Genomic DNA, 57,076 nt, shown 5'->3' with positions numbered 1-57,076 from the left:
TCACCTGCTTCGTGACGTTGAAGAGGCTCGTCAGGTTCGTGTCGATCACGGCCGTCCAGTCTTCGCGCGTCATCTTGCGGAACACGACGTCGCGCGTGATGCCCGCGTTGTTGACGAGCACGTCGACCTCGCCGATCTCGGCCTTCACCTTGTCGAACGCCAGCTTCGTCGAATCCCAGTCGCCGACGTTGCCTTCGGACGCATAGAAATCGAAGCCGAGCGCCTTCTGGTCCTCGAGCCACTTCACGCGGCGCGGCGAATTCGGGCCGCAGCCCGCGGCCACCTTGAAGCCGTCCTTGTGCAGACGCTGGCAGATGCTCGTGCCGATGCCGCCCATTCCGCCCGTTACGTAAGCAATTCGCTGAGACATAACCTTTACTCCATTATCGTTTTGAGAAGCGCCGAGCGGCAACTTCTCCGTCGCCCGCCTGCCGATCCGCCTGTTCTCCGAGCCGCACCTGTCGGCGCGGCCCGGCCGATTGCCTCTGATTCGCGTTACGGACGCTCGAGCGCGAGCGCGACGCCCATCCCGCCGCCGATGCAAAGCGACGCGAGGCCGCGTTTCGCATCGCGCTTTTGCATTTCGTGCAGCAACGTGACGAGAATCCGGCAGCCCGACGCGCCGATCGGATGGCCGATCGCGATCGCGCCGCCGTTCACGTTGACCTTCGACGTGTCCCAGCCCATCTGCTTATGGACCGCGAGCGCCTGCGCGGCGAACGCCTCGTTGATCTCCAGCAGATCGAGGTCGCCGACCGACCAGCCCGCGCGCTCGAGACAGCGGCGCGACGCCGGCACGGGGCCCATGCCCATCACGCTCGGATCGACGCCCGCGTTTGCGTACGCCTTGATCCGCGCGAGCGGCGCAAGGCCCAGCGACTCCGCCTTCTTCGCCGACATCACGAGCACCGCGGCCGCGCCGTCGTTGATGCCGGACGCGTTCGCGGCCGTCACCGTGCCGTCCTTCGTGAACGCGGGCTTGAGCGTCGCGAGCGACTCGGCCGTCACGCCGTGGCGCACGAATTCGTCGGTCGCGAAGCGAAGCGGCTCGCCCTTTCTCTGCGGAATCTCGATCGGCACGATCTCGTCGTCGAAACGGCCCGCCTTCTGCGCGGCTTCCGCCTTGTTCTGCGACAGCGCGGCGAACTGGTCCTGCTGCTCGCGCGTGATGCCGTGCTCCTTCGCGACGTTCTCCGCCGTGACGCCCATGTGGTACTTGTTGTAGACGTCCCACAGGCCATCGACGATCATGCTGTCGACGAGCTTCGCGTCGCCCATCCGGAAGCCGTCGCGCGAGCCCGGCAGCACGTGCGGCGCGGCGCTCATGTTCTCCTGGCCGCCCGCGACGACGATCTCCGCGTCGCCCGCGACGATCGCGTTCGCGGCAAGCATCACGGCCTTCAGGCCCGAGCCGCACACCTTGTTGATCGTCATGCCGGGCACCGCGGTCGGCAGGCCCGCCGCGATCAGCGCCTGGCGCGCCGGATTCTGGCCCGAGCCCGCCGTCAGCACCTGGCCCAGGATCACTTCGCCGACCTGCTCGGGCTTCACGCCCGCGCGCTCGAGCACCGCGCGGATCACGGTCGCGCCGAGCTCCGGCGCGGCGATCTTCGCGAGCGAGCCGCCGAACTTGCCGACCGCGGTGCGCGCGGCCGATACGATCACTACGTCAGTCATTTCACTATCCTCCGAGCGAACGCGGCACGGCGCGCCGCGTGTCGCCCTGTTAAAAGTCGGTAGCGACGGAAAGCGTGCTCCGCCTTCCGCCGTTCGTCAATCGCGTTGCATCACATAGCGGCCGGGCGCGGGCTCGATCACAGGGAAGTGCGCGGAGCCGAGCTGCGCGCGCGGCTTCACCTTGCGGCCGCCGTACTGATCGAGCCACTCGATCCACACGGGCCACCAACTGCCCGGATGTTCGGTCGCCGCGTCGAGCCAGTCGTTCGCCGATTCCGGCAGCGCCTTCGCGCTTGCGTCGTAGCTCCAGTAGCTGCGCTTCTTTTTCGCGGGCGGGTTGATCACGCCCGCGATGTGGCCCGACGCGCCGAGCACGAACTTGAGCGGGCCCGCGAGCAGCGACGTCGATTCGTACGCGGTCTGCCACGGCACGATGTGATCCTCGCGCGAGCCGTAGATGAACGTCGGCACGTCGATCCTCGACAGATCGACGGGCTCGCCGCACACGACGAGCGCGTCCGGCTCGCGCAGCTTGTTCTCGAGATAGGTGTTTCGCAGGTACCACGCGTACATCGGGCCCGGCAGGCTCGTCGAATCGCTGTTCCAGTAGAGCAGATCGAACGGCGCCGGCGTGCGTCCCTTCAGGTAGTTGTCGACGACGTAGTTCCAGACGAGATCGTTCGGCCGCAGGAATGAGAACGTGTTCGCGAACTCGACGCCGCGCATGAGCCCCGGCGGCGTGCCGTTCTTGCCGCCGATCGTTTGCTCGCGCATTTGCACGTGCGCTTCGTCGACGAACACGTCGAGGATGCCCGTGTCGGAGAAGTCGAGCATCGCGGTGAGGAGCGTCATCGACGCGGCCGGATGCTCGCCGCGCGAGGCGAGCACCGCGAGCGCCGTCGCCAGCATCGTGCCGCCGACGCAGAAGCCGAGCGTGTTGATCTGCTCGCGCCCGCTCACCTGCTGGACGGCGTCGATCGCGGCGAGGAGCCCCTCGTCCATGTAGTCGTCCCAGTTCTTGCGCGCGACCGATGCGTCCGCGTTGCGCCACGACACCAGGAAAACCTGATGGCCGCACGACAGCGCATGCGCGACGAGCGAATTCTCAGGCTGCAGATCGAGGATGTAGAACTTGTTGATGCAAGGCGGCACGATGAGAAGCGGCCGCTCGAAGACGGTCGCCGTCGTCGGCTTGTACTGGATCAGCTGGATCAGATCGTTCTCGTAGACGACCGCGCCTTCCGTCACCGCGAGATTCTTGCCGACGACGAACTGAGTTTCGTCCGTCTGCGAGATCTTGCCTCGCTGCATGTCGGCGAGCAGGTTCTTCATCCCGAGCCGCAGGCTCTCGCCTTGCGTCTCGACGAGATTCTTCTGCGCTTCAGGATTGAGCGCGAGGAAGTTGCTCGGCGCCGCGGCGGCCGTCCATTGCTGGACCGCGAAGCGGATTCGCTCGCGCGTCTTCGGATCGGTCTCGAGCGCGTCGGCGAGCTCTTGCAGATAGCGCGCGTTCAGCAGATACCATGCGGCTGCGAACGCATGCGCGGGCGACGCCTTCCACGCGTCCGAGCTGAAACGCCGGTCCTTGAGATCGGGAACGGTCGGCGTCGCGGCCGTCGCCTGCTGGATCAGCGCGAGACTATCGCGCGAATAGTCGGCCTGAAGCGTCTGCAGCCGCGCGGGCGGCACCGACGCGACGGGCGCGAGCCCCGCGAAGGATGCGGACGCGCCCGACCAGTCCGGCATCGGCGGCATCTGCGGCATGGCCGGCATCGCGAACGGGAACGGCTGAGACGGCTGGAACGCCGCGAACGGCGGCTGTGCGGGCGCGCCGCCGGCGGCCGCGCGGGCCGGGTCCGCGAAGCTGCGCCACGCGCCGATCCAGGACTCGAACATCTGTTGCATGGGCTGGGTCGCCGATCCGGCTGTCTCGCGACCCTGGGAAGTATCCGTATGAGAGGACGTCGACGATTTTTTCGATGCTGTCATACCTGCCTTAACGGTGGTTCCTCGGTGGTTCCTCGGTGGTTCCTCGGTGTTTCCTCGGTATTGCCTGCGGGGACCCTGGAAATCCTGCTCGAGCCGCATGAAGTCGACCACCCACTGCGCCCCGTCCGGCCGGGCGTCGCGTTCCGGAGCGTTCCTCCAGATTCTGCCGCAGTGCAGTAGTTTTATCATTATCGTTTTCCCCATGTGATCCGTCACCTCCGACAACACATGCTTCACCGACCGGAATAATTGTTGCGAAACGCGCGATGCGATGCGCGGCGCGGCGCGGATGCCAGGCCGAATCGGCCGGCGAGAGTCTAAGCGATTTCGATGACAGCAATCGCACGAAGCAGCGCAGCAATCGGCGCCCGGCGGCACGGCGAAAATATCGCTCCCGCTCGTTCCCGATCGTCAACAAAGGGCCGCGCGCAACCGGCGGCCGTCAATCGGCGAGCCAGATCATCGCGGCCATTCGTCCCGTCACGCGATCGCGTCGATACGAATAGAAGCGCTCACGCTCGGTCGCCGTGCACGCGGTGCCGCCGCTCACGCGCGTGACGCCCGCGCGCGCGAGGCGCAGACGCGCGAGCGCGTAGAGATCCGCCAGATATTTGCCGGGCGCGTCCGCGCGCGGCGCGAATGCGCGCTCGGTCGCCGCGTAATCGGCGAGCGGCGCCGCGTCGAGAAAGGCCGAGCGCACGTCGGCGCCGACTTCGAAAGCGCTCGGGCCGATCGCCGGGCCGAGATACGCGTGCAGGCCGTCGAGGCCGCCGCCCGCCAGTGCCGCAACGCGCTCGGCCGTCTTCTCGACGATCCCCCCGACGAGTCCGCGCCAGCCCGCATGCGCGGCGCCGACCGCCCGGCCCGCGTCGTCGCACAGCAGCACCGGCAAGCAATCGGCGACCATCACGACGCAAACGGCGCCCGGCGCCGTCGCAACGCTCGCGTCCGCGCGCACGACGCGCTCGGCTTCGCCCTCGCCCGCGCCGCCCGCGCTCGCGGCGAGCACGTCCTCGGCGCGCACGACGTCCGTGCCGTGGACCTGCTCGAGCCACGCGGCGCGCGACCGGCCGGTCAGCGCGAGCAGCCGCGCGCGGTTCATCTCGACATGCGCGGGATCGTCGCCCGTGTGCCGGCCGAGATTCATCCCGCCCGCGACCTCGCCGCCGCCGCCCCAACCACCATAAGGCGGCTCGCTCACGCCCCCGTTGCGCGTCGAGACGAGCGCTCGCACGCGCGGGGGCGCGTGCCAGTCGGGTTGCACGCAATCGGCGAGCGTCAGGGGTCGCAACATCGTCATCGGGAATCAATCCTCATCGTCGCCGGCATGCGGGATGCCGTCATCGTAACCTTCGTCATAGACCGCGTCGTCGTCGCCGAATTCCGCGTCGTCCGCACCGAAGCCGAGCGCGTCGACGAGCGCCGCGAGATCGGCCGGCAGCGGCGCGCGCCATTGCATCGTCCGGCCGCTCGCGGGATGCACGAGGCCGAGCCGCCAAGCGTGCAGCGCCTGCCGCGCGAAGCCGCCCGGCAGCGGCGCGACCGAGCGCTTGCCGCGCGCGCGGCCGTACACGGGATCGCCGAGGAGCGGATGCCCGACGTGCGCGCAATGCACGCGAATCTGGTGCGTGCGCCCGGTCTCGAGATCGCAATGGATCGCCGACACCGGCTGGCGCTCCCACATCGTCGTGTCGACCGTACGGAAATGCGTGCGCGCCGGCTTGCCCGCCGCCCCCGTGACGACCGCCATCCGCGTGCGTTCGCGCGGGTCGCGGCCGATCGGCGCGTCGATCGTGCCCTCATCGGGCATCTGCCCCCACGCGAGCGCGAAATAGCGGCGCTTCACCGTGCGCGCCTGCAATTGGCGGATCAGGTCGGTCTGCGCGGCGAGCGTGCGCGCGACGACCATCAGGCCCGACGTTTCCTTGTCGAGCCGGTGCACGATGCCCGCGCGCGGCAGGCCCGCCGCATCGGCATAGCGGTGCAGCAGGCCGTTGAGCAGCGTGCCGCTCCAGTTGCCGGCGGCCGGATGCACGACGAGGCCGGCCGGCTTGTCTACGACGACGAGCGTGTCGTCCTCGTAGACGATCGAAAGCGGCACCGGCTCCGGCGCGAACGCGAGTTGCTCGGGCAGCAGGTCGGGCAAGAGCTCGATCGTCGCGCCGAGCGGCACGGGCTGCCGGATCTTCGCGTGCGCGCCGTCGACGCGCACGCGCTCCGATTCGATCCACTGCTGCAGGCGGCTGCGCGAAAACTCGGGGAAGAGCTGCGCGAGCGCCTTGTCGAGGCGCTCGCCCGCGAGCGCGGGCGGCACCTCGATCACGCGCGGCGCATCGGCGCCGGAATCGGCGCTCGCGGGCGCGACGAGCGCGTCGCTCGTCAGATCATCGTCGAGCGAATCGCCGGCAGAAGCATCGGCGGGGCTGACGCTTGGGCTATAATCGTCGCGGTTTGACTTGCCCGCACGGGCATTCAACGAACTTGAACGGGTCATTTAGACTGGGTCACTTGAGACTTGAAGCTAGGACAATGCGAGCCCTATTCACCATGATGCATTCGACCAAACGCGTCGCGAAACCTGCGGCCGCCTGGGCCGCGCTGGCCGCTGCGGCGGCGCTCGTCGCGGGCTGCCACGGCTTGCCGCAGAAGACCGACGAGACGGCGACCTGGTCGAACAACAAATTATACTCAGAGGCTCAGGATGCATTGACGGGCGGCGACTGGGGCAAGTGCGCGAAATACTTCGAAGCGCTGCAGGGCCGCGATCCGTTCGGCCATTTCGCGCAGCAGGCGCAGATCAACGTCGCGTACTGCAACTGGAAGGACAACGAAGCAGCCGCGGCCGACCAGGCAATCGACCGCTTCATCCAGCTGCACCCGGATCACCCGGATATCGCGTACGCGTACTATCTGAAGGGGATGATCCACTTCAACGACGACCTCGGTCTCTTCGGCCGCTTCTCCGGCCAGGACATGAGCGAGCGCGATCCGCAGGCGCTGCGCGAATCGTATGACGCATTCAAGCTCGTCGTCGACCGCTATCCGAAGAGCAAGTATGCGCCGGACGCGGCCGCGCGGATGCGCTACATCGTCAACGCGCTCGCATCGCACGAAGTGCACGCGGCCGATTACTACTACCGGCGCGGCGCTTACGTCGCGGCGATCAACCGCGCGCAACTCGCGATCAGGGAATACAAGAACGCGCCCGCGATCGAGGATGCGCTGCACATCATGATGCTGTCGTACGCGAAGCTGAACCAGACGCAGCTCGCCGACGACACGAAGCGCGTGCTCGCGTCGACGTTCCCGGACAGCCCGTACGTGACCGGTCATGCTCGGCCGGGCGCGAAGAAATCGTGGTGGCAGTTCTGAGCTGAGCGTCGCGCATTACGCAGTTGACCGCAGTTGACGGACGCTGCCAAAAGAAAACCCGGCCTGTCGAGCCGGGTTTTCTTTTTTTGAGGCGTTCTCGCGCGTTTAGCACACGCCGCGAGCAGCGCGGCGCGGCCGCACTGCTCGCCGATCGCCCCGCACATCCCGTGCCGCCGCCGCAAACGGCGCGCGTGCGGCGCGCTCAAGCCTGCTCGGGCTCGCGCCGCTCGGCGAAGAACTCGCGGACGACGTCGATCTCGCGCGTGCGCTTGAAGGGCGGCAGGCTCTGCCAGATGCGCCGGCCGTACGGCTTGTCGACGAGGCGCGTGTCGCAGATCATCAGCACGCCGCGATCCGTCTCCGCACGAATCAAGCGGCCCGCGCCCTGCTTCAGCGTGATGACGGCCTGCGGCAGTTGGTGGGCGGCGAACGGGCTCAATCCCTTTTTCGTCAGCGCGTCGAGCCGCGCGGCGAGCACCGGATCGTCGGGCGGCGCGAACGGCAGCTTGTCGATCACGACGAGCGACAGCGCGTCGCCGCGCACGTCGACGCCTTCCCAGAAGCTCTGGCTGCCGACGAGAATCGCATTGCCGTACGCGCGGAACCGGTCGAGCAGCTCGGTGCGGCTTGCGTCGCCCTGCACGAGGAGCGGCGTGCCCCAGCCGCGCGCGTCGATCGTATCGCGCAGCTTCGTCGCGATCCGGTCGACCGCGCGCAGCGTCGTGCACAGCACGAACACACCGCCGCCCGACGCCTCGATCGCCGGCAGCGCGGCGTCGAACACCGCGTCGGTGAACGCGGGCGACGACGGCTGCGGCAAGTTCCGCGGCACGTACAGGAGCCCTTGCGTTTGATAGTCGAACGGGCTCGGCAGCGTCATCGAGCGGCGCGCGTTGAGGCCCATCTGCGCCGCGTAATGCGTGAAATCGCCACGCACCGACAGCGTCGCCGACGTGAAGATCCACGCGCGCGGCACGCCCGCGCGCTGTTTCGCGAAGATCGGCGCGACGGACAGCGGCGTTTCGTGCAACTGGACCGTGTGCGCGAATACCTCGACCCAGCGCACCTTCTCGTTCGGATCGCCGTGCTCGCCCGCCTGAGCTCCGGCTTGCGCATCGGCTGCGTCCTCCTTCGCGCCGGGCGCGACCCAGCCCGCGAGCAGATCCTGCAGCTCGCGCGCGCGGCGCTCGCATGCGGCGATCGACTCGGCGCGCTCCGCTTGTCCCGCAAGCGCGGTCGACAGCGCGCCGAGCGCCGCGTCGAGCGCGTCGAGCGCGCCAAAGAGCGGATGGCCGTCACCCAGCTGCGCGAGCGACATCCGCACGATGCCGTCGTCGGCGAACACAAGCCGCAAGTCGCGCGCCGCACGCTCGAGCGCGCCGCCGAGCTTCACCCATTCCACCGCGTCACGCGCATGCGCAAGACCTTCGACCACCGAGTCGCGCGCGAGCTCGAGCAGCTGCGTCGTCGACAGCGTCTCGCCGAAAAAGAGCGTCGCGGTCTCGGGCAGTTGATGCGCCTCGTCGAAGATGATCGTGTTCGCGCTCGGCAGCAACTCGGCCATCCCGGTGTCGCGCAGCATGATGTCCGCGAAGAACAGGTGGTGATTGACGACGACGACGTCCGCCTGCTGCGCCTCGCGGCGCGCCTGCATCACGAAGCAATCCTTGTAATGCGGGCATTCCTGGCCGAGGCAGTTGTCGCGCGTCGACGTGACCATCGACCACACGGACGACGTCTCCGGCACGCTCGCGAGCTCGGCCTTGTCGCCGCTCTTCGTGATCTTCGCGAAGCGGATGATGTCCTGCAGGTAAGCGGTGTCCTGCCGCGACGGCAGGCGGCCGTTGTCGGCCGTGCGCTGCAGGTAGTAATGGCACAGATAGTTTGCGCGCCCCTTGAGCATCGCGACCGTCACGGGCACCGCGAGCGCATCGCGCACCGTCGGGATGTCGCGCAGGAACAGCTGATCCTGCAAGTGCTTCGTGCCCGTCGACACGATGACCTTGCCGCCCCAGAGCATCGCCGGGACGAGGTATGCATAGGTCTTGCCGGTGCCCGTGCCCGCCTCGACGATCAGCGTGTTGTCGCCGTTGTCGGCACCTTCGCCGTCGGGCAATGCGGCGGGCGCGTCGTCGCGGCCGGCGGAAGCGCCCTCCTGCAGGCGTCGCGCGGGACGCTTGCGCGTCTCGAAGATCTCGGGCTCCGGCATCAGCTTACCCGACGCCTCCATCGCGGCCGCGACGGCGCGCGCCATGTCGATCTGCGACGCGCGCGGACGATAGCTGTCGAGCGCGCGCGCGAAGAGGCCGCCGTCGCCGAAGATCGCGTCGAGCTCGTCGATACGCTTCACGCTCGGCGTATACGCGCCCGTCGCCGCCACGGCGCCGGACGTGCGGGCGCGCGCGGCGGACGAATCGTCGCGCCGCGCGTCGGGATTGACATCAAGCGGTGAATTCAAGGCAAGCGGTTCCTAGTATCCGGCGCTTGCCGCGGCGCCGGCGCTTGCCAGGCCGCGCGTCAAGCGCGCTTATCCGGTTCGAGCTGCGACTGCAGCATGATGATCTTGTCTTTGGCGAGCAGCTTTTCCTTCTTCAGCCGGTGCAGCGCCAGGTCGTCGATGTCGGACCGGCCCTCCTTCTGCTCGATCTCGCGGGCAAGCTGCCTGTGCAGCTCCTGCAACGACGTCAGTCGGTTGTACAGTTCCTGTTGAGTTTCCGCCGAACGGGTTTGCATACTCGCCTCCTCACTGAATCGGCATGCCGGCCGAGCCGCCCGCATGCCCGAGATTGCCTTGCGAAACCACCACCCAACGCTACCGCGTCACTACCCCTGCTGCTAACCGTTACTGCTGCTGTTGTTGCTTCTGCTTCGCCTTCTCGGCGGCCTGTCGCTGGCGCTCCTCGACGTCCGCCTTGTGCTGCGCCGCGTCACGCTGCTTCTGTTCGTAGCGCTCGGCGTTCCCCGCACGCTGCTGCGCATCCTTCGCCGCCTGCGCGTGCGCCGCGTCGAGCTTGCGCTGAAACTCGGCCTGCTTCGCATCGTAGGCCTTCTGGTTCGCCGCGCGCTGCGGCGCCTGCGCGTCGCGCTCCGCGCGCTTCAGCGCGTTTTGCTGCTGCTTGCCTTCATAAGCCGCCGCATTCGCCGCTTCGTCGGCCGCGCGCTGCGGCGCTTGCGCCTGCCGCTGCGCATCCTTGAGCGCCAGTTGCCGGTCGCGCTCCTGCGCGCGCACCGCACGCTGTTCGTCGTCGAGCGCGAGCTGCTCCTGGCTGATGCTCGCGCGCTCCGCGCGCACCGTCTCGCGCGCCTTGTTCAAGCAGCGATTGACGAAAAACGCGCTGTAGCAATCGTGCTGGGCCACCGCATAACGATAATCGTTTTCCGTCGTGCGTTGATTGAGCACTTTTTGACGCGCGTCGAAATTCGCTTGCGCGGCGAACGTATCCGCATCGGACGCAGCGGCGGCCGGCGCCGCTGCGGACGTCTGCGCGACGCCGGCGACGGGCGCGCAGGACAGCGTCGCCGCAAGCGCCACGGCGAACGCGACAATGGAAAATCGGGAAGTAGGCAACGTCGTAGGAAAGCTGCGGATCATGGGCCAAATTCTAACACCCGCGGCTAGACCCTTTCGCATTTATGGCAAAATGCCCCGCTCCATTCACCCGCCAGGGCCGGCCCGAGGGCGCAGTCGGCCGGACCGGGCGATTTCAGCAGGCAGTAGACGCACATCACGACATGACGGAAACCGTAGCACTCAAGATCGTACAGCGCATCGCCGACGAACTGGCGGTTCAGCCCAGGCAGGTCGCAGCAGCGGTGCAACTCCTCGACGAAGGCTCCACCGTTCCGTTCATCGCCCGCTACCGGAAGGAGGTCACGGGCAACCTGGACGACACGCAACTGCGCCAGCTCGAAGAGCGCCTCCTGTATCTGCGCGAGCTCGAAGAGCGGCGCGCGACGATCGTCGCGAGCATCGACGAGCAAGGCAAGCTGACCGACGAGCTGCGCGCGGCGATCGAGGCGGCCGACAGCAAGCAAACGCTCGAGGATCTGTACCTGCCGTACAAGCCGAAGCGCCGCACGCGCGCGCAGATCGCCCGCGAAGCCGGGCTCGAGCCGCTCGCGCAGGCGCTCCTCGCGAATCCTCTGCTCGATCCGCAAACGGAAGCCGCCGCGTACGTGAACGCGGACAACGGCGTCGCCGACGTGAAGGCGGCGCTCGACGGCGCGCGCGACATCCTGTCCGAGCAATTCGGCGAGACGGCGGAACTGCTCGGCAAGCTGCGCGACTACCTGTTCGAGCGCGGCGTCGTGTCGTCGGCCGTCGTCGACGGCAAGGAAGGCGAGGAAGGCGAGAAATTCCGCGACTACTACGACTACTCGGAAACCATCAAGACCGTGCCGTCGCACCGTGCGCTCGCGCTGTTCCGCGGCCGCAACGCCGGCGTGCTGACCGTCAAGCTCGGCCTCGGCGACGAGCTCGACGCGCAGGTGCCGCACCCCGGCGAGGCGATGATCGCGCGCCATTTCGGCATCGCGAACCAGAACCGGCCGGCCGACAAGTGGCTGTCCGACGTGTGCCGCTGGTGCTGGCGCGTGAAGGTGCAGCCGCACATCGAGACCGAGCTGCTCACGCAACTGCGCGAGAACGCCGAGCATGAAGCGATCCGCGTGTTTGCACGCAACCTGAAGGATCTGCTGCTCGCCGCGCCCGCGGGCCCGAAGGCCGTGATCGGTCTCGACCCGGGTCTGCGCACGGGCGTGAAGGTCGCGGTCGTCGATCGCACGGGCAAGCTGCTCGCGACCGACACGATCTACCCGCACGAGCCGCGCCGCGACTGGGACGGCTCGATCGCGAAGCTCGCGCGCATCGCCGCGCACACGCAGGCCGAGCTCGTCAGCATCGGCAACGGCACCGCGTCGCGCGAGACCGACAAGCTCGCGAGCGAGCTGATCGCACGGCATCCGGAGCTCAAGCTGCAGAAGATCGTCGTGTCCGAGGCGGGCGCGTCCGTCTACTCGGCATCGGAGCTGGCCGCGAAGGAATTCCCCGAGCTCGACGTGTCGCTGCGCGGCGCCGTGTCGATCGCGCGCCGGCTGCAGGACCCGCTCGCCGAGCTCGTGAAGATCGAGCCGAAGGCGATCGGCGTCGGCCAATACCAGCACGACGTGAACCAGCGCGAGCTCGCGCGTTCGCTCGACGCGGTCGTCGAGGACTGCGTGAACGCGGTCGGCGTCGATGCGAACACCGCGTCGGCCGCGCTGCTTGCGCGCGTGTCGGGCCTCAATGCGACGCTTGCGCGCAACATCGTCGACTACCGCGACGCGAACGGCCCGTTCCCGTCGCGCGAGCACCTGCGCCGCGTGCCGCGCCTCGGCGACAAGACATTCGAGCAGGCCGCCGGCTTCCTGCGCATCAACGGCGGCGAGAATCCGCTCGACCGCTCGTCGGTGCACCCGGAAGCGTACCCCGTCGTCGAGCGGATGCTCGCGAAGATCAGCAAGCGCATCGACGACGTGCTCGGCAGCCGCGAAGCGCTCGCGGGCCTGTCGCCCGCCGAATTCGTCGACGACCGTTTCGGGCTGCCGACCGTGCGCGACATTCTGTCCGAACTCGAGAAGCCGGGCCGCGATCCGCGCCCCGAATTCAAGACCGCGACGTTCCGCGAAGGCGTCGAGAAGGTGTCGGATCTCGCGCCGGGCATGGTGCTCGAAGGCGTCGTGACGAACGTCGCGGCGTTCGGCGCGTTCGTCGACGTCGGCGTGCATCAGGACGGCCTCGTCCACGTGTCCGCGATGTCGACGAAATTCGTCAAGGACCCTCACGAAGTCGTGAAGGCGGGCCAGGTCGTCAAGGTGAAGGTGCTCGATGTCGACGTGAAGCGGCAGCGGATTTCGCTCACGATGCGCCTCGACGACGACGCGGCGCCGAGCGCCGCCGGCAGCCGCGGCGGCGCGGAGCGCGGCGGAATGCGCAGTGGCGGCGGCGCCCGCCCGCAGCGCACGCGCGAGCCGGAACCGGCGGGCGCGATGGCCGCCGCGTTCGCAAAACTCAAGCAGCAGCGTTGAGCGCGACGCGCCGGCAACGAAAAAGCCCGCAGCGATGCGGGCTTTTTTTACGCCCGCGGCGTCGCGCGGCCCCCGCGACCATTCACGGCAGCCGGCTCGCGCGACCGACGTCCGCTCGCGGGTTTCGGCTTCCGAAAAGCGAACGCAACCCGATTTCCGGCGGCGACTCTCGTTCGCCGCCTCGTTCGCGCCAGGGTCGGTTGTCGATCATTCGAAAGTCGACGGCACGATACGCAGCAAATCTGGAGCAGACCGGCGCACACGCCGCACAGCGATGCACATAGCCTGCGGGCCGCGCCGTTGCCGAAGAACGACGGACGCGGCCCGCGTCGTCGCTCAGATCTCGATCTTCGTGCCGAGCTCGACGACGCGGTTCGCCGGAATCGAGAAGAAATCGGTGGGCTTCGCGGCGTTCTGATGCATCCATGCGAACACGCGTTCGCGCCAGATCGACATGCCCGGCAGATGGGTCGGCACGACCGTTTCGCGCGCGAGGAAGAACGACGTGTCCATCAACTCGAACGTGATGCCGCGCTGACGCGCCACTTCCTCGAGCGTCGCCTTCACGTCCGGCGTTTCGTTGAAGCCGTACTCCGCCTTGACGATGTAGAGCCCTTCGCCCGCGTCGTGGATCGTCACTCGTTCGTCATCCCTCACGTACGGAATGTCGCGCGTGACGAACGTGAGGAAAATGGTTCGCTCGTGCAGCACCTTGTTGTGCTTCAGGTTGTGCAGGAGGCTCACCGGCACGAGCGTGTCGTTGCCCGTCAGATAGATCGCGGTGCCCGACACGCGGTGCGGCGGATGCGCGAGCAGGCCCTGCAGGAACGGCGCGAGCGGAATGCCGTCGGCTGCCGTGCGCTCCTTGACGAGGTGACGCCCCTTGTACCAGGTCGTCAGCAGGAAGAACAGCAGCGCGCCGATGCCGAGCGGCAGCCAGCCGCCCTGCTCGACCTTCAGCAGGTTCGCGCCGAAGAAGCCGAGATCGACGACGAGAAACACGCCGATGATCGCCGCGACGAGCAGCTTGTTCCAGTTCCAGACCTTCACCATCACGACGGCGGCGAGGATCGTCGTGATCACCATCGTCGCCGTCACCGCGATGCCGTACGCGGCCGCAAGGTTGTCGGAGCTCTTGAAGCCGATCACGATGCAGAGGATCACGAACAACAGCAGCCAGTTGACGACGGGCACGTAGATCTGGCCGATCGCGAGCTCCGACGTGTGCAGGATCTTCATCCGCGGCACGTAGCCGAGCTGGATCGCCTGGCTCGTCAGCGAGTACGCGCCCGAGATCACCGCCTGCGACGCGATGACGGTGGCGACCGTCGACAGCACGACGAGCGGCAGCGCCGCCCATTGCGGCGCGAGCAGGAAAAACGGATTCTCGATCGCCTTCGGATCGAGGAGCAGCAGCGCGCCCTGGCCGAAGTAATTGAGCACGAGCGACGGCATCACGAGCACGTATGCGGCGAGCCGGATCGGCTTCGCGCCGAAGTGGCCCATGTCCGCATAAAGCGCCTCCGCCCCCGTCAGCACGAGCACGACGGAGCCGAGCACCACGTACGCGAGCAGCACGTGCTCGGACATGAACGAGAACGCGTAGTACGGGTTGATCGCCGAGACGATCATCGGCGCGCGCGCGATATGGTAGACGCCGAGCACGGCGATCGTGACGAACCAGAGCACCATGATCGGGCCGAACAGCTTGCCGACCGTCGCGGTGCCATGCCGCTGTATCCAGAACAGCGCGATCAGGATCACGATCGTGATCGGCAGCACGAGGTGCGTCAGTTGCGGCGCCGCGACCTCGAGGCCCTCGACCGCCGACATCACCGAGATCGCCGGCGTGATCACCGCGTCGCCGTAGAACATGCATGCGCCGAATATGCCGAGCGCCATCATCAGGCCGGTGACGCGCGACTTCGGATTCAGCGGCCGCAGCGACAGCGCCATCAGCGCGAGCACGCCGCCTTCGCCGTTGTTGTCGGCGCGCATCACGAACAGCACGTACTTGATGCCGACGACGAGGATGATCGCCCAGAACAGGAGCGAGATCACTCCGAGGATCGAACTTTGCGTGAGAGGAATGCCGTGGGCAGGACTGAACGCTTCCTTGAGCGAGTACAGCGGGCTCGTGCCGATGTCGCCGAAAACCACGCCGATTGCTGCGATTGCGAGCGATTGCAGCGAATGCTGGCGCATGGACGAGTGATTCGTGTCGGTCATAAAAGCGATATAAATCCGTGCTGGGATCGGAAAAACGAGCGCTATTCTAACTGGGCACGCAAAAATGCCGCCCACTGGTGTTGTCAGCACACCACTTGCTGCGGCGCGCCAAGTGTAGCATGGGGTCGTGACGCATCCTGCCGCGACGGGGCGTCATGATAGCCGGGCGAAGACGGCGCGCCTACCCTCGCCGCGCGATTCTTCGGATACCGTAAAGAGGATGTAAAAAGACGGAACAAAAAACGGCGCCGTCGAGGCGCCGTTTTCGATGCTGCGCCGGACGCGCTTACGCGTCGGACGCTTCGTCGCGCTGCATGTTGCCGCGCTTGATCCATGCCGCGAGATTGTGCGGACGCACCGTATCCCATTCCTCGAACGGCTGGTGAATCCACGGATTCGTCGGCAGGTACTGAACGTGGTAATCGGGCTTCACCTTCGAGCAGCCCTTGTACCAGAGCACGGCCGAACGCACGGCCGTCACGGCCGGATAGCGCTCCTTCAGATGCTGCTGAACGCGCGCGAGCGTCACGCCCGAGTCGACGAGATCGTCGACGAGCAGCACGTTGCCCGACAGATCGCCGCGCGTCATCGTGATGTACTGCGCGATGTCGAGATCGCCCTGCTGCGTGCCCGCCGCCTCGCGGTACGAACTCGTCGCGAGGATCGCGAGCGGCAGATCGTAGATGCGCGAAAGCTGATCGCCGACGCGCAGGCCGCCGCGCGCGAGGCAGAGGATCTTGTCGAACTTCCAGCCCGATTCGTGGACGGCGAGCGCGAGCATCTCGATCAGCCGGTGGTATTCGTCCCAGCCGACCCAGAGGTTCTTGTCGTCGTTGCGCGGATCGGACATCGTCAGCGCATGCATGAGATTCTGCGTCATCTACGCTTACACCTTGAACGGATGGCGCAGCAGGATCGTCTCGTCGCGATCCGGGCCCGTGGACACCATGTCGATCGGCACGCCGGCCACTTCCTGCACGCGCGTGAGGTACGCACGCGCGCTCGCGGGCAGCGCATCCCACGAGTTGATGCCGACCGTGCTCTCCTTCCAGCCGCCGAACGTCTCGTAGACGGGCTCGCAGCGCGCGACTTCGGCCGCGCCGCGCGGCAGCAGGTCGACGTCTTCGCCATCGATCTTGTAGCCGACGCACAGCTTCACTTCTTCGAGGCCGTCGAGCACGTCGAGCTTCGTCATGCAAAGGCCCGACACGCCGTTGATCTGGATCGAGCGGCGCAGCGCGGCCGCGTCGAGCCAGCCGGTGCGGCGCGGACGACCCGTGACGGAGCCGAATTCCTTGCCGACGTTCGCGAGCGTGATGCCGATCTGATCCTGGCGGCTCGGATTATCCGCGTCGTACAGTTCGCTCGGGAACGGGCCCGAACCGACGCGCGTGCAATACGCCTTCGTGATGCCGAGGATGTAGTTGAGCTTCTGCGGGCCGACGCCCGCGCCCGCCGCCGCCGCGCCCGCGACGCAGTTGCTCGACGTGACGAACGGATAGGTGCCGTGATCGATGTCGAGCAGCGTGCCCTGCGCGCCTTCGAACAGCAGGTTGCGGCCCGCGTGGTTCTCTTCGTACAGGCGGCGCGACACGTCCGCGACCATCGGCTTCAGACGATCCGCGTAGCCGAGCATCGTGTCGAGCGTCGCCTGGAAATCGACGGCCGCGCCGCCGAGATACTGGGTCAGCACGAAGTTGTGGAAATCGAGATTCTCGCGCAGGCGATCGGCGAACGTTCTCGCATCGAACAGATCCTGCACGCGCAGCGCACGGCGGCCGACCTTGTCTTCGTACGCGGGGCCGATGCCGCGGCCCGTCGTGCCGATCTTGCCCGCGCCGCGCCGCGCCTCGCGCGCCTGGTCGATCGCGACGTGGTACGGCAGGATCAGCGTCGTCGCCTCGGAGATGAAGAGCCGCTCGCGAACGGACAGGCCCGCCTCTTCCAGCTCGCCGATCTCCTTGAAGAGCGCCTCGGGCGACAACACGACGCCGTTGCCGATGTAGCAGGCGACGCCTTCACGCATGATGCCCGACGGAATGAGGCGCAAGATGGTCTTCTTGCCGCCGATGATGAGGGTGTGGCCTGCGTTGTGGCCGCCCTGGAAACGCACGACGCCCTGAGCGTGGTCCGTCAGCCAGTCGACGATCTTGCCTTTGCCTTCATCACCCCATTGAGTCCCCACGACGACGACGTTGCGCCCGGGGGTCACGTTCACTGCGCTGGCAGACATGTTGATTCGATAGCTGGTTAAAAACGTATTCTACCTAGGTTCGCCGCCGGTTCCGAATTTTTCCGTTTCGCTTCAACGACATTGCACTCTAGAAACGCGCCGGAAGCCCGGCGGCGCGGCGCGTTCAGCGTGGCTCGACCACCCACGCGCCGCCTCGCTCGACGAGCGCGCGATCGCACGCGAACTCGTCGAGCACGTGATCGTGCCCCGGCAGCGCCTGGATCACGACCTCGCCCGCGTCGCGCAGCGCGCCGACTGCCGCGCGCAGCGCGTCATCGTGCTTCCACGGCGCGAGAATCGCGGCGCCGCGCGCCTCGATCGGCGAAATCCGCGCGATTTCGCGCAAGTCGAGCGAAAAGCCCGTCGCCGGACGCGCGCGGCCGTACGCCTGGCCGACGTGGTCGTAGCGGCCCCCGTGCGCGACCGCGTTCGGCACGCCGTCGACGTATGCGGCGAACATCGCGCCGCTGTGGTACGCGTAGCCGCGCAAATCGGCGAGATCGATCGCGACCTCGGCGTCCTTCACCTGCGCGGCGAGGCGCGCGAGATCGTCGAGCGCGCGCGCGATCTCGGGCAGCGCCGGCAACCGACGGCGCGCCTCGTCGAGCACCGACGCGTCGCCGTACAGGCACGGCAGCGCGCGCAGTGCGGCGCGCGTATCGGCGCCGAGATCGTCGGTCAGCTCGTTCAGGCGCGGCACGTCCTTGCCGGCGAGCGCGTCGTAAAGCGCCTCGCCGCGCTCGGCCGCGACCGCGTCGCGCGCGAAGAGCGCGGCCAGCACGCCCGCATGGCAGAGGTCGAGCCGGATTTTCTTCAGACCAGTCAGATGCAGCGCATCGAGCATCAACTGCTGGATCTCCTCGTCGGCCTCGAGGCCCGCGTGCCCGTAGATTTCAGCGCCGATCTGCAATTGCTCGCGGCTCGCGTGCAGCCCGCGCGGACGCGTGTGCAGCACGGGGCCCGCATAGCAGAGGCGCGTCACGCCCTGGCGGTTCAGCAAGTGCGCGTCGATGCGCGCAACCTGCGGCGTCATGTCCGCGCGCAGACCGAGCGTGCGGCCCGACACCTGATCGACGAGCTTGAACGTGCGCAGGCGCAGCTCGTTGCCGCCGCTCGTCAGCAGCGACTCCAGATACTCGAGGAGCGGCGGCATGACCATTTCGTAGCCGTACGAACGAAAGCGGTCGAGCAGCCTGCGGCGCAGCTCCTCGATCTTGCGCGCCTCCGACGGCAGCACGTCGGCAATATTCTCGGGAAGTAACCAGGTCGACATCGTTGCGGTCCTACGACAGGAAACACGGCGCGCACTGAACGCGCGCCTCGGATTGAAATCGGGTCGGCGCCCGGCGTCCCGGCGCATGGCCGGGAAACGCCGAAGGGGCGCGCGCGGCCGGCTCAGGTGACGAGCAGAAGCAGCGCAAGCCCGAGCGCCATCACGATGAACCCGCCGATCCGGATATGGTGCGCGGGCCGCTCCGCTATTCTACGAAACGTGTCGCGCCACGCGCTCGGAAACACGAACGGAAAGGCGCCCTCGATGATGAGCATCAGCGCGAGAGCAAGCAGTAACGAACCAGCGAAATCCATGCGGACGACGACGCCCCTTGCACATCAACGGTTGCGGGGAGCGGCAGCGGGTGCCGCGGCGCCGCCCGTCGGGCTGCGCATGAAGCGGAAGAACTCGCTGTCCGGATCGACGACGATCACGTCGTTCGGCTTGAAGCTGTTCCGATAAGCCTGCAGGCTCGCGTAGAACTGGTAGAACTGCGGATCGCGCCCGAACGCATCGGCGGCAATCGACGCGGCCTTCGCGTCGCCCTCGCCCTTGATCGACTGCGCCGACTTGTAACCTTCCGCGAGGATCGTTTGCTGCTGACGCGCCGCGTCCGCCTTGATCTCCTCCGCCTGCGCCGCGCCTTCCGCGCGCTCCCGCTCGGCCTCGCGCTGCAGCTCGGCCGTCATCCGCTGATACGCGCCGTCCGCCTGCGCGGCGGGCAAGTCGACGCGCGTGAGCTGCACGTCGACGATGTCGATGCCGAGCGGCGCCGCGTCGGCCTGCAGCGAGCGCCTCGCCTCGTCGGCAATCGCGCGCTGGCTGCCGAGCGCATCGTCGAGCTCGCGCTTCGCGAACGCGGCGCCGAGCGCGCCCCTGACGGCCGTCGACAGGCGTTCGGCCTCGCTGCGCGGCGCACCGCCCGTCGCCTTGTAGTACTTGAGCGCGTCGGCGATCCGGTATTTGACGACGGGGCTCACGAGCACGTCGCTTTTGTCCTTCGTCGTCAGCGTTTGCGGATCGGCCGAGTCGAGCGTCTGCACGCGGACATCGACGAGCGTCGCCGTCTGCAGCGGCTGCGGCAGCTTGAAATGGAGGCCGGGGCCGGCGAGCGTCGACGCGCCGCCGTCGCGCGACGACAGCACGGCCGCGTGGCGCGGATCGACGACGAGCACCGTCGACGCAGCCACCAGCGCGACGACGACGATCGCTACGACGAGCGCAATGATTCGGTTCATATGATGCGCTCCTCGTTACTGCAGATCGTCGGTGCGCGAACGGCTGCGAAACGCCTCGCGCGAGCGCAGCGAATCGCTGCCGGACGCCGGATTCGCGGCGGCGGGCGCCGATGCGTGCGACGCGCTGGCGGCGGCCGCAGCCGACGCCGGCGCGGAAAATGCGGGGGCGAACGCCTGGGCGCCGCTCGCGGGTGCCGCGGCGGCGGCGCTCGCCGCCTCTGCCGCGCGCTGGCGGCCCGCCTCGACGATCTTGTCGAGCGGCAGATAAAGCACGCTGTTGCCCGCCTTGTTGCCGACGTACACCTTTGTCGTGTTCGAATAGATCTCCTGCATCGTCTCGAGGTACATCCGCTCGCGAATCACCGCGGGCGCCTTCGAGTACTGCGCGTAGACCTGCTTGAAGCGCTCCGCGTCGCCCTCCGCCTGCGCGACGACGCGCTCGGCGTACGACTTCGCGTCGTCGACCATCTTCGCCGCGTCGCCCTGCGCGCGCGGCAGCAACTCGCTTGCGTACGCCTGCGCGGCGTTCTTCGCGGCCTCGCCGTCCTGACGCGCCTTCGCGATGTCGTCGACGGCCGCCTGCACCTGCTCGGGCGGCGAGACGCTCTGCACGGTCACGCCCGTCACGACGAGGCCCGTGCGATAGCCGTCGAGATCGCGCTGGATTGCTTTCGCGAGCGCATCGCGCAGTGCGTCGCGATCCAGCGCGAGCACGTCGTCCGCGCTCTTCGCGCCGACGATCTCGCGCACCGCCGCCTGCGCCGCCTGCGACACGCTGCGCTCGGGATCGGCGGCGCGAAACAGGTAGTCGGTCGCGGAGCCGACTCGATATTGAACGGCAAAGCGCACGTCGACGATGCCCCCGTCGCGCGTGAGCATCGATGCGTCCTTCACGTTCGCGAGCCGCACCACGTTGTTGCGGCCGATCTCGATCGAGCGCACCTGCGCGGTGTCGACGATCTCGTGCGATTCGAACGGATACGGCAGGCGCCAGTGCACGCCGTCACCGACCGTGCCCTTGTATTCGCCGAAGCGCAGCACGACGCCCGTCTGGCCGTCCTGGACGATGAAGATGCCGCTGCCGAGATAGATCGCGATCAAGACGCCCGCGACGATGCCGACGCCGACGCGCGCGGCGCGCCCGTTGTCCGGGCGAAGGCCATTGTTGCCGCCGCCCTTGCCGCCGAGCCAGCCGTTCAGGCGGCGGTTGAAATTCCGCCACATCTCGTCGAGATCCGGGGGGCCGTCGTCGCGCCCGTTCGGGCGCTTCGATTCGTTCGCGCGCGGCTTGTCGCCGTTGCCGCCGCGTCCCCAGCGGGGATCGTTGATCGACAGCAAGGCGCGCATACGCCGCCAGGTACTCCGCTCGTTGTAGTCGTTCACCTGTGTTTGTTCACCAGATTGGAGCAACTAGACCGGCCGCAGCCGTCAGCGCCCGTGTTCGGAAACCGGGTGGTCTTCGTGTGGTAGCGCCGGCGCGCCGTCGAGCGGCACGGCGCCGACAAGATGTTCCGCGGTGGCGATCTCGGCAATGGCGGCACGCAGCGAGTCCAGACCCTGGCCCGTGCGCGCGCTCAAAAAGACGCGCGAGATATTACCATATTCGTCCCGCTCGACCGCGCCCCCGCGGGCCGCGAGCTCGGGCACCGCGTCGATCTTGTTGAACACGAGAATCTGACGGATAGAATCCGCCCCGATTTCGTGCAGCACCTCGTTGACCTGCTCGATCTGCTCGAGCCGCACCGCGCTCGACGCATCGACGACGTGCAGCAGCAGATCCGCGTGGATCGTTTCCTCGAGCGTCGCGCGAAACGCCGCGACGAGCTGGTGCGGCAGCTCGCGAATGAAGCCGACGGTGTCGGACACGACGATCTGCCCGACCTCGTCGCCGAGATACACGCGCCGCGACGTCGTGTCGAGCGTCGCGAACAGCTGATCCGCCGCGTATGCCTGCGCTTTCGTGAGCGCATTGAAGAGCGTCGACTTGCCCGCGTTCGTGTAGCCGACGAGCGACACCGACATCGTGCCGCTACGCACCCGCTGCCGGCGCTGCGTGTGATGCTGACGGCGCAGCTTGTCGAGCCGCGACTTCAGCATCTTGATGCGCTCGCCGATCAGGCGGCGGTCGGTTTCGAGCTGCGTTTCGCCGGGACCGCGCAGGCCGATCCCCCCCTTTTGCCGCTCGAGGTGGGTCCAGGCCCGAATCAGTCGGGTCGCAAGATATTGCAGCTGCGCGAGCTCCACCTGCAGCTTGCCTTCGTGGCTGCGCGCGCGCTGGGCGAAAATATCGAGAATGAGGCTCGTGCGATCGACAACGCGCCGATTAAGCATCCGTTCCAGGTTGCGTTGCTGCGCGGGAGCGAGCGCGTGATTGAAGATGACGATTTCGACGTCGTTCGCTTCGCAGGCAAGCCGCAGTTCCTCGGCTTTGCCGCTGCCGACGAACATGGCGGCGTCGGGGCTCGCACGGCGGCCCGTCAGCGTGACGGCGGGATGGGCGCCCGCGCTGGAGGCGAGCAGGCTGAGTTCTTCGAGACTGGCTTCGAAATCGGTCTTGCCGAAATCGATGCCTACTAACGCTGCGTTGATCAAATTATCGGAAGTCAAGATTGGGCGGCTGGCATCGGATGCCGACGGCGACGCGAGCCAGCCGCGGCAATGGGTTAGGACGCTGCTTCCGCATCCGGGTGGAAGTTCACCGGACGCGCCGGCACGACCGTCGAAATGGCGTGCTTGTAAACCATTTGAGTAACCGTGTTCCTGAGCAACACGACGTACTGGTCGAACGATTCGATGTTCCCTTGGAGCTTGATGCCGTTGACGAGATAAATCGAAACCGGTACATGCTCTTTACGCAGTGCGTTCAAAAACGGGTCTTGTAACAATTGCCCTTTGTTGCTCATGGCGTACTCCATCTTTTTTGCAGGTTGATCTAAATTGGGGCGAAGAAAAAGAGATCCGCCGCCAATCGCTACACTATAGCCGATTTTGTCCGCCCCGCCCGGCTCTGCCGTCCGGCCGACGCGGCTGCCTCGCTCAGCCCTTGTCGGCGTAAGGATTGGTCGACGAGCGGAACTCTATGCGCAATGGAGTGCCCGTCAGCGAGAAAGTTTCTCGGAAACGATTCTCGAGATAGCGCTTGTACGTCTCGGTCACGGCGTCGAGCGCATTGCCGTGGATCACGATGATGGGCGGGTTCTGTCCGCCCTGGTGCGCATAGCGCAGCTTCGGCCGCACCGGGCCGCGGCGGCGCGGCTGCTGGAACTCGACCGCCTCGATCAGCGCGCGCGTGAGCTTCGGTGTCGGCAGCTTCTTCATCGCGGCCGCGTATGCGTCGTCGACCGAGCGCATCAGCGCTCCGATGCCCGTCTTCTCCGCAGCCGAAATGAAATGGAACTTCGCGAATTCGAGGAATTTCAGCTTGCGCGTGAGATCGGCCTTCGTGCGCTCGCGCACGTGCGAATCGAGCCCGTCCCACTTGTTCACGCCGACGACGAGCGCGCGCCCCTGCTCGACGACGAAGCCCGCGATGTGCGCGTCCTGATCGGAAATGTCCTGCTGCGCATCGAGCAGAAGAATCACGACGTTCGCGTCGGAGATCGACTGCAGCGTCTTCACGACCGAGAACTTCTCGATCGCCTCGAACACCTTGCCGCGGCGGCGCAGGCCCGCCGTGTCGATCAGCGTGTACTGCTTGCCGTTGCGCTCGAAATCGACATAGATCGAATCGCGCGTCGTGCCCGGCATGTCGAACGCGATCACGCGATCTTCGCCGATCAGCGTGTTGACGAGCGTCGACTTGCCGACGTTCGGCCGGCCGACGATCGCGATCTTGACGCCGCGCGCGGCCGCGTCCTCTTCGCTCTCTTCCGGCTGGCCCGCGTACGCGACCTCGAGCGCCTCGTTGATCATGTCGGTCACGCCGTCGCCGTGCGCGGCCGAAATCGCGCGCGGGTCGCCCAGGCCGAGCTCGTAGAAATCCGACGCGACCGCCGTGTATTTCATCCCCTCGGCCTTGTTGACGACGAGGAAGATCGGCCGTCCGGTCTTGCGCAGGTAGTCGGCGATCGACTTGTCCTGCGGCGCGAGGCCGTTGCGGCCGTCGACGATGAACACGACGACGTCCGCCTCCTCGACCGCCTGGCGCGTCTGCCGCGCCATCTCGTGCAGGATGCCGTCCTTCGCGACGGGCTCGAAGCCGCCCGTGTCGACGACGAGATACGGCCGCGCGCCGACCCGCCCCTCGCCGTAGTGGCGATCGCGCGTCAAGCCGGGCAGATCGGCGACCAGCGCATCGCGCGAACGCGTGAGCCGGTTGAACAGCGTGGATTTCCCCACATTGGGGCGCCCAACGAGGGCAATGACCGGTTTCATCTGATTGATGTCGTCTACGTGAAACGCAGCGGCGATGAGCCCGCATTCGGCAGGCGGCTGCGCTTGATGGAAATTAGCACGAATTCGCGCCGACTCGGCGCGCAGGCGGCGGCATACGTGTCGCGCCGCTCATTTTTTTCGATTCGCTCCCGGCCCCGCGGACCGCGCGATGCCGCGCCGCCGGGCCGCGTGCGCCCGGCTACGGCCGCACGCACGCGTCAAAAAATACGAAGCGCGGCCGGCGAAACGCGCGGCCGCGCGAAAAACGCCGCGCGCTTAGCGCGGACGGAAACCGTACACGCCGCCGTCCTGCGTCTGGATGACGAGCGTGTTGCCGGCGAGCACGGGCGCCGCGGCGATCGCGCTGCCGTCCGTCTTCATCCGGGCGACGAACGTGCCGTCGTCGCGCGACAGGAAGTGCACGAAGCCCTTGTAGTCGCCGAACACGACCGCGCGGCCGAGCAGGTACGGCACGCCGACGTCGCGGCTCTTCAGCTTGTCGTTGCGCCAGAGCTCCTTGCCCGTCGCGACGTCGTAAGCCGACACGACCGACCAGTCGTCGCCGCCCGCGACCACCGTATCGTCCTGCGCGACGCCGCTGCGGCTCGAAAACGATTTTTCCCACAGCGGACGGCCCGAGTTCGCGTCGAAGCAGCCGAGCTGGCCCTGGAACGTCACCGCGCAGGTCTCGGCGCCGACGAGAGTCGGCGCGCCCGTCACGTCGTTGATCCGCTCGACCTCCGTCACGCCCTTCGGGAACGACACGGGCGTCTGCCAGAACGGCTCGCCCGTCTGCAGGTTCAGCGCGACGAGGCCGCCGCCCGGAAAGCCCGCGAGCACCGCGGCGTCGCCCGCGAACGTCATGCCGGCCGACACGCGCAGATTGAGCGGCACCGCGCGATTGCGGTACGTCCACTTCTGCTCGCCCGTCTGCCCGTTGAACGCGATCACCTGGCCGTCGATCGTGCGCACGATCACGAGGCCGTTGCCGACGAGCGGCGGCGAGAAGACCTCGCCCTGCACGCTCGTCTTCCACAGCAGCTTGCCGTCCGGGCCGAGCACGAACACGCCGCCCTTCAGCGCGCCGACCGCGGTCAGGGTGCCGTCGCTGCCGACGCCCGCCGACAGGTCGGAGCCGACCTTCGCGCGCCAGACTTCCTGGCCCGTCTTCGCGTCGATCTTCTCGACCGAACCGTTCGCGCCGGCGACGTACACCGCATCGCCCACCGCGACGGGCGAGAACGAGTAGCGGCCGCCCTTGCTGACGCTCGCCTTCCACACTTGCTGCACGTCGAGCACGGGTTTGAACTCGGTAAGCGGCGTCGGCACGCGGCGCGCGTCCTTCGTTGACGAACAGGCCGCGAGAACCAGGACGGCCGCCGCGCAGGCAACGGGTGCAGCGTAACGTTTCAGCAGATTCATCGATAGCGAAGCAAAGTTAAGTTGTAAAACGAAAGCGCACGCGCTCAACCGCCGAGCGCGTCCAGCTTGAACTGCACGAGTTGGCGGGCGGAGGCGTCATCCTTCGGCAGCGAATCGAGCGCGAGCTTGTACGCGGCGCGCGCGTCGTCGCTCTTGCCCTGCGCGGCGAGCAGATCGCCGCGACCATTCGCGACGGCGCCCTTGAACGCCTCGGGCGGCGTGCCCGACAGCAGCGCGAGGCCTGCGTCGTACGCCTTCTCGTCGAGCAGCAGCGACGCAAGACGCAGTGTCGCGATCTGCTTGTACTCGCCGTCCTTCGCATGATCGGCGGCCCACTGCAACTGCGCCTTCGCACCCGCCGTATCACCCGCGCCGTACAGCGCCTTCGCCGCCTCGAGCGCCGTCATCTGCGCATAGGCGGTGCCGCCGAACTTGTCCTCCATGTCCGACGCGACGCGCGACACTTTCGCCTTGTCGTTCGACTGGACGGCCTGCTGCACCTGCTCGTAGAGCACGGCCGCTTGCGCGGCCTGGCGGCGCTGCCAGTAGTTCCAGCCGTTCCAGGCGGCCGCGGCGGCGAGGACGGCGATCGCGATCCAGGTCGTCAGATTGCCCCACCGGGCCCACCACGCCTTCAGGCTTTCAATCGATTCTTGTTCGTCGTGATAACTCATCGCCTAGCGATTCCTTCCTGTACACGCTTCTTTGTCGAGCGGATGCGCCGCGATCAGTCGTCGCCGTCTTCGGCGGTTGCAACCATCGCATTGATTAGAAAATCGGTCAAGCTTTCGACCGGCACGGACTGCTGAACGTTCTTTTCGCCGTCGTCGCCCGCGCCGCGCAGCGGCTTCACGCTCGCCGTGCCGTTTGCCATCTCGTCGTCGCCGAAGATCACCGCGAACGCCGCGCCGCTCGCGTCGGCACGCTTCATCTGCGACTTGAAGCTCGCGCCCGCGCCGTCCGCGCTGCAGTGGAAAATCACGTCGAGGCCCGTGTCGCGCAGACGCTCCGCGACGACGAACGCTTGCTCGCGCGCCGCGTCGCCCTGATGGACGACGTACACGTCGACGCCTTCCTGCTCCGGCACGAGGTTCTCTTCCTTCAGCAGCTCGAGAATGCGCTCGACGCCCATCGCCCAGCCGCACGCGGCGGTCGGCTTGCCGCCCAGTTGCTCGATCAGCGGATCGTAGCGGCCGCCCGCGGCGACCGTGCCTTGCGCGCCGAGCTTGTCGGTCACCCACTCGAATACGGTCAGATTGTAGTAATCGAGCCCGCGCACGAGCCGCGGGTTGATCGTAAACGGCAGGTTGTTCGCCTTCAGCAGGCGCTGCAGGCCTTCGAAGTGCGCACGCGACGCGTCGCCGAGGAAGTCGATCAGCTTCGGCGCATTCTGCACGATCTCCTGCAGCGCGGGATTCTTCGTGTCGAGCACGCGCAGCGGATTCGTGTACAGGCGACGCTGGGCGTCGTCATCGAGCTTCTCGACGTGCTGCTCGAGATACTTGACGAGTTCGACGCGGTGCGCCGCGCGCTCCTGCGCAAGGCCGAGCGAGTTGATCTCGAGCTTGATGCCGGTGAGGCCGAGATCGTCCCACAGGCGCTGGCACATCATGATGATTTCCGCGTCGGCGTCCGGCCCCGCGAAGCCGAGCGCCTCGACGCCGACCTGGTGGAACTGGCGATAGCGGCCGCGCTGCGGACGCTCGTGGCGGAACATCGGGCCGACGTACCACAGGCGCTTCGGCCCGTCGTACAGCATGTTGTGCTCGATGGCCGCGCGCACGACGGCCGCGGTGTTCTCGGGGCGCAGCGTCAGGTTCTCGCCGTTGAGCGCGTCGACGAAGCTGTACATCTCCTTCTCGACGATATCGGTCACTTCGCCGATGCCGCGCGTGAAGAGCTGCGTATGCTCGACGATCGGCGTACGGATGTTCTGATAGCCGTACGCGCGCAACAGCGACTTCACGGTCGCCTCGAAGAATTCCCACAAGCCGGCATCCTGCGGGAGGATGTCGTTCATGCCCTTCACGCCCGCGAGCTTCTCGAGCTTTCGCTTTTGTTCTGTCATCTGAAATACGGTGGACGAATTAATTCTGGACCGCAACGCGGCCGTAGGTGCGCGCGACGTAATCGCTCACGATCTGCTGGAATTCCTCCGCGATGCGCTCACCGCGCAGCGTCTTCACTTTCTGGCCGTCGACGAACACGGGCGCGGCCGGGTTCTCGCCCGAGCCCGGCAGGCTGATGCCGATGTTCGCGTGCTTCGACTCGCCCGGGCCGTTGACGATGCAGCCCATCACCGCGACGTTCATCTTCTCGACGCCCGGATATTCCTTGCGCCACGCGGGCATCTGCTCGCGCAGATAGGTCTGGATCTGCAGCGCGAGCTCCTGGAACAGCGTGCTCGTCGTGCGGCCGCAGCCCGGGCACGCGACGACCATCGGCGCGAACGAGCGCAGCCCCATCGTCTGCAGGATTTCCTGGCCGACGATCACTTCGCCCGTGCGCGACGCGCCGGGTTCCGGCGTGAGCGAGATGCGGATCGTGTCGCCGATCCCTTCCTGCAGCAGCAAGCCGATCGCGGCCGTCGACGCGACGATGCCCTTCGAGCCCATGCCCGCCTCGGTGAGACCGAGATGCAACGCGAAGCCGCAGCGGCGCGCGAGTTCACGATACACGGCGATCAGATCCTGCACGCCGCTCACCTTGCACGACAGCACGATCTTGTCGCGGCCGAGGCCGAGCTCCACCGCGCGCTCGGCCGAGCCGACCGCCGACTGGATCAGCGCCTCGTACATCACGCTCTGCGCTTCCCACGGCTCGGCGCGCGCGCCGTTCTCGTCCATCATCCGCGCGAGCAGGTCCTGGTCGAGGCTGCCCCAGTTCACGCCGATGCGCACCGGCTTGTCGTACTTGATCGCGGCCTCGATCATCTGCGCGAACTGCGAATCGCGCTTCGCGCCCTGGCCGACGTTGCCAGGGTTGATCCGGTACTTCGACAGCGCTTCCGCGCACTCGGGATAGTCGCGCAGCAGCAGATGCCCGTTGTAATGGAAATCGCCCACGAGCGGCACGGATACGCCCATCCGGTCGAGCTGCTCGCGGATCGCCGGCACGGCGGCGGCGGCCTCGGGCGTGTTCACCGTGATGCGCACGAGCTCCGAGCCCGCGTTCGCGAGCTCCTTCACCTGGATCGCGGTGCCGATCGCATCGGCCGTGTCGGTGTTCGTCATCGACTGCACGCGCACGGGCGCCGCGCCGCCGATCGTCACGAGCGTCCCGCCCCAGCGGACGTCGACCGCATGCGACACGCGCCGCGGCGCATGCCCGCCGAACACCGGCTCGGTTGAACAAATCTGACTGCTGCGTGGGGATTGAGCTTCGGATTGCATCGATAGATCCAATTTACGCCAAACGCGCCGCCCGCTTGGCGACGCGCGAAAGAGAACAGCGCCGTGCCCGGCCGGCCACGGCGCTTGCCGTCAGGGCAATGCGAAACGCGCGACGTTGCCCCGAGCCGTCGAGTATTTTGCCGGATCGACGGGCTTGCCGTCGAAAGCGATCGATTCGAGCCCGGCCTTGTTGCCGATCGTGACCTTGAGCGGCGCATCGCCTGCAACCTGCTTCGTCTCGCCGGCGCGCACGAGCGACGAGAACAACTCCTTGCCGTTCTTGTCGCGCACGCTGAACCAGCAGTCCTGCGCGACCTTCAGCGCGACCACCGACTGACCGGGCGCGGCCGTTACGACGGCGCTCGCGCCATCGGCCCCCAGTGCCGCCGATTGTTGCATCGATTGCGCCGGTTGCGCGGCGGCGACCGGCGTCGAAGCGGGCGGCACGGCCACCGCGCTCTCGACGGCAGGCGCGGAACCCGCGGTCGGCACGCTCGCCACCACCGCATCGCCCGCCGACGCGCCGCCGCCCGACTGCGTCGCGCTCGCCGCGACGGCGCTCGCCTGCGTCACCGTGCCGGACACCGCCGCGCTCGCCGGCAGATCGGACGCGGCGCCCTCCGGCTGCTGCGCACGCGCGCCCGACGCGGCTTCGCCGGCCCCGCTCGACTTGAAGCGCGCGAGCCAGTTCGACGATTCGCCGCCCGTACGCCACATCGCCGCGGCGATCAACGCGACGACGACCGCCGCGACCGCCCACAGCCACGGCCGGCCGCGCGACGAACCGCCGAGCGGAATCGACACCCGGCCGCGCGGCAGATCGGTGCCGGCCGACGCGGGCATCGACAGATCGACCTCGGGCACACCCTTCTCGCGACGCAGCGCCTGCGCGAACGGTTCCGGATCGACGCCGAGCATCTTCGCGTAACTGCGCACGAGGCCAAGCGCGAAAGTCGTCCCCGGAAGCTGACTCGTATCGCCCGCCTCGAGCGCCTGCAACTTCGACGCCGCGACCTTGAGCCGCGCGGACACGTCGTCGACCGACCATCCCTTCGCCTCGCGCAACTCCGCGAGCCGCGCGCCCACTGCCGCGACCGACGCAATGCCGCCGCCGGCCGCCGCCGGTTTCTCGCCTGCGTTCGTCTCTGGGCTCTTTGACGGCTGCGGTTCGCTCATCCTCATCCTCGCGTCGATTCTTCTTGCCTGCACGCCCGCACCGGCTCCGGCCAGGCTCGCAACACCACCGTTGTCACACACTGCGCGGCGCCGCGCGCCGCCCCCGATCGCTTTACGCGTATTTCACTGCCGGCCCGGGCATCCCCGTCAAACCGCCCGGATCTCGATAATCTTTGCCGCGCCCGTTCGCTCGGCAAGCCGCGTGCGGTCCTTGACCGCGCCCGCCAGTTGGCCGCAGGCGGCGTCGATGTCGTCGCCGCGCGTCTTGCGGATCGTCGTCACGATGCCGGCGTCGATCAGGATCTGCGCGAAGCGCTTGATCTGTTCCGCCTTCGAGCGCACGAGCCCCGATTCCGGGAACGGATTGAACGGAATCAGATTGAACTTGCACGGCACGTCGCGCGTCAGCGCGAGCAGCTCGCGCGCATGCGCGTCGGTGTCGTTGACGCCGTCGAGCATGCAGTATTCGAACGTGATGAAATCGCGCGGCGCGACTTTCAGATAACGCTGGCACGCGGCCATCAGCTCGCGCAGCGGATGCTTCTTGTTGAGCGGCACGAGCATGTCGCGCAGCGCGTCGTTCGACGCGTGCAGCGACACCGCGAGCGCGACGGGCAGCTCGGCGCCGAGCTTGTCCATCATCGGCACGACGCCCGAGGTCGACAGCGTCACGCGCCGGCGCGACAAGCCGTACGCGTTGTCGTCGAGCATGAGGCGCATCGCGGGCACGACCGCCGAATAATTGAGAAGCGGCTCGCCCATGCCCATCATCACGACGTTCGTGATGACGCGCTCGGCCTTGCCGTTCGGGCCGGGCGCGCGCCCGAGCGACGCGCGCAGCGCGAATTCCGCCATCCGCAGTTGCCCGACGATCTCGCCCGTCGACAGATTGCGGGAAAAACCTTGCTTGCCGGTCGAGCAGAAGCGGCAATTGACCGCGCATCCCGCCTGCGACGACACGCACAGCGTGCCGCGTGTTTCCTCGGGGATGAACACCGTCTCGACCGCGTTGCCGTTGCCGACGTCGATAAGCCACTTGCGCGTGCCGTCGGCCGACACGTGATCGCTCAGAATGTCGAGCGTGCCGATCACGGCGCGCCCTTTCAGCTTTTCGCGCAGCGACTTCGCGAGATCGGTCATCCCGTCGAAATCGGCTGCGTTGTATTGATGGATCCAGCGCTGCAGTTGCTTAGCGCGAAACGCCTTCTCGCCGAGGCTGCCGCAGTACGCGACGAGACCCTCGGCGTCGAGGTCGAGTAGATTGACGATGGTTTCGCTCGCCATGATGCCCTGCCTTGCCGCCAGACGCGCCGGACCCCGACCCGCTCAGCGCGAGTAGACGTTCATTTCCGGGAAGAAGAACGCGACTTCGCCGCGCGCCGTTTCCGGTGCGTCCGAGCCGTGCACGGCGTTCGCGTCGATGCTGTCCGCGAAGTCGGCGCGGATCGTGCCCTTTTCCGCCTTCTTCGGGTCCGTCGCGCCCATCAGGTCGCGGTTCTTCAGGATCGCGTCCTCGCCTTCGAGAACCTGGATCATCACCGGGCCCGAGATCATGAATTCGACGAGATCCTTGAAGAACGGACGCTCGGCGTGCACGGCGTAGAATTTCTCCGCATCGGCGCGCGACAGGTGCGCCATGCGCGCCGCCACGATCTTCAGGCCGGCGTTTTCGAAACGGCTGTAGATCTGGCCGATCACGTTCTTCGCCACCGCATCCGGCTTGATGATCGACAGGGTGCGCTCGAGTGCCATAAAAACTCCAAGAAATTAAGAGGTTACAGTTTCAAATGAATCCGCTATTGTAACACGTTCCCGTGTATCATTGCGATTGAACCCTTACACGACAGAAAGGTTCTAACACTTCGCGTTTCGCGGGCACCGAGACGTTGAAACCTCCGCCCTCGAAACCTATCTTAGGGGTAGCGGCCTGACGGCTTATTGCGGCGCAACAAGCGCGCCGCCCGCCGGCGGCGCCGCCACGTTCCATGTTAGGAGAAACCATGAACGACTATCCGTACAACTTCGGCCGCGGCGGCGCGATCAGCACGGCCGAGACTCGCAACCGCGTGCTGCGCAACACCTACTGGCTTCTTGCGCTGTCGATGGTGCCGACCGTGCTCGGCGCCTGGGTCGGCGTCGCGACGGGTTTCTCGCTGTTCGCCGCGACGAGCCCGATGATGAGCCTTCTCGCGTTCTTCGCGATCGCGTTCGGCTTCATGTTCGCGATCGAGCGCACGAAGAACAGCTCGGCCGGCGTGTTCGTGCTGCTCGGCTTCACGTTCTTCATGGGCCTGATGCTGTCGCGCCTCCTGAGCTTCATCCTCGGCTTTTCGAACGGCCCGTCGCTCATCATGCTCGCATTCGGCGGCACCGGCGTGATCTTCGCCGCGATGGCGACGGTCGCGACCGTCAGCAAGCGCGATTTCTCCGGCCTCGGCAAGTGGCTCTTCGTCGGCGTGATCGTGCTGCTGCTCGCAATGGTCGCGAACGTGTTCCTGCAGTTGCCGGCGCTGATGCTCACGGTGTCGGTGCTCGCGATCGTGATCTTCTCGGCGTACATGCTGTTCGACGTCCAGCGCGTCGTGAACGGCGGCGAGACCAACTACATCAGCGCGACACTCGCGATCTACCTCGATCTGTACAACGTGTTCACGAACCTGCTCGCGCTGCTCGGCATCTTCGGCGGCAACCGCAACTGAAGCCCGGCGGCACTTCGTCGCGCATCACGAAAAACCGGCCCCGAGGGCCGGTTTTTTCATGCCCGCGCACGGCGCACGCCGCCGCGAAAGCAACGCGTCACGCGCGCTCGAAGAGCGCGATCGATTCGACGTGCGACGTATGCGGAAACATGTTGACGACGCCCGCGCCCTTCAGCCGGTAGCCCGCCTCGTGCACGAGGAGCCCCGCGTCCCGCGCGAGCGTCGACGGGTTGCACGACACGTAGACGATCCGCGCGGGCAGCGGCCCGACGCCGCTCTGCGCGATGTCCGCAAGCGCCTTCGACACCGCGAGCGCGCCTTCGCGCGGCGGATCGATCAGGAATTTGTCGAACGCGCCGAGCGCGCGCAGATCGTCGGCCGTCACCTCGAACAGGTTGCGGCACGCGAACGACGTGTGGCCGTCGACGCCGTTTTCCTTCGCGTTCGCGAGCGCGCGCACGCTCAGCGTCTCGCTGCCCTCGATCCCGACCACCTCGCGCGCGAGCCGCGCGAGCGGCAGCGTGAAGTTACCGATTCCGCAGAACAGATCGAGCACGCGATCGTCGCGCGAGGGCGCGAGCAGCCGCAACGCGCGCCCGACGAGCACCCGGTTGATCTGGTGATTGACCTGCGTGAAGTCGGTCGGCTTGAACGGCATCCGGATGCCGAATTCGGGCAGCGTGTAGTCGAGCTGCACGTCGAGCGGATAGAACGGCGCGACCGTATCCGGCCCCTTCGGCTGCAGCCAGAACTGCACGCGGTGCGTGTCGGCGAATTCGCGCAGCAGCGCCTCGTCGGCCGCGTTGATCGGCTCGAGCACGCGCAGCACGAGCGCCGTCACTTGCGAGCCGACCGCGAGCTCGATCTGCGGCATGCGATCGCGGATCGACAACTGCTCGACGAGCCTGCGCAGCGGCACGAGCATCGCCGACACGTGCGGCGGCAACACCTCGCAGCTCGTCATGTCGGCCACATAGCTGCTCTTCTTCTCGTGGAAGCCGACGAGCACGCCGCCCTTCTTCGCGACGTGGCGCACGGTGAGGCGCGCGCGATACCGGTAGCCCCAAGATGGGCCGTGTATCGGCGCGAACATCGCTTCGGCGCGCAGCTTCGCGAGATGCCACAGGTTGTCCTCGAGCACGCGCTGCTTGATCGCGACCTGCGCGCGCATATCGAGATGCTGCATCGAGCAGCCGCCGCAGGTGCCGAAAAACGCGCATTTCGGCTGCGTGCGCATCACGCTCGGGCGCAAAATATCGACGACTTGCGCCTGCTCGTAGGTCGGCTTCCGGCGGAAGCTCGAATACGTGACGCGCTCGCCGGGCAGCGCGCCCTCGACGAAAATCACCTTGCCGGGCTCGCCGTTTTCGTCGACGACGCGGCCGACGCCGCGCGCTTCCATGTCGAGCGAATCGATATCGAGAACCGGGGCGCGATCGGGCGCGGCGCTCGCATGCGACGCGCGGCGCGTGGAGAGAGGGACGGCTTCTGACACCAGCTTTTCCTGACGAACGATTGTGGGGAAAGGCGAGATTGTAGACGAACGGCCGTCACGCAACGGAGATTCGACGATGCGACTCATCAGTTGGAACATCCAATGGGGACGGGACGCCGACGGCACGGTCGATCTGGCGCGCACGATCGACGCTGCCCGCCGGCTCGGCGATTTCGACGTGCTGTGCGCGCAGGAACTCACGCGCGGCTTTCGCGCGCTGCCGGGCGGCCCTTCCGACGATCAGTATGCCGAACTGGCGACGCTGTTGCCAGAGTATGCGGTGTTCGACGCGATCGGCGTCGATCTGCCGCCGACCGAGCCGGGCGCGCCGCGCCGGCAGTTCGGCAACGCGCTCGCGACGCGGCTGCCGGTCGAGCGCGCGATGCGCCACGCGCTGCCGTGGCCCGCGAGCGCCGCCGCGCCGTCGATGCCGCGCTGCGCGCTCGAAGTCACGCTGCGCGCACCGTTCGGGCCGCTGCGCGTCGTCGTCACGCACTTGGAGTATTACTCGGCGAAGCAGCGGCTCGCGCAAGTCGACGCGTTGCGGCGCCTGCACCGCGAGGCGGCCGCGCACACGCGCGCGAGTGCGCCGCCTGAGACGCCGACAGGTCCGTTCGCGCCGTCCGCGCGCGCGGCCGACGCGATCGTCTGCGGCGATTTCAACAGCGCGTATCGCAGCGGCGCTTACCGGCGCTTTCTCGCGCCGTTTCCCGACGCGCCGTGCTTCGTCGACGCGTGGCTCGCGCGCCATCCGGGCGAGACGCCGCCGATGACCGCAGGCGTCTACGACACCGAGCAGTGGAAGGAGGGGCCGATGACCTGCGATTTCGTGTTCGTCACCGACACGCTCGTTCGCCGCCTGACGCGCTGCGAGATCGACGGCGCGGTGCGCGCGTCCGATCATCAGCCGATCGTGCTCGAACTGAGCGATGCGTGAGCGCCGGCGAGCCGGCGAGAAAAGAGACGCGTTTCGGTTTCGCGGCGTCGAGAGAGAGCAGCGTCCGCCCTACGGGGGACGCCGGACGGTTCACGCGTCGAACGCGGCGAGGTATTCGGCCCAGTGCGGCGCCGGCTCCTGCACGAGCGAATTCTTCACGAGCGCGATCTCTTCGGTGTACTCGGCGGGCGACAGACCACCGCGCATCTGCTGGAACCGACAGTACAGCAAGTAGGTGTTCACGACGTCGGTCTCGCAGTAGTTGCGGATCTCCTCGATCCGCCCTTCCTGAAACGCCTTCCACACCTGGCTGCCGTCCATCCCGAGCTTGCCCGGAAAGCCGCACAGCTTCGCGAGCGCGTCGAGCGGCACGCTCGCGCGCGGCTGATAGAGCGCGAGCAGATCCATCAGGTCGAGATGCCGCGTGTGGTAGCGCGACAGGTAGTTGTTCCACTTGAAGTCGCGATCGTCCTCGCCCATGTCCCAGTAGCGCGGCGCCGCGACGCCGTGCACGAGCCCGCGGTAATGCAGCACCGGCAGATCGAAGCCGCCGCCGTTCCACGACACGAGTTGCGGCGTGTACTTCTCGATCACGCGGTAGAACGACTGGATCAACGTCGCCTCCGGGTCGCCCGGTGCACCGAGCGAGCGCACGCGAAAGCCGGTGTTGTCGCGGAACACGCACGAAATTGCCGCGACCCGTTGCAGATGAAGCGGCAGGAAATCGCTGCCCGTCTTCTCGCGGCGCGCGGCGAACGCGTGCTCGGCCACTTCGGCATCGGTGAGGTCGGCGGGCAGATCTTCAAGACGGCGAATGCCGTCGACATCGGGAATCGTCTCGATGTCAAAAACCAGAATCGGTGTCATCGATGAATTACAGAACGGCGTCCTTGCGCACGCCGTTGGATGCGAAAAACCGCTTGAGCCGCACGAGCGCTTCCTGCTGGATCTGGCGAACCCGCTCGCGGGTCAGCCCCATCTCGTCTGCAAGCTCCTCGAGCGTCGCGGGTTCAATGTGATTGAGGCCGAAGCGCCGCTCGATCACATGGCGGTGCTTGTCGGACAGGCGCGACAACCATGCGCGCGTTAGCGTTTCCAGTTCGCGGTGCTGAACCTCCGCATCGGGCGACTGGCTCTGGTCGTCGGGCAGCAGATCGAGCAGGCTGCTCGCCGGATCGAGATCGAGCGGCGCATCGAGCGATGCGGTGTGCTCGTTGAGCGCGAGGATGTCGGTGACTTCCTCGGCCGTCTTGCCCGTCAGATACGCGATGTCGTCGATGCTCGCCTCGCGGCGCTCGGCCGCCGCGCCCGTCGACAGCGAGTTCTTTTCCAGATGGCGCTTCGCGCGCAGCACCTGGTTCAGCTCGCGGATCACGTGCACCGGCAGCCGCACCGTGCGCGCCTGATTCATGATCGCGCGCTCGATGCTTTGCCGTATCCACCAGGTCGCGTACGTCGAAAAGCGAAAGCCGCGCGTCGGATCGAACTTCTCGATCGCGTGCATGAGCCCGAGGTTGCCTTCCTCGATCAGATCGAGCAGCGGCACGCCGCGATTCAGATAGCCTTTCGCGATGCTGACGACGAGCCGCAGATTCCGCTCGATCATCACCTGCCGCGCGTCGAATTCGCCCGCCTTCGCGAGCCGCGAATAGCGCTGCTCTTCCTCGACCGTCAAGAGCGGCTTCACGCTGATGCGATTCAGGTAGTGCTGGATCGTGTCGGCAGTGAGCTCCGCCTGCAGAAGCGCCCGGAAATCGTCCAGATCGGGTGACGCGTCGGCTGCATCGCCGCGCCCTTCGCGCGAGTCGTCCGAATCCGCTTCGCGCGGCTCGTAGTCGCGTTCGTTGTCGGCGGCGTCTTCATCCTCGTCCGTCGAAGCGCCAGCTCGCTCCACCGATGCTTGCGTGGCTCGACTGATCTTCTCAGACTCGGCTTGCGGCTCGTGGCGCTTCGATTTCGGCATGGTCGTCTCGTTTATTGAGGCGGCAAATACTTCAGCGGATCGACAGGTTTACCCTGCCGGCGAACCTCGAAATGCAGCATCACGCGGTCGGAATCGCTATTGCCCATCTCTGCGATCTTCTGGCCTTTCGTCACCGCGTCCCCCTCTTTTACCATCAAAGCGCGATTGTGTGCATACGCCGTGAGATAAGTTGCGTCGTGCTTGATGATAATGAGATTGCCGTAGCCGCGCAGACCGTTGCCCGCATACACCACGCGGCCATCAGCGGCGGCCTTCACGGCCTCGCCGGCCGGGCCGCCGATGTTGATCCCCTTGTTCTTCGAATCGTCGAACGTGTTCAACAGCGCACCGCGCACCGGCCACGCGAACGACAGGTTACTGCTCGCCGCAGGCGCAGTCGTTTCACTCGGCGCGGGCGCGGCAGACGGCGCGGCGCTCGCGGTGGAACCGGAGCCATAGATCGGCGGCACCGCAGCCGGGCCGCTCGACAGCGGTGGCGTCGCCGCGCCGCCCGCGACCGGTGCGGCCGGCGTCGCGCCGCCGGCTGTCGGCGAGACGCGCAGCAGTTGATCGACTTCGATCTGATTCGGGTTCGTGAGGTTGTTCCACGCTGCGATGTCGCGATAGTTCTGGCCGTTCTCGAGCGCGATCCGATAAAGCGTGTCGCCCGGCTTCACCCGGTAGTAACCCGGGGGCGCAGGCGGCAGCGGCGCGGGCGGCTGCGCGGCAGCCGTCGTGCCGAGCGAGCCGGAACGATCGACGACGGGCGCCTGGTCGAGCCGCGTCGCGCACGCGGCGAGCAGCGTGAAAGCCGCCATGCAAATCGCGCGCTGAGCGAGCGAGAGCGGTAACTTCAAACGATTGTTTTGCATCGCGCGCAGCATACTCATCGGTATCAAATCACTCCGGATTTTAAAGGGACAAAGAAAACGCGATCAAGCCGCGACTCGCGCCACTGCGCGGGTGCGACGCGCTCCACGAGCGTCAACACCTGCTCGCCCGCCTGCTCTCCGACAGGCGCGACGAGCCTGCCGCCGATCGCCAATTGTTCCAGCAGCGCCCGCGGCACGTCGAGCCCCGCCGCCGCGATCACGATCGCGTCGAACGGCGCCGCGGCGGGCAGGCCCACGCGTCCGTCGCCGTAATGCAAGCGGATGTTCGGCACGCGCAGCGGCCGCAAATTCAGTTTTGCGCGCTCGTAGAGCGGCTTCACGCGTTCGATCGAATACACGTCGCGCGCGACGCGGCTCAGCACCGCGGCCTGATAACCGCAGCCCGTGCCGATTTCGAGCACGCGCTCGAGCACGCGGCCGGCCGCCGCGAGTTCGATCATCCGCGCGACGACCGACGGCTTCGAGATCGTCTGCTGATGCCCGATCGGCAGCGCCGCGTCTTCATACGCCTGAGCCGCGAGCCCCGGATCGACGAACATGTGGCGCGGCACGGCCGCCATCGCGGCCAGCACGCGCGGATCGGCCACGCCGTTTGCCCGCAGCCTTTCGACCATGCGCTCGCGCACCCGTTCCGAAGTCAGCGCGAGCGCGCCGCTCAACGCGACATTCGGCGCGGCGCCCTTGTCGCCGCTTTTCGCGGCGGCGGACGGCGCGCCCTTCGCGACGCCGGGCAGGCCCGACGCGGATTTCTTCGCGTGCGCGGACTTCGGTGCGGACACGCGGCCGCCCGTCGTGGCCACGCGGCCGCCCGTCGTGGCGGCTGCGCGCTGCGGCGCGCGCCGGTCGGGCACGAGGGTCGATGTGGCGGCGGGCGCGGCGGCAAGGCGCTGGCGGGCGGCGTCGCCCGCCGCCTGGCGCTCGGCCGCGCGCCCTTCGGGCTTGCGCGGCTCGCGCTTCAGGTCCTCGAGCGCGAGCGGAAACCGCTTCGCGCGCTCGCCGCTCATGAAGCGCCGCTCCCGGCACGCGCCCATTCGCGCGTGGCTGCCAGCATTTGCGTGTGCGTGAGATCGAGCTGCAGCGGCGTGATCGACACGTAGCCCGCCGCGGTCGCGTGGAAATCGGTGCCCTCGCTCGCGTCGCGCGCGTCGCCCGCCGCTCCGATCCAGTAGATCGGCTCGCCGCGCGGATTCGTTTGGCGAATCACCGGCTGCGACGGATGGCGCTTGCCGAGCCGCGTCACGCGCCAGCCCTTCAGCTCGTCGTACGGCAGGTTCGGAATATTGACGTTCAGCAGCGGCCGGCCGGACAGCGGATTGTCGAGATAGCGGCGCACGATCTCGGCCGCGACGCGCGCGGCGTCGCCGAGGTGCGCCCACTCTTTGTGAACGAGCGAGAACGCGATCGCCGGCACGCCGAACATGATGCCTTCCGTCGCGGCCGCGACCGTGCCGGAATACAGCGTGTCCTCACCCATGTTCTGGCCGTTGTTGATTCCCGACACGACGAGGTCCGGCTTCGCGTCGAGCATGCCCGTCAGCGCGACGTGCACCGAATCGGTCGGCGTGCCGTTCACGTAGTAGAAACCCGTGCTCGCCGAACGCGACACCGAAAGCGGACGCGACAGCGTAAGCGAGTTCGACGCGCCGCTGCAATTCTGCTCGGGCGCCATCACCATGACCTCGGCCAGCGGGCACAGCGCTTCGTACAGCGCGGCGATGCCGGGCGCAAGGTATCCGTCGTCGTTGCTGAGTAATATTCGCATCCGCCGATTGTAACCGAGGAAAGATTGCGCGAGAGCGACAGCCCCGGCCGCCTCGCGTGCAGCGTGCGACGGCGCAAGAAGCGCGTACCGCGCGGCCCTCGGCGCTCAGATCACGCGCTTCTCGCGCAGCACGGCGATCGCCTGCGCGTCGTAGCCGAGCGCGCCCAGCACCTCGTCCGTATGCTCGCCGAGCTCGGGGCCGAGCCAGCGCGTTTCGCCGGGCGTGCCGGACAGCTTCGGCGTCACGTTCGGCAGCGGGATCTCCGCGCCGCCCGCGAGTTTGAAACGCTGGATCATCTGGCGCGCGGCGAACTGCGGATCGGTGAACATGTCGGCTACGCTGTAGATTCGCGACGCGGGCACGTCCGCGGCGTTCAGCACCGCGAGCGCGTCGTCGATCGTGCGCTCGGCGAGCCACGCGCCGATCGCCGCATCGATTTCCTGCGTGCGCGGCACGCGGCCGTCGTTGTGCGCAAGCGCGGGATCGCCCGCGAGATCGTCGCGGCCGATCGCGTTCATCAGGCGCTTGAAGATCGGATCGCTGTTGCCGCCGATCACGATGCTGCCGTCGCGGCACGGATACGTGTTCGACGGCACGATGCCCGGCAGCGACGCGCCCGTGCGCTCGCGCACGAGCCCGTAGACGCCGTACTCGGGCACGACGCTCTCCATCATGTTGAAGACGGCCTCATAGAGCGCGACGTCGACGACCTGCCCCGCGCCGCCGTTCGCGTTGCGGTGATGCAGCGCCATCAGCGCGCCGATCACGCCGTGCAGCGCCGCGATCGAATCGCCGATCGAGATGCCGATGCGCGGCGGCGGCAGCTCCGGATAGCCCGTGATGTGGCGCAGCCCGCCCATCGATTCGGCGATCGCGCCGAAGCCGGGACGGTCGCGATACGGGCCCGTCTGCCCGTAGCCGGACAGGCGCACCATCACGAGGCCCGGATTGTCGGCGGACAGCACGTCGTAGCCGAGACCGAGCTTCTCGAGCAGCCCCGGGCGGAAGTTCTCGACGACGATGTCGGCTTCACGCGCGAGGCGGCGCACGATCTCCTTGCCCTCGTCGGACTTCAGGTTGATCGTCACCGATTTCTTGTTGCGCGCCTGCACCGACCACCACAGCGACGTGCCGCCCGCCTCCGGATACAGCTTGCGCCACTTGCGCAGCGGATCGCCGCCGTTCGGATCTTCGATCTTGATGACGTCCGCGCCGAATTCGGCGAGCAGGCGCGCGGCGAACGGGCCCGCGATCAGCGTGCCGAGTTCGAGCACCTTGACGCCCGAAAGCGGGCCGGGAGTTGCGCTCATGTCGCTTCCTTGGATCGTTGAACGGTACGCGCGGCGCGAGGCCGCGCGGCGCCGGCGCGCGCGCCGGCTAGAGGGTGCGCCTGTCGAGCATCGCGCGGGCGATCGTGCCGGCGTCGACGTATTCGAGCTCGCCGCCCACCGGCACGCCCCGCGCGAGCCGCGTGACGGCCAGGCCGCGCGCCTTCAGCGTCTGGCCGAGATAGTGCGCGGTCGCCTCGCCTTCGTTCGTGAAGTTCGTCGCGAGCACGACCTCCTTCACGACGCCGTCCGATGCGCGGCGCACGAGGCGGTCGAAATGGATCTCCTTCGGCCCGATGCCGTCGAGCGGACTCAAGCGCCCCATCAGCACGAAATACAGCCCGCGATAGGTCATCGTCTGCTCGAGCATGATCTGGTCGGCGGGCGTCTCGACGACGCACAGCAGCGTCGGGTCGCGCTCCGGATCGCTGCAGACCTCGCAGATCTGCGCCTCCGTGAACGTGTTGCACTTCTCGCAGTGACGCAGATGCTCGGTCGCGAACAACAGCGAGCGCCCGAGCCGCTCCGCACCCTCCCGATCGTGCTGCATCAGGTGATATGCGATGCGCTGCGCGGATTTCGGTCCGACGCCCGGCAGCGCGCGCAGCGCTTCGACGAGCCCGGACAGCGCGGAAGGCGGCTTGATGCTCATGCGCTCACGACGTCGGCCGAACGGTTCATCGTCAGAACGGCAGCTTGAAGCCGGGCGGCAGCGGCAGGCCCGCCGTCATGCCGCTCATCTTCTCCTGCGACGTCGCCTCGGCCTTGCGCACCGCGTCGTTGAACGCCGCGGCGACGAGATCCTCGAGCATGTCCTTGTCGTCGGCGAGCAGGCTCGGATCGATCGACACGCGGCGCACTTCGTTGCGGCAGGTCATCGTCACCTTGACGAGCCCCGCGCCCGACTGGCCTTCCACTTCGATGAGAGCCAGTTGCTCCTGCATCTTCTTCATGTTTTCCTGCATCTGCTGGGCCTGCTTCATCAACCCGGCGAGTTGGCCTTTCATCATGGACTTGCTCCTTCTAATCGATTGCGAACGGGCGCGATCTTAGCGCCCGCTCATGAATATGGGAATCGGATGCGGGATGCGACCGATTCGCGTCAATGCAGCGTCGGCGCCGCGCCGTCCGACTCCGGACCGACGGGCCGAATCGAGCCCTCGACGATGCTCGCGCCGAATTCGCGCAGCAACTGCTGGACGAACGGATCGGCGCTCATCTCGTGCTCGGCGTCGCGCTGCCGCTTCGCGCGCTCGGCGGCGGCGAGCGCGGCCGCGGTGCGGCGCGCCGGGCCGACCTCGACCGCGACGTCGACCGGCTTGCCGAGCGCGTCCGCGAGCGCGGCCTTCAGCTTCGCGACCTGCGCGGCATCCGCGTATTGCGGCACCGGCACCGACAGCTTGAGCGCGCCGCCGTCGACCGACGTCAGTTCGCTGCTGAACGCGAGCTGGTAAGCGACGCCCTTGAGCGGCAGGCTCGCCGCGAGCGTCGGCCATTCGCCGTCGAAGCCGATCGCGTCGAGCGGAATCGGCTCCGGCAGCGGCCGCGTGTCGACGGGTGGCGCGGGCGCCGGCTTCGGCGCGACCCGAACATCGTCGGGGCCGCTGTCGAACACCGGGACGAAACCGTCGTCGGGCGGAATGAAGCCGTCGTCGATCGACAACGGCACGTAATCGTCGGGCGGGATGTCCTCCCACGGCGGCGGCGCGTTGCGCGCCCCGGATCTCGCGTCGGCGCGCGCGGCACCATTCGGCGAAGCGCCGCCCTGCACCGGGCGCGTGCGTGGCGTCGGAACGGGCACCTGCACGCGCGGCGCGGATTTCGCGGCGGGGGCGGCGGGCGCAGCCGCGCGCGCTGCGCCCGCGCCGGCGCCTCGGCCGCGATCGGACGACACGCGCATGCCCGCGTTACGCAGCACGTCGAGTGCGGCGGCCGCGCCGGTGGCGCGCGACGCCGAAGCGGCGGCGGCAGGAGCGGCGGGCGCCTCGGCCGGCGCTTGCGGCACGGGTGCGGTGGAGGCCGGCACATCGGCCGCTTCAGCCTCCGATGCCGCGCAATCCTGCGCGGCCGCGTCGAACTCCGTGGCGGCCGTCGATTCGGGCGATGCGGCCGAACTCGGTGCTGATTCGGATGCGGCGCCCGGCTGAGCGTTCGGCGACGCGTCGGAATCAAGGCCCGAATCGAGGCCTTGATCGAGGCCTGGATCGGCGTCCGGCGTGGCGGCGCGCGACGGCGCGCCGCGCTCGTCCGAGCGGACGTCCGTCGTAACACGCGCGCTCGCGGCGGCCTCGCCGCTTCGCTCGGCCGCTGCCGGCTCGGTCTGCACGGTCGGCAAGTCGGCGCGAGCCGCGGCCGCGCGCGCGACAGTCGCCTTCGGCGCCTGCACCCCGGCGGCCGCGGACGCCGCCGGTGCGCCGAGCACCGCAGCCGCTCGCGCGTTCGACTTCGGCGCGGCGCCGGCCGCCTGCGCGGGCAACCCGCCGCCCGGCGCGCCGCCGCCTGTCGGCGCCGGCTCGAACGCAAGCATCCGCAGCAGCGTCATCGTGAAGCCCGCGTATTCGTCGGGGGCAAGGCCGAGCTCGCCGCGCCCGACCGTCGCGATCTGATAATAGAGTTGCACCTGCTCCGGGCTCAGGAACTCGGCAAAGCGGCGCAGGTCGGCCGCTTCGGGCCATTCGTCGAGCACCGACGCCGGCGCGAACTGCGCCCACGCGATCCGATGCAGCAGGCTCGCGAGATCCTGGAGCGCAGCCGAGAACGACAGGCTGCGCAGCGCCATTTCGTCGGCGACGGCGAGAATCTGCGGACCGTCGGCCGCGGCGAGCGCGTCGAGGAGCCGCACCATGTAAGTCTGGTCGAGCGTGCCGAGCATGCCGGACACCGCGGCTTCCGTCACTTCGTTCGCCGAATACGCGATCGCCTGATCCGCCAGCGACAGCGCATCGCGCATGCTGCCTTGCGCGGCGCGCGCGAGCAGACGCAGCGCCTGCGGCTCGAACGCGATCCGCTCTTCGCCGAGAATCCGCTCGAGATGCGACACGATGTGGCCGGCCGGCATCTGCTTCAGATTGAACTGCAGGCAGCGCGATAGCACGGTGACGGGAATTTTCTGCGGATCGGTGGTCGCGAGGATGAACTTGACGTGCGGCGGCGGCTCCTCGAGCGTCTTCAGCATCGCGTTGAACGCGTGGTTCGTCAGCATGTGCACTTCGTCGATCATGTAGACCTTGAAGCGCGCATCGACGGGCGCGTACACCGCGCGCTCAAGGAGCGCGGCCATTTCGTCGACGCCGCGATTGCTCGCCGCGTCCATCTCGACATAGTCGACGAAGCGGCCTTCATCGATTTCGCGGCACGCGCGGCACACGCCGCACGGCTGCGACGTGACGCCCGTCTCGCAATTGAGCGCCTTGGCGAAGATGCGCGACAGCGTCGTCTTGCCGACGCCGCGCGTGCCCGTGAATAGATAGGCGTGATGCAAACGCCCGCCGTCGAGCGCGTGCGTGAGCGCCCTGACGACGTGCTCCTGGCCGACGAGCGAAGCGAAATCCTTCGGACGCCACTTGCGTGCGAGAACTTGATAGGTCATCAGGAAATTGTATCAGCAACGCTGCGCCGCGCCGCGCCGACAGGTTGAACGCCGCGAAACGCATGCATGCCGACGCCGATCGGGAAGCGAAACGAAAGGAGGAAAAACGGAAGCGCGCGCGGGAAAGACGGAAAGACAAGCACGAGAAGACAAGCGGAAGGTGACGAGCCCGACCCTCGGCACTGGCGGAAAACGGCTGTGGCTGCTTCGTTCCCGACCTGACCAGGTTGACCGCCCCACCATGCGAGGAGGCCCGTCACGGTGCATTCTAACATCGCTTCGCGCACGACGCGACCGTTATTCGCATACGAGACGACAAATCGCGAGAGCCCGACCGCCGCCGATTCGCGCGCCCCCGACGCCGCGTTCTCGCACACCCGACGCCGCGCGCAGCCCGCCTCTTGCAATTCGCCGCGCCGGGCCCATTTGATGCGCACGCGGGCGACACGCCTGAAATGCTACGCATCCCTGTTCGCGTGACGACTACTATCGCCGTCAACAGCGGATAGCAATTTAGGCTAATATGACGCCCGAATGACCCGCGAGCCGCGGCATGCAGCGCTCACGCCCTTCTTTTCGCAAGAGCGGAGCTTCCTGCCCCGGCGACCGGCAAAGCCCGTGGGCAGCCGGCGCAGGCAGTCCCCGAACCGAAAGAGGTATTGACCCAATGAGCGAACAGATCAAACACATCAGCGACGCATCGTTCGAGCAGGACGTCGTCAAGTCCGACAAGCCGGTCCTGCTGGACTTCTGGGCCGAGTGGTGCGGTCCGTGCAAGATGATCGCCCCGATCCTCGACGAAGTCGCGAAGGACTACGGCGACAAGCTGCAGATCGCGAAGATCAACGTCGACGACAACCAGGCGACGCCCGCGAAGTTCGGCGTGCGCGGCATCCCGACGCTGATCCTCTTCAAGAACGGCGCGGTCGCCGCGCAGAAGGTCGGCGCGCTGTCGAAGTCGCAACTCACCGCGTTCCTGGACAGCCATCTCTAAATCGATGCGCCGTCGCGCACGTGTTGTCAGCCGGCAACACGTGCGCCGCTAAATCCGCCGATCGGTCGCTCAAGCCTGAATCGGCCTATGCTAGAATCAAAAACGTCGATAAGACGCATATAAGTCTCTGAGCGCTTCCGCTCGCCCTCCTCCCTATATCTTTCGTCGCATCTCCTCCCTGGCGGGATCTCCGTATGCATTTATCCGAGCTCAAGTCTCTGCACGTCTCCGAATTGATCGAAATGGCCAACGGCCTGGAGATCGAAAACGCGAACCGCCTGCGCAAGCAGGAGCTGATGTTCGCCATTCTCAAAAAGCGCGCCAAGACGGGAGAAACGATCTTCGGCGACGGCACGCTCGAAGTGCTGCCGGACGGCTTCGGCTTCCTGCGCTCGCCGGAAATGTCGTACCTCGCGAGCACCGACGACATCTACATCAGCCCGTCGCAGATCCGCCGCTTCAACCTGCACACCGGCGACACGATCGAAGGCGAAGTTCGCACGCCGAAGGACGGCGAGCGCTACTTCGCGCTGGTGAAGGTCGACAAAGTCAACGGGCAGCCGCCCGAGGCCTCGAAACACAAGATCATGTTCGAGAACCTCACGCCGCTGCACCCGAACAAGCCGCTGTGGCTCGAGCGCGAAATGCGCGGCGAGGAAAACGTCACGGGCCGCATCATCGACATGATCGCGCCGATCGGCAAGGGCCAGCGCGGCCTGCTCGTCGCGTCGCCGAAGTCGGGCAAGACCGTGATGCTCCAGCACATCGCGCATGCGATCAAGCAGAACCACCCGGACGTGATCCTGTTCGTGCTGCTGATCGACGAGCGCCCCGAGGAAGTGACGGAAATGCAGCGCTCGGTCGCGGGCGAAGTGATCGCATCGACGTTCGACGAACCGGCCACGCGCCACGTGCAGGTCGCCGAAATGGTGATCGAAAAGGCCAAGCGCCTCGTCGAGATGAAGCACGACGTCGTGATCCTGCTCGACTCGATCACGCGTCTCGCGCGTGCGTACAACACCGTGATCCCCGCATCGGGCAAGGTGCTGACGGGCGGTGTCGACGCGAACGCGCTGCAGCGTCCGAAGCGCTTCTTCGGCGCGGCGCGCAACATCGAGGAAGGCGGGTCGCTCACGATCATCGGCACCGCGCTGATCGAAACCGGCAGCCGCATGGACGACGTGATCTACGAAGAGTTCAAGGGCACCGGCAACATGGAAGTGCACCTCGAGCGCCGTCTCGCGGAAAAGCGCGTGTATCCGTCGATCAACCTGAACAAGTCGGGCACGCGCCGCGAGGAAATGCTGATCAAGCCCGAGATCCTGCAGAAGATCTGGGTGCTGCGCAAATTCATCCACGACATGGACGAAGTCGAGGCGATGGAATTCCTGCTCGACAAGATCCGCCAGACGAAGAGCAACTCCGAGTTCTTCGACCTGATGCGCCGCGGCGGCTGACGCACGCACGCCGCCACGAAAAACCGCCCGCTCGCCGGGCGTTTTTTTTATCGCCAAACTTGTACGTGAACGTACACGTTGATCTATAATCGCGGACATCGATCCTTCGCCATCCGGAGAGTTCCGCGCCATGAGCGACGCCCCATCCACCCTGCTGCTGACCGTACGCGACGCCGCCGAGCGGCTCGGCGTCACGCCGCGCACGCTCAAGTACTACGAGGAGCGCGGGCTCGTCACGCCGTCGCGCAGCGAAGGCCGCTATCGGCTGTACGACGCGGCGGATCTCGAGCGCTTCGAGCGCATCCTGCGGCTGCGCGCGCTCGGATTCTCGCTGCACGGCATCACCGAGATGCTGAAGCGCCCGCTCGAGCCGACGGGCGACGGACGGCGGCGCTATTCGGACGCGTCGCTGCGCGACATCCACGCGGATCTGTCGCAGCAGATCGCGACGCTCGATGCGCGCATCGCCGCCGCGCAGCGCGAATTGAAGGAAGTGCGCGCGCTGAAGAAGGAACTGCAGCACGACATCCACTACGTCGAGCGCCGGCTCGCCGGCGAAAACCCCGACGAGCTGATCGCCCAACGCCGCGCCGCCGCGCGCGGCCGCACGCCGGGCCCGCGCAAAACGGGCGGGCCCGACGCATGAACGCGGCGCGGGGCCGGCCGCCGCTCTGGAGCGTCGCGAACCTGCGCGGCGATTTCTTTCCATGGGTGCTCGCGATCGTCACCGGCCTCGACTACTTCGACAACGCGGCGTTCTCGTTCTTCGCGAGCTACATCGCGGGCGGGATCAACGCTTCGCCGGACGAACTCGTGTGGGCGTCGAGCGCGTACGCGGTGACGGCCGTGCTCGGCATCCTGCAACAGCAATGGTGGGTCGACCGCCTCGGGCACCGCCGCTACGTCGCCGGCTGCATGCTGATGTTCTCGCTCGGCGCGGCGGCCGCGGCGCTTGCGGACACATCGCTGCAACTCGCCTTCGCGCGCGGCTTCCAAGGCTATTTCATCGGCCCGATGATGGGCGCGTGCCGAATCCTGATCCAGGTCAGCTTCTCGCCGAAGGACCGCCCGCCCGCGACGCGCGCGTTCCTCATCATGCTGCTGCTCGGCAGCGCGCTCGCGCCGATCGCGGGCGGCCTCCTCGTCGCGCATTTCACGTGGCGCGCCCTTTTCGCGAGCACGGTGCCGACGGGCATCCTGTTCGCCGCGCTCGCGCTCGTCGCGCTGCCCGATTCGGGCCACACGCCGCCCGAGGAGCGCGGCAGCGCCCACTTCTGGCCGTACGTGATCTTCGCGCTCGCGCAGGGCGCGCTGCAAATCGTGATGCAGCAGGTACGCTTCGAGCTCTTCGCGGGCTCGCCGCAGCTCGTGCTGCTCACCGTCGGCGGCCTCGCGGCGCTCGCGTGGTTCGGCCATCACCAGTGGCATCATCCGGCGCCGCTCGTGCGGCTGCACGCGTTTCGCGAGCGCACGTTCCAGGTCGGCCTCCTGCTCTACATGTTCTATTACTACGAGACGACGGGCTACAGCTATCTGATCTCGCGCTTTCTCGAAACCGGGCTCGGCTATCCGGTCGAGAACGCGGGGCGGCTCGTCGGCACGATGTCGCTCATCTCGGCGAGCGCGCTCTTCGTCTATCTGCGCTACGCGAAGCTTCTCACGCACAAGAAGTGGATCATCGTGCCCGGCTTCGCGATGGCCGCGTTCGCCGCGCTGTGGATGACGCGGATGGCGCCCGACATCGGCGAAGCGGCGCTCGTCGTGCCGCTCCTGATGCGCGGGCTGCTGCTCCTTTTCATCGTGCTGCCCGTCGCGAACCTGACGTTCCGCGTGTTCGCGATCGAAGAGTACTCGCACGGCTACCGGCTGAAGAACATCGTGCGGCAACTGACGATCTCGTTCGCGACCGCGTCGGTCATCATCGTCGAGCAGCATCGGCTCGCCGTGCACCAGACGCGGCTCGTCGAGCAGGCGAACGTCTACAACCCGCTGTTCCAGCAGACCTTCGACACGCTCGCGCGCGGCTTCGCGGCCGCGGGCCACGCGCTCTCCGAGGCGCACGCGCTCGCGCTCGTCACCGTGAGCCGGACGATCTCCCAACAGGCGTCGTTCCTGGCGTCGCTCGACGGCTTCTATTTCCTCGCGGGCGTCGCGATCTGCGGCGGCATCTTCGCCGCCTGGCAAAAAGAGATCGATTGAGGTACGTTTAGCGCCTGTCGCTTCACGCCCTCTTCTCCCCGATGCTCGCCAAACTCACCCAGTGGCTCGACGCGCGCCGCCGCGACCGCGCACTGCGCTCGCACCCGATTCCCGACGCGCTGTGGCGCGAGACGCTCGAGCGCCTGCCGTTCCTGTCTTACCTGTCCGGCGAAGACCTGGCGCGGCTGCGCGAAACGGCGAGCCTCTTTCTCGCGCAAAAGTCGTTTTCGACCGCGCACGGGCTCGAGCTCACCGACGCGATCGTCGCTGGCGTCGCCGTGCAGGCGTGCGTGCCCGTGCTGAACCTCGGGCTCGACCTGTATCGCGGCTGGGTCGGCATCGTCGTCTATCCGGGCGAATTCGTGATCCGCAAGACGGTCGAGGACGAGGACGGCGTCGTACACGAAGTCGAGCACGACGCGAGCGGCGAAGCGTGGGAAGGCGGGCCGGTGATCCTGTCGTGGGAGGACGTGCAGATGTCGGACGGCTCGGACGCGTACAACGTCGTGATCCACGAATTCGCGCACAAGATCGACATGATGAGCGGCCCGGCCGACGGCCACCCCCCCCTTTTTCGCCGCTGGCACGCGCCGGACCTCGACGCCGAACGCTGGGCCGACGTGTTCGACCACGCGTACGACCAGTTCTGCGATCGCGTCGACGCGGTGCCGGAGCGCGCGTGGGCGCGTTTCGAGCGCGATTCGCTGATCGATCCCTATGCGGCCGATCACCCGTCGGAATTCTTCGCGGTCTGCAGCGAGGCGCTCTTCGTCAAGCCGCGCGCGTTCGAGTCCGAATTTCCGGAGCTGTACCGGCTGCTCGCCCGCTATTACCGCCAGGACCCCGCGAAAACGGGCTGCCTCGCGCAGCCCGCCGCGCACGCCTGACGAAAAATTCGCCAAGCTTCTGATTTTCTGGCATAATCGCGAGCTTTCGACCTTAGGCAAGTGGCTCGCGCCGGGCTTTCGCACCGCGCAGCGCCGACCGGCGTCGATTCACGGCGCGCCCTGCACGCATGCCCGGCTGTCCGGACACGAAGCGAGGCGCGCCGCGATGCGCAAGCGGCGGGCTGGCTACCGCTCTTACACAGGAAAAACCATGAAACAAGGCATTCACCCGGATTACCGCGAAGTCGTCTTCCAAGACATGTCGAACGGCTTCAAGTTCATCACGCGCTCGACGATCCAGACGCGCGAAACCGTCGAGCTCGACGGCAAGACCTACCCGCTCGCGAAGATCGAAGTGTCGTCGGAATCGCACTCGTTCTACACCGGCCAGCAGAAGATCATGGATACGGCGGGCCGCGTCGAGAAGTTCAAGAACAAGTTCGGCGCACGCGCCAGCGGCAAGGCTGCGAAGTAAGTCTCGCGCCCCGATCGGCACCGGCCTCGCGCCGGTCCGGTTCCGCAAAAAAGGCAGCCCAGGCTGCCTTTTTTTGTCCCCGCTCATCCCGCGCCGACGCCGAGCGCCGCGCGGGCCGTCCGGTTCGCTGACGCGCGCCGTCCAGCGCGTCTACAATGCCGGATGCTCGAAATGGCCCGCCGCTCGCGCGTCGGGCATGCCGCCCATCCTCTGCCGCCCATCTGCATGAAGCCTGTCGTTCGCCTTACCGCTTCCGCCACCCGCGCGCTGCCGCGCTGGCTGCTGCTCACGCTCTGCATCGTCTATGCGGCGTTCGGGCTGTTCGGCCGCGATCCGTGGAAGAACGAAGACGCGGCGGGCTTCGGCGTGATGTGGACGATGGCGCAAGGCGGCCTGCATGACTGGCTGCTGCCGAACCTCGTCGGCAAGTTCATCACGTCGGACGGGCCCCTCGGCTATTGGCTCGGCAGCCTCGCGATCCGCGCGCTGCCGTGGGTCGACGCGAGCAACGCGTCGCGGGTCTACGCGGGCGTGCTGTTCTGCGTCGCGTCCGCGTTCGTCTGGTACGCCGCATACCTGCTCGGCCGGCGCGCCGAAATCCAGCCGTTCAAGTACGCGTTCGGCGGCGAGCCCGAGCCGCGCGACTACGGGCGCACGCTCGCCGACGGCGCGCTCCTCGTCCTGCTCGCGTGCTTCGGCCTCGCCGAGCGCGGCCACGAAACGACGCCGCAGCTCGCGCAATTCGCGTGGATCGCAATGCTCGTCTACGGGCTCGTGCGCGCGATCGACAAGCCGGTGCAAGGCGCGCTCTGGTGGGGCCTCGCGCTCGGTCTCGTCGCGCTGTCGGGCAATCCGGTGCTCGTCGCCGCGCTCGCGGTCGGCACGCTCGCGCTCTATCTCGTCACGCCCGAAATCCGCTGCGCGCAGTTGCCCGCGATCGGGCTGCCGCTCGCCGTCGCCGTGTTCGCGATCTGGCCGCTCGCCGCGCACGTCGCGCTCCCCGACGACGCGGCCTGGTTCTTCAACCAATGGCTGCACGGCAGCCTGATGCGCTTCTCCGGCCCGCCGACGACGGTGCTCGCGTACGCGGCCAAGAACCTGCCGCTCTTCACGTGGCCCGCGTGGCCGCTCGCGATCTGGGCGTGGGTCAGCTGGGCGGGCCTGCGCCGCCGGCCGCACATCGCGATTCCGCTGTCGGTCGTCGCGCCGCTCGTCGCGCTCGTGATCCTGCAGAGCCAGCAGACGAACCGGATGTACATGCTGCTGCTGCCGCCGCTCGCCGTCGTCGCGACGTTCGCGCTGCCGACGCTCAAGCGCGGCGCGATCAACGCGATCGACTGGTTCGCGGTGCTGAGCTTCACGATCCTCGGCACGTTCGTGTGGCTCGTGTGGCTCGCGTCGCTGACGGGCTTCCCGCATCCGCTCGCGCGCAACCTCGGCCGCCTCGTGCCGGGCTACGAGCCGCACTTCAAGGTGCTGTCGTTCGTCTGCGCGGTCGCCGCGACCGCATGCTGGCTGATGCTCGTGCGCTGGCGCATCTCGCGTCAGCCGAAGGTGCTGTGGCGCAGCGTCGTGCTGTCGAGCGCCGGCACGACGCTGATGTGGGTGCTGCTGATGACGCTGTGGCTGCCGATCGTCAACTACAGCCGGACCTATCGCGACGTCGCGCAGCAGATCGCCGCGCACCTGCCGCCCGACTACGAATGCATCTCGCCCGTGCGCCTTGGCGACGCGCAGATCGCGACGTTCGCCTACTTCGGCGACATGCACTTCTCGTTCACCGACGACTGCGACGTGATCCTGCGGCAGGACCGCGCGGACTTCGGCGAGCCGAGCTCGATGTCGCAGTACGTGTGGCGCCTCGTGTGGGAAGGCCGCCGCGCCGCCGACCGCGACGAGCGCTTCCGACTGTACGAACGGATCGAGCGCCCGAAGACGCCCGTCAAGCGCCGCCCGCCGCCCAAGGCCCGCTGACCGATGTTCGGCGACGTTCGCAAAATCGCCGGCCTCGCGTGGCCGGTGCTCGTCGGCCAGCTCGCGATCGTCGCGTTCGGCGTGATCGACACCGCGATGGTCGGCCGATTCTCCGCGCTCGATCTCGCCGCGCTTGGGCTCGGCATGTCGATCTATCTGTCCGTGTTCATCGCGCTGACGGGCATCCTGTCCGCGCTGCAGCCGATCGCCGGGCAGTTGTACGGCGCGCGGCGCTACGCGGAGATCGGCGAAGAAGTGCGTCAGGCGATATGGCTCGCGGTGCTGCTCGCGATCCCCGGCTTCCTGCTGCTGCATTTCCCGCATCCGCTGCTGCGGATCGCGCACGCGCCCGCCGAACTCACCGAGCGCACGGTCGCGTATCTGCGCATCCTGTCGTTCGGGCTGCCCGCGAGCCTGCTCTTTCGGATCTACAGCGCGCTGACGAACGCGGCGGGCAAGCCGCGGCTCGCGATGATCCTGCAGCTCGGCGCGCTCGCAATCAAAGTGCCGCTCAACATCTGGTTCATTTTCGGCGGCCTCGGCGTGCCCGCGCTCGGCGGCCCCGGCTGCGGGCTCGCGAGCACGCTGATCAACTGGGCGCTCGCGATCGTCGGCTTCACGCTGCTCGCGAGGCTCGACGTGTTCGAGCCGCTCGCGATCTTCGCGCGCTTCACGCGGCCCGTCTGGCGGCGGCAGAAAGCGCTCCTCACACTCGGCGTGCCGATGGGGCTCTCGTATCTGATCGAGGTCACGTCGTACACGTTCATGGCGCTCTTCATCGCGCAGTTCGGCACGACGACGCTCGCCGGCCATCAGATCGCCGGCAACATCGGCGCCGTGCTCTACATGACGCCGCTGTCGATCGGCGTCGCTTCGTCGACGCTCGTCGCGCGCGCGCTCGGCGCGAAGCGGCTCGACGAAGCGCGCTCGCTCGGCCGGCACGGGATCGCGCTCGCCTGCGCGGTTGCATGCGTGTACGGGATCGTCGTGTTCGCGCTGCGGCCGCTCATCGTGTCGGGCTACACGCCGAATCCGGCCGTCGCCGCGGCGGCGATGCCGCTCGTCGCGATCGTCACGTTCTATCACTTCTTCGACGCGCTGCAGATCACGACCGCGTTCGTGCTGCGCGCGCACAAAGTCGCCGTCGCGCCGACCGCGATCTACGCGATCGCGCTGTGGGGCGTCGGGCTCGGCGGCGGCTATCTGCTCGGCTTCGACGTCGGCGGCGTCGTGCCCGCGTCGCTCACCGGCGCGCGCGGCTTCTGGATCGCCAACACCGCGAGTCTGATCCTCGCGGGCGGCGGGCTCGCGCTCTATCTGAGGCGGATCGGGCAACGGGAGGCAAGCGGTGCGTAGCGGGGAGCGGTCGATGTCGACTGCGTCGTGTTTTATGCCTTTTTCGCTCGGGTTGCCGCTTTCCGCGCGTTCGGCGTCGCGCGTGCCGACACGCGTGCGCCAATGCTCACGCGTGGCGCCACGGCAGCGCGGGCGTTCCCGTCACTCGGCCAAGCCGGGCGCAAACCCGCCCGCGTGATGAACGTGCCCGCCGCCGCGTAGCTTCGCATTGCAGACGGAATGGCGACGGCGCGGCACCTTGATCGATCACGCGCGCGTCGACGCCGTACGCACGCCGATTGCGCAACCGCCGCATCGCGCGGCTCGCCGTCGCCGTCGCCGTCGCCGTCACGCTCGCCGAGCCCGACCATCCGAGCCGACGTCGTCACGAACGGCGACCGCCCGCGCCCGCCGCCGCGAGCAGCTCGCGCCAGGCGCGAGAATCGGTCCGAAATCGACCCGAAATCGGCCCGATCGCGCGCGCTTGCGGCATCTCGCGCGCGACGCCCTACCCCGCACATTGCGAAGCGCCGCGTCGGCGCGCCGCATCACATGTCGGCGCGCCGACCGCCGACGCCGCGCTCACGCATGCGCGTGCGCGGCATCGCGCCGCTCGAACACCTCGCGCGCGGCGAACAGCGCGTTGAGCGCGGCGGGAAAGCCCGCGTACACGGCCATCTGCATGAACACTTCGACGATCTCCTCGCGCGTGCACCCGACGTTCAGCGCCGCCTCGACATGCACCTTCAACTGCGGCTGCGCGTGGCCGAGCGTGGCGAGCGAGGCGATCGTCGCGATTTCGCGCGACTTCAGATCGAGCTGCGGCCGGCTGTAGATGTCGCCGAAGCCGAACTCGACGAGCAGCCGCCCGAAGTCGGGCGCGATCGGCGCGAGCGACGCGACCACGCGCTCGCCGACTTCGCCGTCGATTTCCTTCAGCTTGTTCCAGCCGCGCGTATAGCGGTCTTCCGCGATTCGAGATTCCATCGTTCGTCCTTATCCGGTTGAGATTGATTCGCCTGTCGATTCGCGTCGCGCTCGGCCCGCTCGTAATACGCGATCTTGTCGACGATCGCGTCAAGGTTCGTCTGCAGCGCGTCGATCTGCGCGCGCACCGCGTCGCGATGCGCGACGAGAAGCGCGCGCCGCTCGCCGATCGTCGCATCGCCTTGCGCGCGCAGCTCGGCGAACGCCTGCATTCCGGCGATCGGCATTCCGGTCGCCTTCAGGCGCATCACGAAGCGCAGCCAGTCGAGGTCGGCGGGCGCGTACAGCCGGTGTCCCGACTGCGTGCGCGAAATCGACCGCAGCAGGCCCGCCTGCTCGTAATAGCGCAGCGTGTGCGTCGACACGCCGACGAGCGCGGCCACCTGGCCGATCGTCAACGCGCGCGGGGACGTTTGCTTCGGTGCGTTCGACATGACGTTCTCGAGGTTAGGACTTAGAGTGCACTCTAAGTCAAGCGCCGCGCGATGGCCAGCGGCCGCGCGGCCGATGCCAACTCGGTGGCTTGGTGGATCGGTGGATCGGTGGATCGGTGGATCGGTGGATCGGTGGATCGGTGGATCGGTGGCTCGGTGGCTCGGTGGCTTGGTGGCTTGGCGGCTCGGCGGCTCGGCGATTCGGCGATTCGGCGATTCGGCGATTCGGCGATTCGGCGATTCGGCGATTCGGCGGTTCGGCGGTTCGGCGGTTCGGCAGCTCGGCAGCTCGGCGATTCGGCGGTTCGGCGGTTCGGCAGCTCGAAAACGTGGTCACTCATCGCCCCTTCGTCCCGCCCCTCGCCTTGCGCCCCGATTTCCGTCAAAGATGGTCAAAACCCGCCCGCATGCGCGGCCGCAGCCTTTACAGTGTCGCCGGCGATGCGCAACATTGCGCCGCTGCCTTAAAAAGGGCACGCATTTGTCCTATGCTTGAACGCGACGCCCGGTCCGTGCCGCACGCCGACGTTCGTTCCGACAGCCATTCATCCGTTCCATCAAAAGGGAGCCCCCGTCATGCTGAAGAAGCTGCTGATGCTGGTCGTCGCACTGTCGCTTTCGCTGACCGCCGCGTTCGCCGCCGCGGTCGAAGTCAACACCGCCGATCAGGCGGCGCTCGAATCGGTGAAGGGCCTCGGCCCGGTGAAGTCGAAGGCGATCATCGACGAGCGCGCGAAGAACGGCCCGTTCAAGAGCGCCGACGATCTCGCGAACCGCGTGAAGGGCCTCGGCGCGAAGTCGGTCGCCAACCTCGAGGCGGCGGGCCTGACGATCGGCGGCTCGTCGACGCCGCCGACGGGCGCGAAGGCGAAGACGAGCACGGTGAAGCCGGCCGCAGCCGCGACGAGCGCCGCGCCGGCTCCGTCCACGACGACGAGCGCCGCGCCCGCGCCGGCCGCGACGACGCCCGCCCCCGCCGCGACCACGCCGTCGACGGCGGCGAGCGCGCCGGCCGCGAAGAAGACCCGCGCGTCGAAGAAGAAGGACAAGGCCGCTGCCGCGGCGAGCGATGCGACGGCGGGCGCGAGCGCGCCGGCCGCCGCGTCGACGACGAAGGCGAAGGGCTCGAAGAAGAGCAAGAAGAACAAGGCGGCGACGCCGGCGTCCGCGGCATCGGGCGCATAAGTCGGCGCCGCGCGTCGCGCGGCGTCTTCGCTCCACCGGCG

At 67.5% G+C, this 57,076-nt stretch carries 51 protein-coding genes and 1 other RNA gene (1 of these 52 running past the window's edge); 14 read left to right on the top strand and 38 right to left on the bottom strand.

Going from position 1 to position 57,076, the window contains the following annotated elements; genetic code table 11:
- The 5 genes from WS78_RS08970 to WS78_RS08950 form a co-directional block, all read right to left on the bottom strand.
- Positions 1-370, bottom strand: the start of a protein-coding gene (locus WS78_RS08970) for a 3-ketoacyl-ACP reductase (RefSeq protein ID WP_038749229.1). Its footprint begins 371 nt before the window's first position; the window shows 370 of its 741 coding nt (coding positions 1-370); its start codon is at positions 368-370; its stop codon lies off the left edge, out of view.
- A 125-nt stretch (positions 371-495) separates the two neighbouring features.
- Positions 496-1,677: an acetyl-CoA C-acetyltransferase gene (locus tag WS78_RS08965; protein ID WP_059580869.1), complete on the bottom strand. Its 1,182-nt coding sequence runs from the start codon at positions 1,675-1,677 to the stop codon at positions 496-498.
- A gap of 96 nt (positions 1,678-1,773) precedes the next feature.
- Positions 1,774-3,582, bottom strand: a complete 1,809-nt coding sequence (gene phaC, locus WS78_RS08960; protein ID WP_059580866.1) for a class I poly(R)-hydroxyalkanoic acid synthase — start codon at positions 3,580-3,582, stop codon at positions 1,774-1,776.
- A gap of 526 nt (positions 3,583-4,108) precedes the next feature.
- Positions 4,109-4,966 carry a peptidoglycan editing factor PgeF gene (gene pgeF / locus WS78_RS08955; RefSeq protein ID WP_038749218.1) on the bottom strand — a complete coding sequence of 286 codons (858 nt, stop codon included), beginning with the start codon at positions 4,964-4,966 and terminating at the stop codon, positions 4,109-4,111.
- A gap of 6 nt (positions 4,967-4,972) precedes the next feature.
- On the bottom strand, positions 4,973-6,160 hold the full coding sequence (locus WS78_RS08950) for an RluA family pseudouridine synthase (RefSeq protein WP_059580862.1): 1,188 nt from the start codon (positions 6,158-6,160) through the stop codon (positions 4,973-4,975).
- A 53-nt stretch (positions 6,161-6,213) separates the two neighbouring features.
- Between WS78_RS08950 and WS78_RS08945 the strand changes: the two genes are divergently transcribed.
- A complete protein-coding gene (locus WS78_RS08945; protein ID WP_038749213.1) occupies positions 6,214-7,038 on the top strand; it encodes an outer membrane protein assembly factor BamD in 825 nt (274 codons plus the stop codon).
- Positions 7,039-7,240: 202 nt separating this feature from the next.
- Here the strand turns inward: WS78_RS08945 and WS78_RS08940 are convergent, their stop codons facing one another.
- The 3 genes from WS78_RS08940 to WS78_RS08930 form a co-directional block, all read right to left on the bottom strand.
- The gene (locus WS78_RS08940) at positions 7,241-9,496 is read right to left on the bottom strand and encodes an ATP-dependent DNA helicase (RefSeq protein WP_059580859.1); all 2,256 of its coding nucleotides are present in this window, start codon (positions 9,494-9,496) and stop codon (positions 7,241-7,243) included.
- A 59-nt stretch (positions 9,497-9,555) separates the two neighbouring features.
- Positions 9,556-9,771, bottom strand: a complete 216-nt coding sequence (locus tag WS78_RS08935; protein WP_038749262.1) for a YdcH family protein — start codon at positions 9,769-9,771, stop codon at positions 9,556-9,558.
- 109 nt (positions 9,772-9,880) lie between these two features.
- The gene (locus tag WS78_RS08930) at positions 9,881-10,630 is read right to left on the bottom strand and encodes a hypothetical protein (protein ID WP_059580854.1); all 750 of its coding nucleotides are present in this window, start codon (positions 10,628-10,630) and stop codon (positions 9,881-9,883) included.
- Between the two features lie 140 nt (positions 10,631-10,770).
- On the opposite strand from WS78_RS08930, the gene WS78_RS08925 reads away from it, so the two are divergent.
- Positions 10,771-13,104 carry a Tex family protein gene (locus WS78_RS08925; RefSeq protein WP_059580850.1) on the top strand — a complete coding sequence of 778 codons (2,334 nt, stop codon included), beginning with the start codon at positions 10,771-10,773 and terminating at the stop codon, positions 13,102-13,104.
- A 336-nt stretch (positions 13,105-13,440) separates the two neighbouring features.
- Here WS78_RS08925 and WS78_RS08920 read toward each other — a convergent pair whose 3' ends face one another.
- Positions 13,441-15,333 (bottom strand): potassium transporter Kup, encoded by a 1,893-nt coding sequence (locus WS78_RS08920; protein WP_059580846.1) that lies wholly within the window; start codon positions 15,331-15,333, stop codon positions 13,441-13,443.
- Between WS78_RS08920 and WS78_RS08915 the strand changes: the two genes are divergently transcribed.
- Positions 15,298-15,492, top strand: a complete 195-nt coding sequence (locus WS78_RS08915) for a hypothetical protein (RefSeq protein WP_081989631.1) — start codon at positions 15,298-15,300, stop codon at positions 15,490-15,492. The two genes, WS78_RS08920 and WS78_RS08915, sit on opposite strands and share 36 nt — an antisense overlap.
- Before the next feature lie 127 nt (positions 15,493-15,619).
- Here WS78_RS08915 and WS78_RS08910 read toward each other — a convergent pair whose 3' ends face one another.
- From WS78_RS08910 to ndk, 16 genes are all read right to left on the bottom strand, one after another.
- A complete protein-coding gene (locus WS78_RS08910) occupies positions 15,620-16,213 on the bottom strand; it encodes a phosphoribosyltransferase (RefSeq protein ID WP_038749199.1) in 594 nt (197 codons plus the stop codon).
- 6 nt (positions 16,214-16,219) lie between these two features.
- The gene (locus WS78_RS08905) at positions 16,220-17,566 is read right to left on the bottom strand and encodes an adenylosuccinate synthase (protein ID WP_038749196.1); all 1,347 of its coding nucleotides are present in this window, start codon (positions 17,564-17,566) and stop codon (positions 16,220-16,222) included.
- Between the two features lie 124 nt (positions 17,567-17,690).
- Positions 17,691-18,839 (bottom strand): ATP phosphoribosyltransferase regulatory subunit, encoded by a 1,149-nt coding sequence (locus tag WS78_RS08900; protein ID WP_059580844.1) that lies wholly within the window; start codon positions 18,837-18,839, stop codon positions 17,691-17,693.
- A 122-nt stretch (positions 18,840-18,961) separates the two neighbouring features.
- Entirely contained in the window at positions 18,962-19,153 is a 192-nt protein-coding gene (locus tag WS78_RS08895) for a DUF2065 domain-containing protein (RefSeq protein ID WP_059580839.1), read from the bottom strand.
- A gap of 24 nt (positions 19,154-19,177) precedes the next feature.
- Positions 19,178-20,077, bottom strand: a complete 900-nt coding sequence (gene hflC, locus WS78_RS08890; RefSeq protein ID WP_059580836.1) for a protease modulator HflC — start codon at positions 20,075-20,077, stop codon at positions 19,178-19,180.
- Between the two features lie 15 nt (positions 20,078-20,092).
- Positions 20,093-21,424 carry an FtsH protease activity modulator HflK gene (hflK, locus tag WS78_RS08885; RefSeq protein WP_059580832.1) on the bottom strand — a complete coding sequence of 444 codons (1,332 nt, stop codon included), beginning with the start codon at positions 21,422-21,424 and terminating at the stop codon, positions 20,093-20,095.
- Between the two features lie 81 nt (positions 21,425-21,505).
- Positions 21,506-22,669, bottom strand: a complete 1,164-nt coding sequence (hflX, locus tag WS78_RS08880; RefSeq protein ID WP_186448584.1) for a GTPase HflX — start codon at positions 22,667-22,669, stop codon at positions 21,506-21,508.
- A 71-nt stretch (positions 22,670-22,740) separates the two neighbouring features.
- The gene (gene hfq / locus WS78_RS08875; protein WP_004192796.1) at positions 22,741-22,980 is read right to left on the bottom strand and encodes an RNA chaperone Hfq; all 240 of its coding nucleotides are present in this window, start codon (positions 22,978-22,980) and stop codon (positions 22,741-22,743) included.
- A gap of 133 nt (positions 22,981-23,113) precedes the next feature.
- Positions 23,114-24,451 (bottom strand): ribosome biogenesis GTPase Der, encoded by a 1,338-nt coding sequence (gene der / locus WS78_RS08870; RefSeq protein ID WP_038749180.1) that lies wholly within the window; start codon positions 24,449-24,451, stop codon positions 23,114-23,116.
- A gap of 276 nt (positions 24,452-24,727) precedes the next feature.
- Positions 24,728-25,873, bottom strand: a complete 1,146-nt coding sequence (gene bamB / locus WS78_RS08860) for an outer membrane protein assembly factor BamB (RefSeq protein WP_038749175.1) — start codon at positions 25,871-25,873, stop codon at positions 24,728-24,730.
- A 44-nt stretch (positions 25,874-25,917) separates the two neighbouring features.
- On the bottom strand, positions 25,918-26,547 hold the full coding sequence (locus tag WS78_RS08855) for a tetratricopeptide repeat protein (RefSeq protein ID WP_038749172.1): 630 nt from the start codon (positions 26,545-26,547) through the stop codon (positions 25,918-25,920).
- A gap of 53 nt (positions 26,548-26,600) precedes the next feature.
- On the bottom strand, positions 26,601-27,941 hold the full coding sequence (gene hisS / locus WS78_RS08850; RefSeq protein WP_059580828.1) for a histidine--tRNA ligase: 1,341 nt from the start codon (positions 27,939-27,941) through the stop codon (positions 26,601-26,603).
- A gap of 19 nt (positions 27,942-27,960) precedes the next feature.
- The gene (gene ispG, locus WS78_RS08845; RefSeq protein WP_059580908.1) at positions 27,961-29,265 is read right to left on the bottom strand and encodes a flavodoxin-dependent (E)-4-hydroxy-3-methylbut-2-enyl-diphosphate synthase; all 1,305 of its coding nucleotides are present in this window, start codon (positions 29,263-29,265) and stop codon (positions 27,961-27,963) included.
- A 90-nt stretch (positions 29,266-29,355) separates the two neighbouring features.
- Positions 29,356-30,441 carry a RodZ domain-containing protein gene (locus WS78_RS08840; protein WP_059580824.1) on the bottom strand — a complete coding sequence of 362 codons (1,086 nt, stop codon included), beginning with the start codon at positions 30,439-30,441 and terminating at the stop codon, positions 29,356-29,358.
- 147 nt (positions 30,442-30,588) lie between these two features.
- Positions 30,589-31,725, bottom strand: a complete 1,137-nt coding sequence (gene rlmN, locus WS78_RS08835; protein ID WP_059580820.1) for a 23S rRNA (adenine(2503)-C(2))-methyltransferase RlmN — start codon at positions 31,723-31,725, stop codon at positions 30,589-30,591.
- A gap of 42 nt (positions 31,726-31,767) precedes the next feature.
- Positions 31,768-32,193: a nucleoside-diphosphate kinase gene (gene ndk / locus WS78_RS08830; protein WP_038749160.1), complete on the bottom strand. Its 426-nt coding sequence runs from the start codon at positions 32,191-32,193 to the stop codon at positions 31,768-31,770.
- Between the two features lie 248 nt (positions 32,194-32,441).
- Here ndk and WS78_RS08825 point away from each other — a divergent pair, with 248 nt between their 5' ends.
- Positions 32,442-33,140, top strand: a complete 699-nt coding sequence (locus WS78_RS08825) for a Bax inhibitor-1/YccA family protein (protein ID WP_038749157.1) — start codon at positions 32,442-32,444, stop codon at positions 33,138-33,140.
- A 97-nt stretch (positions 33,141-33,237) separates the two neighbouring features.
- On the opposite strand, the gene rlmD is transcribed toward WS78_RS08825, so the two are convergent.
- Positions 33,238-34,635, bottom strand: coding sequence for a 23S rRNA (uracil(1939)-C(5))-methyltransferase RlmD (gene rlmD / locus WS78_RS08820; RefSeq protein WP_038749154.1), 1,398 nt, complete (start codon positions 34,633-34,635; stop codon positions 33,238-33,240).
- A gap of 76 nt (positions 34,636-34,711) precedes the next feature.
- On the opposite strand from rlmD, the gene WS78_RS08815 reads away from it, so the two are divergent.
- The gene (locus tag WS78_RS08815) at positions 34,712-35,572 is read left to right on the top strand and encodes an endonuclease/exonuclease/phosphatase family protein (protein ID WP_059580817.1); all 861 of its coding nucleotides are present in this window, start codon (positions 34,712-34,714) and stop codon (positions 35,570-35,572) included.
- A gap of 90 nt (positions 35,573-35,662) precedes the next feature.
- Here the strand turns inward: WS78_RS08815 and WS78_RS08810 are convergent, their stop codons facing one another.
- The 10 genes from WS78_RS08810 to ffs form a co-directional block, all read right to left on the bottom strand.
- The gene (locus WS78_RS08810) at positions 35,663-36,439 is read right to left on the bottom strand and encodes a 3'-5' exonuclease (RefSeq protein ID WP_059580814.1); all 777 of its coding nucleotides are present in this window, start codon (positions 36,437-36,439) and stop codon (positions 35,663-35,665) included.
- A 7-nt stretch (positions 36,440-36,446) separates the two neighbouring features.
- Positions 36,447-37,535, bottom strand: a complete 1,089-nt coding sequence (gene rpoS / locus WS78_RS08805) for an RNA polymerase sigma factor RpoS (protein ID WP_038749147.1) — start codon at positions 37,533-37,535, stop codon at positions 36,447-36,449.
- Positions 37,536-37,546: 11 nt separating this feature from the next.
- The gene (locus WS78_RS08800; protein ID WP_038749144.1) at positions 37,547-38,419 is read right to left on the bottom strand and encodes a peptidoglycan DD-metalloendopeptidase family protein; all 873 of its coding nucleotides are present in this window, start codon (positions 38,417-38,419) and stop codon (positions 37,547-37,549) included.
- Between the two features lie 11 nt (positions 38,420-38,430).
- On the bottom strand, positions 38,431-39,432 hold the full coding sequence (locus WS78_RS08795; protein WP_059580904.1) for a protein-L-isoaspartate(D-aspartate) O-methyltransferase: 1,002 nt from the start codon (positions 39,430-39,432) through the stop codon (positions 38,431-38,433).
- A complete protein-coding gene (gene surE / locus WS78_RS08790) occupies positions 39,429-40,190 on the bottom strand; it encodes a 5'/3'-nucleotidase SurE (protein ID WP_038749141.1) in 762 nt (253 codons plus the stop codon). Before surE ends, WS78_RS08795 begins: the two co-directional genes overlap by 4 nt.
- A gap of 105 nt (positions 40,191-40,295) precedes the next feature.
- On the bottom strand, positions 40,296-41,501 hold the full coding sequence (locus WS78_RS08785) for a CaiB/BaiF CoA transferase family protein (RefSeq protein WP_038749138.1): 1,206 nt from the start codon (positions 41,499-41,501) through the stop codon (positions 40,296-40,298).
- Between the two features lie 67 nt (positions 41,502-41,568).
- Positions 41,569-42,171, bottom strand: a complete 603-nt coding sequence (gene recR / locus WS78_RS08780) for a recombination mediator RecR (RefSeq protein WP_081989624.1) — start codon at positions 42,169-42,171, stop codon at positions 41,569-41,571.
- 31 nt (positions 42,172-42,202) lie between these two features.
- Positions 42,203-42,529 carry a YbaB/EbfC family nucleoid-associated protein gene (locus tag WS78_RS08775; RefSeq protein ID WP_006026979.1) on the bottom strand — a complete coding sequence of 109 codons (327 nt, stop codon included), beginning with the start codon at positions 42,527-42,529 and terminating at the stop codon, positions 42,203-42,205.
- Between the two features lie 92 nt (positions 42,530-42,621).
- Positions 42,622-45,108 (bottom strand): DNA polymerase III subunit gamma/tau, encoded by a 2,487-nt coding sequence (locus WS78_RS08770; protein ID WP_038749136.1) that lies wholly within the window; start codon positions 45,106-45,108, stop codon positions 42,622-42,624.
- A gap of 159 nt (positions 45,109-45,267) precedes the next feature.
- An RNA gene (gene ffs / locus WS78_RS08765) (signal recognition particle sRNA small type) lies at positions 45,268-45,366 on the bottom strand.
- A gap of 409 nt (positions 45,367-45,775) precedes the next feature.
- Here ffs and trxA point away from each other — a divergent pair.
- The 8 genes from trxA (at position 45,776) to WS78_RS08715 (ending at position 54,450) form a co-directional block, all read left to right on the top strand.
- Positions 45,776-46,102 carry a thioredoxin TrxA gene (gene trxA, locus WS78_RS08760; protein ID WP_009890789.1) on the top strand — a complete coding sequence of 109 codons (327 nt, stop codon included), beginning with the start codon at positions 45,776-45,778 and terminating at the stop codon, positions 46,100-46,102.
- A 194-nt stretch (positions 46,103-46,296) separates the two neighbouring features.
- Positions 46,297-47,559 carry a transcription termination factor Rho gene (gene rho, locus WS78_RS08750; RefSeq protein WP_038749133.1) on the top strand — a complete coding sequence of 421 codons (1,263 nt, stop codon included), beginning with the start codon at positions 46,297-46,299 and terminating at the stop codon, positions 47,557-47,559.
- 130 nt (positions 47,560-47,689) lie between these two features.
- A complete protein-coding gene (locus WS78_RS08745; protein WP_038749130.1) occupies positions 47,690-48,205 on the top strand; it encodes a MerR family transcriptional regulator in 516 nt (171 codons plus the stop codon).
- Complete coding sequence (locus tag WS78_RS08740) at positions 48,202-49,758, top strand: MFS transporter (RefSeq protein ID WP_059580810.1); 1,557 nt, start codon at positions 48,202-48,204, stop codon at positions 49,756-49,758. Before WS78_RS08745 ends, WS78_RS08740 begins: the two co-directional genes overlap by 4 nt.
- Before the next feature lie 41 nt (positions 49,759-49,799).
- The gene (locus WS78_RS08735; protein WP_038749123.1) at positions 49,800-50,645 is read left to right on the top strand and encodes a M90 family metallopeptidase; all 846 of its coding nucleotides are present in this window, start codon (positions 49,800-49,802) and stop codon (positions 50,643-50,645) included.
- Between the two features lie 211 nt (positions 50,646-50,856).
- Positions 50,857-51,120, top strand: coding sequence for a type B 50S ribosomal protein L31 (locus WS78_RS08730; RefSeq protein ID WP_010103191.1), 264 nt, complete (start codon positions 50,857-50,859; stop codon positions 51,118-51,120).
- Positions 51,121-51,345: 225 nt separating this feature from the next.
- On the top strand, positions 51,346-53,094 hold the full coding sequence (locus tag WS78_RS08720; protein ID WP_038749253.1) for an ArnT family glycosyltransferase: 1,749 nt from the start codon (positions 51,346-51,348) through the stop codon (positions 53,092-53,094).
- Between the two features lie 3 nt (positions 53,095-53,097).
- Positions 53,098-54,450, top strand: a complete 1,353-nt coding sequence (locus WS78_RS08715) for an MATE family efflux transporter (RefSeq protein ID WP_059580807.1) — start codon at positions 53,098-53,100, stop codon at positions 54,448-54,450.
- A 561-nt stretch (positions 54,451-55,011) separates the two neighbouring features.
- Here WS78_RS08715 and WS78_RS08710 read toward each other — a convergent pair.
- Together WS78_RS08710 and WS78_RS08705 are read right to left on the bottom strand one after the other, a co-directional pair.
- Entirely contained in the window at positions 55,012-55,416 is a 405-nt protein-coding gene (locus WS78_RS08710; protein WP_038749115.1) for a carboxymuconolactone decarboxylase family protein, read from the bottom strand.
- Positions 55,365-55,850, bottom strand: coding sequence for a MerR family transcriptional regulator (locus tag WS78_RS08705; RefSeq protein WP_038749112.1), 486 nt, complete (start codon positions 55,848-55,850; stop codon positions 55,365-55,367). Before WS78_RS08705 ends, WS78_RS08710 begins: the two co-directional genes overlap by 52 nt.
- A gap of 576 nt (positions 55,851-56,426) precedes the next feature.
- Between WS78_RS08705 and WS78_RS08695 the strand changes: the two genes are divergently transcribed.
- Complete coding sequence (locus WS78_RS08695; protein ID WP_059580805.1) at positions 56,427-57,035, top strand: ComEA family DNA-binding protein; 609 nt, start codon at positions 56,427-56,429, stop codon at positions 57,033-57,035.
- Positions 57,036-57,076 lie beyond the last annotated feature (41 nt).

Origin of the sequence: Burkholderia savannae, assembly GCF_001524445.2 — a bacterium.
Taxonomy (GTDB): domain Bacteria; phylum Pseudomonadota; class Gammaproteobacteria; order Burkholderiales; family Burkholderiaceae; genus Burkholderia; species Burkholderia savannae.
Note: the sequence above shows the minus strand (reverse complement) of the source record. Positions and strands in the feature narration are given on the sequence as shown.

Coding starts and splice junctions, on each gene's coding strand:
- WS78_RS08745 (WP_038749130.1), top strand. CDS start 47,690: ATGAGCGACGCCCCATCCACCCTGCTGCTGACCGTACGCGACGCCGCC.
- bamB (WP_038749175.1), bottom strand. CDS start 25,873: ATGAATCTGCTGAAACGTTACGCTGCACCCGTTGCCTGCGCGGCGGCC.
- WS78_RS08795 (WP_059580904.1), bottom strand. CDS start 39,432: ATGAGCGGCGAGCGCGCGAAGCGGTTTCCGCTCGCGCTCGAGGACCTG.
- WS78_RS08920 (WP_059580846.1), bottom strand. CDS start 15,333: ATGACCGACACGAATCACTCGTCCATGCGCCAGCATTCGCTGCAATCG.
- WS78_RS08695 (WP_059580805.1), top strand. CDS start 56,427: ATGCTGAAGAAGCTGCTGATGCTGGTCGTCGCACTGTCGCTTTCGCTG.
- WS78_RS08770 (WP_038749136.1), bottom strand. CDS start 45,108: ATGACCTATCAAGTTCTCGCACGCAAGTGGCGTCCGAAGGATTTCGCT.
- WS78_RS08785 (WP_038749138.1), bottom strand. CDS start 41,501: ATGAGCGCAACTCCCGGCCCGCTTTCGGGCGTCAAGGTGCTCGAACTC.
- WS78_RS08915 (WP_081989631.1), top strand. CDS start 15,298: ATGCTGGCGCATGGACGAGTGATTCGTGTCGGTCATAAAAGCGATATA.
- hfq (WP_004192796.1), bottom strand. CDS start 22,980: ATGAGCAACAAAGGGCAATTGTTACAAGACCCGTTTTTGAACGCACTG.
- WS78_RS08855 (WP_038749172.1), bottom strand. CDS start 26,547: ATGAGTTATCACGACGAACAAGAATCGATTGAAAGCCTGAAGGCGTGG.
- WS78_RS08735 (WP_038749123.1), top strand. CDS start 49,800: ATGCTCGCCAAACTCACCCAGTGGCTCGACGCGCGCCGCCGCGACCGC.
- WS78_RS08910 (WP_038749199.1), bottom strand. CDS start 16,213: ATGACGCAGAATCTCATGCATGCGCTGACGATGTCCGATCCGCGCAAC.
- WS78_RS08925 (WP_059580850.1), top strand. CDS start 10,771: ATGACGGAAACCGTAGCACTCAAGATCGTACAGCGCATCGCCGACGAA.
- der (WP_038749180.1), bottom strand. CDS start 24,451: ATGAAACCGGTCATTGCCCTCGTTGGGCGCCCCAATGTGGGGAAATCC.
- WS78_RS08935 (WP_038749262.1), bottom strand. CDS start 9,771: ATGCAAACCCGTTCGGCGGAAACTCAACAGGAACTGTACAACCGACTG.
- WS78_RS08825 (WP_038749157.1), top strand. CDS start 32,442: ATGAACGACTATCCGTACAACTTCGGCCGCGGCGGCGCGATCAGCACG.
- WS78_RS08840 (WP_059580824.1), bottom strand. CDS start 30,441: ATGAGCGAACCGCAGCCGTCAAAGAGCCCAGAGACGAACGCAGGCGAG.
- WS78_RS08710 (WP_038749115.1), bottom strand. CDS start 55,416: ATGGAATCTCGAATCGCGGAAGACCGCTATACGCGCGGCTGGAACAAG.
- WS78_RS08930 (WP_059580854.1), bottom strand. CDS start 10,630: ATGATCCGCAGCTTTCCTACGACGTTGCCTACTTCCCGATTTTCCATT.
- WS78_RS08730 (WP_010103191.1), top strand. CDS start 50,857: ATGAAACAAGGCATTCACCCGGATTACCGCGAAGTCGTCTTCCAAGAC.
- surE (WP_038749141.1), bottom strand. CDS start 40,190: ATGCGAATATTACTCAGCAACGACGACGGATACCTTGCGCCCGGCATC.
- WS78_RS08715 (WP_059580807.1), top strand. CDS start 53,098: ATGTTCGGCGACGTTCGCAAAATCGCCGGCCTCGCGTGGCCGGTGCTC.
- WS78_RS08900 (WP_059580844.1), bottom strand. CDS start 18,839: ATGTCGACCTGGTTACTTCCCGAGAATATTGCCGACGTGCTGCCGTCG.
- WS78_RS08705 (WP_038749112.1), bottom strand. CDS start 55,850: ATGTCGAACGCACCGAAGCAAACGTCCCCGCGCGCGTTGACGATCGGC.
- rho (WP_038749133.1), top strand. CDS start 46,297: ATGCATTTATCCGAGCTCAAGTCTCTGCACGTCTCCGAATTGATCGAA.
- WS78_RS08800 (WP_038749144.1), bottom strand. CDS start 38,419: ATGCTGCGCGCGATGCAAAACAATCGTTTGAAGTTACCGCTCTCGCTC.
- WS78_RS08720 (WP_038749253.1), top strand. CDS start 51,346: ATGAAGCCTGTCGTTCGCCTTACCGCTTCCGCCACCCGCGCGCTGCCG.
- hisS (WP_059580828.1), bottom strand. CDS start 27,941: ATGACAGAACAAAAGCGAAAGCTCGAGAAGCTCGCGGGCGTGAAGGGC.
- rpoS (WP_038749147.1), bottom strand. CDS start 37,535: ATGCCGAAATCGAAGCGCCACGAGCCGCAAGCCGAGTCTGAGAAGATC.
- pgeF (WP_038749218.1), bottom strand. CDS start 4,966: ATGACGATGTTGCGACCCCTGACGCTCGCCGATTGCGTGCAACCCGAC.
- rlmN (WP_059580820.1), bottom strand. CDS start 31,725: ATGGCGAGCGAAACCATCGTCAATCTACTCGACCTCGACGCCGAGGGT.
- WS78_RS08775 (WP_006026979.1), bottom strand. CDS start 42,529: ATGATGAAAGGCCAACTCGCCGGGTTGATGAAGCAGGCCCAGCAGATG.
- WS78_RS08965 (WP_059580869.1), bottom strand. CDS start 1,677: ATGACTGACGTAGTGATCGTATCGGCCGCGCGCACCGCGGTCGGCAAG.
- hflK (WP_059580832.1), bottom strand. CDS start 21,424: ATGCGCGCCTTGCTGTCGATCAACGATCCCCGCTGGGGACGCGGCGGC.
- trxA (WP_009890789.1), top strand. CDS start 45,776: ATGAGCGAACAGATCAAACACATCAGCGACGCATCGTTCGAGCAGGAC.
- WS78_RS08950 (WP_059580862.1), bottom strand. CDS start 6,160: ATGACCCGTTCAAGTTCGTTGAATGCCCGTGCGGGCAAGTCAAACCGC.
- recR (WP_081989624.1), bottom strand. CDS start 42,171: ATGAGCATCAAGCCGCCTTCCGCGCTGTCCGGGCTCGTCGAAGCGCTG.
- WS78_RS08895 (WP_059580839.1), bottom strand. CDS start 19,153: ATGGATTTCGCTGGTTCGTTACTGCTTGCTCTCGCGCTGATGCTCATC.
- ispG (WP_059580908.1), bottom strand. CDS start 29,265: ATGCAATCCGAAGCTCAATCCCCACGCAGCAGTCAGATTTGTTCAACC.
- WS78_RS08740 (WP_059580810.1), top strand. CDS start 48,202: ATGAACGCGGCGCGGGGCCGGCCGCCGCTCTGGAGCGTCGCGAACCTG.
- hflC (WP_059580836.1), bottom strand. CDS start 20,077: ATGAACCGAATCATTGCGCTCGTCGTAGCGATCGTCGTCGTCGCGCTG.
- phaC (WP_059580866.1), bottom strand. CDS start 3,582: ATGCAACAGATGTTCGAGTCCTGGATCGGCGCGTGGCGCAGCTTCGCG.
- WS78_RS08905 (WP_038749196.1), bottom strand. CDS start 17,566: ATGTCTGCCAGCGCAGTGAACGTGACCCCCGGGCGCAACGTCGTCGTC.
- WS78_RS08815 (WP_059580817.1), top strand. CDS start 34,712: ATGCGACTCATCAGTTGGAACATCCAATGGGGACGGGACGCCGACGGC.
- ndk (WP_038749160.1), bottom strand. CDS start 32,193: ATGGCACTCGAGCGCACCCTGTCGATCATCAAGCCGGATGCGGTGGCG.
- WS78_RS08945 (WP_038749213.1), top strand. CDS start 6,214: ATGATGCATTCGACCAAACGCGTCGCGAAACCTGCGGCCGCCTGGGCC.
- WS78_RS08810 (WP_059580814.1), bottom strand. CDS start 36,439: ATGACACCGATTCTGGTTTTTGACATCGAGACGATTCCCGATGTCGAC.